The organism is Streptomyces sp. NPDC043870 (genome assembly GCF_056435785.1).
This window is the reverse complement of sequence record NZ_JBWKDT010000003.1, coordinates 120,406-176,723: the sequence shown is the minus strand read 5'-3', so window position 1 is coordinate 176,723 and position 56,318 is coordinate 120,406. Positions and strand designations below refer to the sequence as shown.

General features: G+C 71.2%; 52 protein-coding genes and 1 pseudogene (2 of these 53 only partly in view). 23 read left to right on the top strand and 30 right to left on the bottom strand.

Features of this window, described 5'->3' with window-relative positions:
• The 3 genes in view from AC0699_RS05345 to AC0699_RS05335 are tightly spaced (at most 25 nt apart) and all read left to right on the top strand, a layout consistent with a single transcriptional unit that may run on beyond the window.
• On the top strand, positions 1–457 hold the end of the coding sequence (locus AC0699_RS05345; protein WP_478655894.1) for an ABC transporter ATP-binding protein. 617 nt of this gene lie to the left of the window's left edge; only the last 457 of its 1,074 coding nucleotides appear in the window; the start codon falls outside the window, past its left edge; it ends in the stop codon at positions 455–457.
• Positions 454–1,098, top strand: coding sequence for an HAD family hydrolase (locus AC0699_RS05340; RefSeq protein WP_478655891.1), 645 nt, complete (start codon positions 454–456; stop codon positions 1,096–1,098). The genes AC0699_RS05345 and AC0699_RS05340 overlap by 4 nt, the downstream gene beginning before the upstream one ends.
• A 25-nt stretch (positions 1,099–1,123) precedes the next feature.
• A complete protein-coding gene (locus AC0699_RS05335; protein ID WP_478655889.1) occupies positions 1,124–1,879 on the top strand; it encodes a GntR family transcriptional regulator in 756 nt (251 codons plus the stop codon).
• A gap of 388 nt (positions 1,880–2,267) precedes the next feature.
• On the opposite strand, the gene AC0699_RS05330 is transcribed toward AC0699_RS05335, so the two are convergent.
• The 4 genes from AC0699_RS05330 to AC0699_RS05315 all read right to left on the bottom strand — a co-directional run bounded on the left by AC0699_RS05330 (position 2,268) and on the right by AC0699_RS05315 (position 6,309).
• The gene (locus tag AC0699_RS05330; RefSeq protein WP_478655887.1) at positions 2,268–2,837 is read right to left on the bottom strand and encodes a phosphonate degradation HD-domain oxygenase; all 570 of its coding nucleotides are present in this window, start codon (positions 2,835–2,837) and stop codon (positions 2,268–2,270) included.
• Complete coding sequence (tmpA, locus tag AC0699_RS05325; protein WP_478655885.1) at positions 2,834–3,937, bottom strand: 2-trimethylaminoethylphosphonate dioxygenase; 1,104 nt, start codon at positions 3,935–3,937, stop codon at positions 2,834–2,836. Before tmpA ends, AC0699_RS05330 begins: the two co-directional genes overlap by 4 nt.
• 178 nt (positions 3,938–4,115) lie before the next feature.
• Positions 4,116–4,505: a guanyl-specific ribonuclease gene (locus AC0699_RS05320; RefSeq protein ID WP_478655882.1), complete on the bottom strand. Its 390-nt coding sequence runs from the start codon at positions 4,503–4,505 to the stop codon at positions 4,116–4,118.
• Between the two features lie 370 nt (positions 4,506–4,875).
• Positions 4,876–6,309, bottom strand: coding sequence for an MFS transporter (locus AC0699_RS05315; protein WP_478655880.1), 1,434 nt, complete (start codon positions 6,307–6,309; stop codon positions 4,876–4,878).
• A 116-nt stretch (positions 6,310–6,425) separates the two neighbouring features.
• Here AC0699_RS05315 and AC0699_RS05310 point away from each other — a divergent pair, with 116 nt between their 5' ends.
• On the top strand, positions 6,426–6,941 hold the full coding sequence (locus AC0699_RS05310) for a MarR family winged helix-turn-helix transcriptional regulator (protein ID WP_478655878.1): 516 nt from the start codon (positions 6,426–6,428) through the stop codon (positions 6,939–6,941).
• 173 nt (positions 6,942–7,114) lie between these two features.
• On the opposite strand, the gene AC0699_RS05305 is transcribed toward AC0699_RS05310, so the two are convergent.
• Both AC0699_RS05305 and AC0699_RS05300 read right to left on the bottom strand, forming a co-directional pair.
• The gene (locus AC0699_RS05305) at positions 7,115–8,020 is read right to left on the bottom strand and encodes an SDR family oxidoreductase (RefSeq protein ID WP_478656381.1); all 906 of its coding nucleotides are present in this window, start codon (positions 8,018–8,020) and stop codon (positions 7,115–7,117) included.
• A 73-nt stretch (positions 8,021–8,093) separates the two neighbouring features.
• Entirely contained in the window at positions 8,094–8,870 is a 777-nt protein-coding gene (locus AC0699_RS05300) for an SDR family oxidoreductase (RefSeq protein ID WP_478655876.1), read from the bottom strand.
• A 66-nt stretch (positions 8,871–8,936) separates the two neighbouring features.
• Between AC0699_RS05300 and AC0699_RS05295 the strand changes: the two genes are divergently transcribed.
• Genes AC0699_RS05295 through AC0699_RS05275 form a run of 5 tightly spaced genes read left to right on the top strand, consistent with a single transcriptional unit; the run spans position 8,937 to position 13,306 of the window.
• Complete coding sequence (locus tag AC0699_RS05295) at positions 8,937–9,698, top strand: enoyl-CoA hydratase family protein (RefSeq protein ID WP_478655873.1); 762 nt, start codon at positions 8,937–8,939, stop codon at positions 9,696–9,698.
• Positions 9,699–9,700: 2 nt separating this feature from the next.
• Positions 9,701–10,552 carry a CoA transferase subunit A gene (locus AC0699_RS05290; protein ID WP_478656379.1) on the top strand — a complete coding sequence of 284 codons (852 nt, stop codon included), beginning with the start codon at positions 9,701–9,703 and terminating at the stop codon, positions 10,550–10,552.
• Complete coding sequence (locus AC0699_RS05285; protein WP_478655871.1) at positions 10,549–11,310, top strand: CoA-transferase subunit beta; 762 nt, start codon at positions 10,549–10,551, stop codon at positions 11,308–11,310. Before AC0699_RS05290 ends, AC0699_RS05285 begins: the two co-directional genes overlap by 4 nt.
• An 8-nt stretch (positions 11,311–11,318) precedes the next feature.
• The gene (locus tag AC0699_RS05280) at positions 11,319–12,368 is read left to right on the top strand and encodes an NAD(P)H-dependent flavin oxidoreductase (protein ID WP_478656377.1); all 1,050 of its coding nucleotides are present in this window, start codon (positions 11,319–11,321) and stop codon (positions 12,366–12,368) included.
• A gap of 32 nt (positions 12,369–12,400) precedes the next feature.
• Positions 12,401–13,306 (top strand): tyrosine-protein phosphatase, encoded by a 906-nt coding sequence (locus tag AC0699_RS05275; RefSeq protein WP_478655868.1) that lies wholly within the window; start codon positions 12,401–12,403, stop codon positions 13,304–13,306.
• 64 nt (positions 13,307–13,370) lie between these two features.
• Here AC0699_RS05275 and AC0699_RS05270 read toward each other — a convergent pair whose 3' ends face one another.
• The 5 genes from AC0699_RS05270 to AC0699_RS05250 form a co-directional block, all read right to left on the bottom strand.
• Positions 13,371–14,939, bottom strand: coding sequence for a DEAD/DEAH box helicase (locus tag AC0699_RS05270; RefSeq protein WP_478655866.1), 1,569 nt, complete (start codon positions 14,937–14,939; stop codon positions 13,371–13,373).
• Between the two features lie 88 nt (positions 14,940–15,027).
• On the bottom strand, positions 15,028–15,231 hold the full coding sequence (locus tag AC0699_RS05265) for a cold-shock protein (RefSeq protein WP_003969786.1): 204 nt from the start codon (positions 15,229–15,231) through the stop codon (positions 15,028–15,030).
• A 302-nt stretch (positions 15,232–15,533) separates the two neighbouring features.
• On the bottom strand, positions 15,534–16,691 hold the full coding sequence (locus AC0699_RS05260; protein ID WP_478655853.1) for an acetyl-CoA C-acetyltransferase: 1,158 nt from the start codon (positions 16,689–16,691) through the stop codon (positions 15,534–15,536).
• An 8-nt stretch (positions 16,692–16,699) separates the two neighbouring features.
• Positions 16,700–17,329, bottom strand: a complete 630-nt coding sequence (locus AC0699_RS05255; RefSeq protein WP_478655850.1) for a TetR/AcrR family transcriptional regulator — start codon at positions 17,327–17,329, stop codon at positions 16,700–16,702.
• Positions 17,330–17,344: 15 nt separating this feature from the next.
• A complete protein-coding gene (locus AC0699_RS05250; RefSeq protein WP_478655847.1) occupies positions 17,345–18,172 on the bottom strand; it encodes an SDR family oxidoreductase in 828 nt (275 codons plus the stop codon).
• A 62-nt stretch (positions 18,173–18,234) separates the two neighbouring features.
• Between AC0699_RS05250 and AC0699_RS05245 the strand changes: the two genes are divergently transcribed.
• The 4 genes from AC0699_RS05245 (at position 18,235) to AC0699_RS05230 (ending at position 22,361) form a co-directional block, all read left to right on the top strand.
• Positions 18,235–19,386 carry an acyl-CoA dehydrogenase family protein gene (locus AC0699_RS05245; protein ID WP_478655845.1) on the top strand — a complete coding sequence of 384 codons (1,152 nt, stop codon included), beginning with the start codon at positions 18,235–18,237 and terminating at the stop codon, positions 19,384–19,386.
• A 133-nt stretch (positions 19,387–19,519) separates the two neighbouring features.
• Positions 19,520–20,509 carry an acyl-CoA dehydrogenase family protein gene (locus AC0699_RS05240; RefSeq protein ID WP_478655842.1) on the top strand — a complete coding sequence of 330 codons (990 nt, stop codon included), beginning with the start codon at positions 19,520–19,522 and terminating at the stop codon, positions 20,507–20,509.
• 2 nt (positions 20,510–20,511) lie between these two features.
• Entirely contained in the window at positions 20,512–21,237 is a 726-nt protein-coding gene (locus tag AC0699_RS05235) for an SDR family NAD(P)-dependent oxidoreductase (RefSeq protein WP_478655841.1), read from the top strand.
• Positions 21,238–21,488: 251 nt separating this feature from the next.
• Positions 21,489–22,361 (top strand): hypothetical protein, encoded by an 873-nt coding sequence (locus AC0699_RS05230; RefSeq protein ID WP_478655838.1) that lies wholly within the window; start codon positions 21,489–21,491, stop codon positions 22,359–22,361.
• 114 nt (positions 22,362–22,475) lie between these two features.
• On the opposite strand, the gene AC0699_RS05225 is transcribed toward AC0699_RS05230, so the two are convergent.
• The 11 genes from AC0699_RS05225 to AC0699_RS05175 all read right to left on the bottom strand — a co-directional run bounded on the left by AC0699_RS05225 (position 22,476) and on the right by AC0699_RS05175 (position 33,762).
• A complete protein-coding gene (locus AC0699_RS05225) occupies positions 22,476–22,883 on the bottom strand; it encodes a VOC family protein (RefSeq protein ID WP_478655836.1) in 408 nt (135 codons plus the stop codon).
• Positions 22,884–22,945: 62 nt separating this feature from the next.
• A complete protein-coding gene (locus AC0699_RS05220; RefSeq protein ID WP_478655833.1) occupies positions 22,946–23,668 on the bottom strand; it encodes a VWA domain-containing protein in 723 nt (240 codons plus the stop codon).
• 44 nt (positions 23,669–23,712) lie between these two features.
• Positions 23,713–23,922 carry a DUF397 domain-containing protein gene (locus AC0699_RS05215; RefSeq protein ID WP_478655831.1) on the bottom strand — a complete coding sequence of 70 codons (210 nt, stop codon included), beginning with the start codon at positions 23,920–23,922 and terminating at the stop codon, positions 23,713–23,715.
• A gap of 611 nt (positions 23,923–24,533) precedes the next feature.
• Positions 24,534–26,126 carry a GMC family oxidoreductase gene (locus AC0699_RS05210; protein ID WP_478655829.1) on the bottom strand — a complete coding sequence of 531 codons (1,593 nt, stop codon included), beginning with the start codon at positions 26,124–26,126 and terminating at the stop codon, positions 24,534–24,536.
• The gene (locus AC0699_RS05205; protein WP_478655827.1) at positions 26,123–26,254 is read right to left on the bottom strand and encodes a hypothetical protein; all 132 of its coding nucleotides are present in this window, start codon (positions 26,252–26,254) and stop codon (positions 26,123–26,125) included. The genes AC0699_RS05210 and AC0699_RS05205 overlap by 4 nt, the downstream gene beginning before the upstream one ends.
• 126 nt (positions 26,255–26,380) lie before the next feature.
• Complete coding sequence (locus AC0699_RS05200; RefSeq protein ID WP_478655825.1) at positions 26,381–27,970, bottom strand: long-chain-fatty-acid--CoA ligase; 1,590 nt, start codon at positions 27,968–27,970, stop codon at positions 26,381–26,383.
• 27 nt (positions 27,971–27,997) lie between these two features.
• Entirely contained in the window at positions 27,998–29,716 is a 1,719-nt protein-coding gene (locus tag AC0699_RS05195) for an aldehyde dehydrogenase family protein (protein WP_478655822.1), read from the bottom strand.
• 103 nt (positions 29,717–29,819) lie between these two features.
• On the bottom strand, positions 29,820–31,190 hold the full coding sequence (locus AC0699_RS05190) for an MFS transporter (RefSeq protein WP_478655820.1): 1,371 nt from the start codon (positions 31,188–31,190) through the stop codon (positions 29,820–29,822).
• Positions 31,191–31,292: 102 nt separating this feature from the next.
• Positions 31,293–32,216, bottom strand: a complete 924-nt coding sequence (locus AC0699_RS05185; RefSeq protein WP_478655818.1) for a TauD/TfdA dioxygenase family protein — start codon at positions 32,214–32,216, stop codon at positions 31,293–31,295.
• 119 nt (positions 32,217–32,335) lie between these two features.
• Positions 32,336–32,938 (bottom strand): TetR/AcrR family transcriptional regulator, encoded by a 603-nt coding sequence (locus AC0699_RS05180; RefSeq protein ID WP_478655816.1) that lies wholly within the window; start codon positions 32,936–32,938, stop codon positions 32,336–32,338.
• 332 nt (positions 32,939–33,270) lie between these two features.
• Positions 33,271–33,762 carry an allene oxide cyclase barrel-like domain-containing protein gene (locus tag AC0699_RS05175; RefSeq protein WP_478655814.1) on the bottom strand — a complete coding sequence of 164 codons (492 nt, stop codon included), beginning with the start codon at positions 33,760–33,762 and terminating at the stop codon, positions 33,271–33,273.
• 341 nt (positions 33,763–34,103) lie between these two features.
• Between AC0699_RS05175 and AC0699_RS05170 the strand changes: the two are divergent.
• Positions 34,104–34,298, top strand: a pseudogene (locus tag AC0699_RS05170) (M20 family peptidase); the annotation flags it as partial.
• 106 nt (positions 34,299–34,404) lie between these two features.
• Here the strand turns inward: AC0699_RS05170 and AC0699_RS05165 are convergent.
• A complete protein-coding gene (locus AC0699_RS05165) occupies positions 34,405–35,667 on the bottom strand; it encodes an alpha/beta hydrolase (protein ID WP_478655811.1) in 1,263 nt (420 codons plus the stop codon).
• Positions 35,668–35,752: 85 nt separating this feature from the next.
• Here AC0699_RS05165 and AC0699_RS05160 point away from each other — a divergent pair, with 85 nt between their 5' ends.
• Positions 35,753–36,715: an ArsR family transcriptional regulator gene (locus AC0699_RS05160; protein ID WP_478655808.1), complete on the top strand. Its 963-nt coding sequence runs from the start codon at positions 35,753–35,755 to the stop codon at positions 36,713–36,715.
• Positions 36,716–36,759: 44 nt separating this feature from the next.
• Here AC0699_RS05160 and AC0699_RS05155 read toward each other — a convergent pair whose 3' ends face one another.
• Positions 36,760–39,522, bottom strand: coding sequence for an ABC transporter substrate-binding protein (locus tag AC0699_RS05155; RefSeq protein ID WP_478655806.1), 2,763 nt, complete (start codon positions 39,520–39,522; stop codon positions 36,760–36,762).
• 75 nt (positions 39,523–39,597) lie between these two features.
• Positions 39,598–40,155, bottom strand: a complete 558-nt coding sequence (locus AC0699_RS05150; RefSeq protein ID WP_478655804.1) for an Lrp/AsnC family transcriptional regulator — start codon at positions 40,153–40,155, stop codon at positions 39,598–39,600.
• Between the two features lie 159 nt (positions 40,156–40,314).
• Between AC0699_RS05150 and AC0699_RS05145 the strand changes: the two genes are divergently transcribed.
• The 5 genes from AC0699_RS05145 (at position 40,315) to AC0699_RS05125 (ending at position 46,851) form a co-directional block, all read left to right on the top strand.
• Positions 40,315–41,301: a DMT family transporter gene (locus AC0699_RS05145; protein WP_478656375.1), complete on the top strand. Its 987-nt coding sequence runs from the start codon at positions 40,315–40,317 to the stop codon at positions 41,299–41,301.
• Entirely contained in the window at positions 41,294–42,508 is a 1,215-nt protein-coding gene (locus AC0699_RS05140; protein ID WP_478655801.1) for an amino acid aminotransferase, read from the top strand. Before AC0699_RS05145 ends, AC0699_RS05140 begins: the two co-directional genes overlap by 8 nt.
• Positions 42,509–42,626: 118 nt before the next feature.
• The gene (locus AC0699_RS05135) at positions 42,627–43,376 is read left to right on the top strand and encodes an SDR family NAD(P)-dependent oxidoreductase (protein WP_478655798.1); all 750 of its coding nucleotides are present in this window, start codon (positions 42,627–42,629) and stop codon (positions 43,374–43,376) included.
• A gap of 763 nt (positions 43,377–44,139) precedes the next feature.
• A complete protein-coding gene (locus AC0699_RS05130; RefSeq protein ID WP_478655796.1) occupies positions 44,140–46,053 on the top strand; it encodes an ABC transporter ATP-binding protein/permease in 1,914 nt (637 codons plus the stop codon).
• A 135-nt stretch (positions 46,054–46,188) separates the two neighbouring features.
• Entirely contained in the window at positions 46,189–46,851 is a 663-nt protein-coding gene (locus AC0699_RS05125; protein ID WP_478655794.1) for a lysophospholipid acyltransferase family protein, read from the top strand.
• 162 nt (positions 46,852–47,013) lie between these two features.
• Here the strand turns inward: AC0699_RS05125 and AC0699_RS05120 are convergent, their stop codons facing one another.
• Both AC0699_RS05120 and AC0699_RS05115 read right to left on the bottom strand, forming a co-directional pair.
• A complete protein-coding gene (locus AC0699_RS05120; protein ID WP_478655792.1) occupies positions 47,014–47,985 on the bottom strand; it encodes a class I SAM-dependent methyltransferase in 972 nt (323 codons plus the stop codon).
• A gap of 108 nt (positions 47,986–48,093) precedes the next feature.
• Positions 48,094–48,480, bottom strand: a complete 387-nt coding sequence (locus AC0699_RS05115; RefSeq protein ID WP_478655790.1) for a hypothetical protein — start codon at positions 48,478–48,480, stop codon at positions 48,094–48,096.
• Between the two features lie 260 nt (positions 48,481–48,740).
• Between AC0699_RS05115 and AC0699_RS05110 the strand changes: the two genes are divergently transcribed.
• Complete coding sequence (locus tag AC0699_RS05110) at positions 48,741–49,832, top strand: hypothetical protein (RefSeq protein ID WP_478655787.1); 1,092 nt, start codon at positions 48,741–48,743, stop codon at positions 49,830–49,832.
• A gap of 67 nt (positions 49,833–49,899) precedes the next feature.
• Positions 49,900–51,306: an amidase gene (locus tag AC0699_RS05105; protein WP_478655784.1), complete on the top strand. Its 1,407-nt coding sequence runs from the start codon at positions 49,900–49,902 to the stop codon at positions 51,304–51,306.
• A gap of 157 nt (positions 51,307–51,463) precedes the next feature.
• On the opposite strand, the gene AC0699_RS05100 is transcribed toward AC0699_RS05105, so the two are convergent.
• The 3 genes from AC0699_RS05100 to AC0699_RS05090 all read right to left on the bottom strand — a co-directional run bounded on the left by AC0699_RS05100 (position 51,464) and on the right by AC0699_RS05090 (position 55,358).
• Positions 51,464–52,345, bottom strand: coding sequence for a S1 family peptidase (locus AC0699_RS05100; protein WP_478655782.1), 882 nt, complete (start codon positions 52,343–52,345; stop codon positions 51,464–51,466).
• Positions 52,346–52,658: 313 nt separating this feature from the next.
• Complete coding sequence (locus AC0699_RS05095) at positions 52,659–53,618, bottom strand: DUF4331 family protein (protein WP_478655779.1); 960 nt, start codon at positions 53,616–53,618, stop codon at positions 52,659–52,661.
• 399 nt (positions 53,619–54,017) lie between these two features.
• On the bottom strand, positions 54,018–55,358 hold the full coding sequence (locus AC0699_RS05090) for a helix-turn-helix domain-containing protein (RefSeq protein ID WP_478655776.1): 1,341 nt from the start codon (positions 55,356–55,358) through the stop codon (positions 54,018–54,020).
• Positions 55,359–55,496: 138 nt separating this feature from the next.
• On the opposite strand from AC0699_RS05090, the gene AC0699_RS05085 reads away from it, so the two are divergent.
• Positions 55,497–56,318: the 5' portion of a M64 family metallopeptidase gene (locus tag AC0699_RS05085; RefSeq protein ID WP_478655774.1), read on the top strand. It continues 561 nt past the right edge of the window; 822 of the gene's 1,383 nt are visible here — the first part of the coding sequence; its start codon is at positions 55,497–55,499; its stop codon lies beyond the right edge, outside the window.

Genomic DNA, 56,318 nt, shown 5'->3' with positions numbered 1-56,318 from the left:
GGCACTGTCGATGGCCGACCGGGTCGCCGTCATGAACGGCGGCCGGCTCGAACAGTGCGCCACCCCGACCGAGTTGTACGCGCGCCCCGCGACGGACTTCGTCGCGGAGTTCATCGGCACCATGAACCGGGTGCCCGCGCAGGCGGTCGAGAACGGTCTGGTCGAGGTGCTCGGTGCCCGGCTGCCCGTCGAGGGCGACGCGCCCGCGCCGGGCGCGGTGCATGCGCTGATCCGCCCCGAGGCCCTGGACGTCGTGGTGGACGCGGACGGCCCGGCCCGGGTCACCGGCACCGCCTTCCACGGCCCCACCACCCGGGTGCGGGTCACGCTCCCCGACGGCACGGTCGTCAAGGCGGACGTACCGACGCACGCCGCGGCGGAACTCACGCCGGGCGCGGCCGTGTCCGTACGCCCGCAGGAGCGACCCGTCCTGGTCACCCGTGGTGGCGCCGAGTGAGCGCACTGCGAGGGGTGCTGTTCGACATGGACGGCACCCTGGTCGACACCGAGGGCGTCTGGCTCGACGTCGTGGAGTCAGCGGCCGCGCGCCGTGGCCGCACCCTGGGCGCCGAGCGGCGTACGGCCGTGACGGGCCGCTCGGTCGGGGACACCGCGGCGATGCTGCACACGTATCTGGGCGCGCCGGAGGAGGAACTCGCCGCCGAGCTGGGCGCGGACTTCGCCGCCCGGCTCTCGGCGGCGGTCGAACCGCGCCCGGGCGCGCTGCGGCTGCTCGCCGCGCTGCGCGCGCAGGACGTGCCGACGGCGCTGGTCTCGGCATCGCCGCGGGCGGTCGTGGAGCAGGTCGCGGGGACGCTGGACGGACATCGTTTCGACGCGTTGTTCGGCGCCGAGGACACCGTACGGACGAAGCCGGAGCCCGACCCGTATCTGGCGGCGGCCGCGGCACTCGGCGCCGACCCGGCGCAGTGCGTCGCCGTGGAGGACAGCCCCACGGGTGTCGCGTCGGCCCGTGCGGCGGGCTGCCGCGTCCTGGCGGTGCCCTCGACCGAACCGCTCGCGGCTGCCGACGGGGTGACCCTCGCTCAGTCGCTCGCGGACGTCGATCCCGAGCTGCTGAGCTCGCTGGTGCCATGACAAGGCGACATGACAGGGTGAGCGCGTGAGCGAAGGACGGCAGAGGACGCCGCTGTATCTGAAGGTCGCCGCCGATCTGCGTACCGCCATAACGGCCGGCGAGTACGGCTCCGGGGCGAAGCTGCCCGCGGAGGACGAACTGGCCCGCCGTTACGGCGTGTCCAGAGGCACGGTTCGCCAGGCGCTCGCCGCGCTGCGCACCGACGGGCTGATCACCTCGCGGCGGGGTACGCGACGGGTGGTGCTGGGCGGGCCGAGGCTGCACAGCTTCGGTGAGCTGCGGTCGTTCACCCGTTGGGCACGGTCGCTGGGCGAGGAGCCCGGGGGCCGGGTCGTGGCGATCGACCGGGCCGTCGCGAGCGAGGAGGAGGCGGAGAAGCTGCGACTGGCGGACGGCTCGATCGTGTACCGGGTGCGGCGGCTTCGTACACTCTCGGACGCGCCGGTGATGGTGGAGCGGACGACGTATCCGGAGCGGATCGGGCAGCTGGTGGCAGCGATGCCCCTGGACACCGTCTCGCACTCGGCCGCACTCGAACTGCACGGCGTGCTGTTCGCGGACGCCCGGCACACGATCGATCTGGTGCAGGCGGACGAGGACGACGCGGAGCTGCTGGGCTGCCGGGCCGGGGAGGCGCTGCTGCGGGAGCGGCGTCACTCGACGGATCCGACGGGGTCACCGGTCGAATGGTCCCAGGACCGCTATCTGCCGGGGACGGTCGCGTTCACGATGCAGAGCTCGACGGCGACGAGCGCGCTGGGCCGCCGGCTGAGCCGCTGAGCCCGGGGCCCATGCCCCGGCTCGCCGGGGCATGGGCCGGCCGGACGGTGCCCTGCGAGGTGGGGGCGCCTGCGGCGGGCCACTGCGGCGGAGCCGCACAGTGGAGGCTGCCCCGCCCCGCCCCTTCCCGTAACCGGGGGCAAGCCCCCAGAACCCCGTACGCCCTCCGGGCGGGTCCTCAGTCTCCCCCAGAGCTTCGCCCGGGGGCCCCAGCGGGCTCGAAGTGAGCCCCGCTGGGGCCCCCACGCCCGCAGGGCGTAGGGGGAGGTCGAGGTGCCGGGTCCGGGGCGGAGCCCCCCACGCGGCGGAGCCGCACATCGAGCACAGCCCGGGAAAGGGCGGGGCGGCGAGAAGGCTCGCCGCAGGCGCCGCCCGGGTGCTCAGCCGGTCACCGCGCCTGCGGCCGCAGCAGACTCTCCAGCAGCGGCCGGAAGTGCTCGAAGTCGGGCGTGGGCGCGGCCGGGTCCTTCGCCTGCTCGTCCCAGCGGCGTACGGCGACGGCGTCGCGCCCGCCGGGGTGCGCCTCGAAGGCCCGTACCTGCTCCCCGGTCATCGGACCGCCCTGGACACGCAGGGTGTGCACGGACGCCTCGGAGAGCAGGTCGAAGTAGCCGGGCTCGACGGCGCACAGGTAGCGCTTGGCGGCGACGTGAAGTCGTACGGGTTCGGTGACCTCGGGCCCGAACCACCGGTCGAGCCAGTCGGCTCCGGTGTGGCTGTGCCGGTTGTCGGTGCCGTTCTCCATCAGGTCGCGGCCGGTGACCGCGCCCTGGAAGTGGCCGACGTCGTGCAGCAGCGCGGCGGCGACCAGGTGCGGCGGAGCCCCTGCCGCCTCGGCGAGGGCGCCGGCCTGGAGCATGTGCTGGGCCTGGGTGACGGCTTCGCCGAAGTACTCGGCGCTGCCTTCGCCCTCGAAGAGCGCGGCGAGGGTGTCGAGGGGACTCACCTCGGTGTTCATGCGGCACCTTCCTTGAGGTCGCGGCGGAGTACGGCCAGGGTGGACGCGAGGCCGTCGATGTCGGCGTAGGCGCCCTGGAGGTGGCGGTCGCCGGATTCGGCGAAGGCCGTACGGGCGTGCAGCAGCCGGGTGTTGTCGAAGATCAGGCAGTCGCCGGGGGTGAGCCGGAAGTCGAGCTGGAGCTCGGGACGGAGCAGCAGCTCGCCGAAGGTGCGGTACGCACCGTAGAAGGCCTCGAGCACCTCGGCCGGCTGGTGCAGGGTGCCGATGGAGCGGTTGTTGAAGCGGATCTCCCGGATCCGGCCGAGCGGGTCGGTGCCGATCAGCGGCCGGTGCGCGCGCAGTTCGGTGCGGTCGTCGGCGAAGGCGAACGGCACGGGGACGCGCGTGAGGATCTCGTACGCGTCGGGATCCTCGGCCAGCAGCAGCGTCGCGGCACGGAAGCCGTCGACGAGGCCGGAGTCGCCGCCCTGGGCCGCGTTGGTGAGGCAGTGCAGCAGTTGGAGGGTCGGGACCGGGTCACGGTAGGGGTTGTCGGTGTGCGGGGTGATACGGGCACCGGTGAAGGCGAGGTTGTTGGGGTCGGCCTCGACGCGTACCTCGAAGAGCGGGCCGTAGTTCGTCTCGCGTACGAATCCGAAGCTCCCCGCGACGTCGAGGACCTGCCGGTCTCGGACGGGTACGCCGCGCAGCAGGACGAAGCCGAGCCGCAGCACGCTCTGGAGGGCGGCGGACTTGGCGGCGGGGTCGCTGGTGTAGGCGGCCCAGTCGGCCGTGGGGAGCCGTCCCTCCAGGTCTGCGGCGACCCACAGCTCCTTGTCGTCCTCGGTGCGGCCGTCGCCCGGGACGGCGGAGGCGCCGGGGAGGTGCGCGCCGAGCCAGCTCTCGGCGTAGACGGAGCGGTGTCCGTCGGGGGCCCAGACGACCTCGTACGCGGGCGCGCCGTCCGCGGTGAGCGCGTGGTGGACGGAGCCCACGGCGAGCCCGGCGGGCAGTTCGGTGATCTGGAACAGCTTCTGGCCGTTACGGGGGTCCCGGCAGCCGGTGCAGGGACAGTTGTCGCGCAGCCAGAACGGCGGTGCGGACGCGAGGGTGGACATGAGCAGAGCTCCATGTTGTACAGACAACTTCTGAACAGCAGGGAGCCTCGCAGGAAGGGGTGGCCTCGCGGTTACGGCGAAATGGACGGCAGAAAGAGCCGTGCCGCCGGCCCAGAGGGGGAAGGGCCGGCGGCACGGGGCGGAGGGGGCCGGAGCACAGGATGGGACAGCGGGCGGATCAGCAGCCGTAGTCGACGAGGTCGAACGACCGGTAGTGGTCGGCGGTGTAGTAGTCCTCCTGCGACGACTGCCCCGTGACGATCCGGCGGGCACCGCGCGTGGTCGAGCCGGGCGTCTTCACCGTGTACTCGTGGTAGTAGCCGGTCGAGTGGGCCGGGAGGACGCCCTCGCGGTTCCGGAAGACCGTCCCGTCCTGCGAGTACGGGAACGGGCCACCGTTCTCGATGAGCTCGAGGGTGTCGTGGGCCTGGGAGGGCAGGTCGGAGTAGCAGATCTCACCGACCGCGGTGGCGGCGGCCGCCGGGGCCGCGACGGGTCCGCCGACGACGAGGGCGGAGATGAGGGCGGCAGCGCCGCCGAGCATGGTGAACCGTGGGGGGATTCGCATAGCGTCATGATGACGCGCGTAGAACTTGTCGTGTCAACGTCAATCGCCAGGTGTTTTCACGTAATTCACCTCCACCACCGGGCCGTCACACGCCGTATGCGTGAACTCCCAGTGGCGCTCACCGAGTTGACAACGCCGCCGCGCCACCGACACCGCCAACCGACGCCGCGTCAGTCGCGGCGGGATCTCCACGCGGCCGGTGGACGACGCGGCCCGCGACGCGGCCCGCCGGAGCAGACGCTCGGGCGGGCCGCGGGGCTTCCGGGCAGGGTCAGGGCGCCGCCCAGCAGCTTCGCCTGGTCCGTCACCTCCTTGTCGCCCTCGACGACGACGGCGGGGTCGTCGGAGAATGCGATGTACGGGAGGGGGATCAGGTGTCCTGACCGGCCGCGGTGCGCGGGAGGGCCGGGCAGAGGACGGCGCAGAGGACGAACGCGGCGACCACCCACGGCATCGCCGTCGACAGCGCGTCCGTCAGGCCGCTCGTCGTGTGCTCGAAGAAGACGGTGCCGATCACGGCCGCGCCGAGTGCGCCGCCGAACTGCTGGGCCGTGGAGAAGATTCCGGAGGCACCGCCCGCGATGTCGCCCGGGACGGCGGACAGGACGACGTTCACCAGCGGGACGATCAGGAAGCCGAGGCCGGCGCCCGCGACGACCAGACCGGGGACCAGCGGCCAGGCGCCGGTGTGAGTGGCGGCGGACTGCGTCACCGCGTACCAGACCCAGGCGAAGCCGCCGGCCATCATCAGTGCGCCCGCGACCAGCACCAGCCGTCCGGCCCTGACGGCGAGGGCGTCGGCTGCCGGGGCGGTGAGGAAGCCGCCGACCGAGAAGGCGACCGTGACGAGGCCCGCCTGCATCGGGGTGTAGCCCTCGCTGCCCTGCAGCCAGATCGCGAAGACCAGGAAGAAGCCCTGCATACCGATCGCGAACAGCATCTGCACGGCTACACCGACGGAGAACGCGGGGAGCCGGAACGCGCGGGCCGGCAGCAGCGGTACCGTCGCGCCGCGCCGGCGCGCCTCGAACAGCCCCAGTCCTACGACGGTCAGCACACCGGCGGCGAGGCAGATCCAGCCCCACAGCGGCCAGCCGTTGGAGTGCCCCTGCACCAGCGGCAGGACGATGGCGACCAGACCTCCCGCCAGCACCAGGCTGCCCAGGACATCCGGCCGGCCCGCCGAGCGCTCCTTCGTCACCGGTACGAGTACGGCCCCGGCGATGAACGTGGCGACGGCCACCGGGACGTTCACCAGGAACACGGAGCGCCAGCCCCAGCCGAACAGGTCGGCATCGGTGAGCAGTCCGCCGAGCAGCAGCCCGATCGCGGAGGCGAAGCCGGCGACGGCTCCGTACATCCCGAAGGCGGCGCCGCGCTCCTTGCCGTGGAAGAGCGTGCGGAACGAGCCGAGTACCTGCGGCATCAGCATCGCGGCCATCACGCCCTGGAACGCCCGGGCCGCGATCAGCTGCCCCGGGCTGTGCGCGACCCCACACGCCAGACTCGCGATGCCGAAGCCCGCCGTGCCGGCGAGGAAGAGTGCCTTGCGTCCGTAGCGGTCACCGAGATGCCCGGAGACGATGAGCGTCGCGGCGAAGCCCAGCAGATAGGCGGAGACCGTCCACTGCAGGGCGCTCTCGGAAGCACCCAGGTCGCGGCCTATCGACGGGATCGCCACATTGACGATCGTCACGTCCAGGAGGTCCATCAGCGCGGCGATCATCATGACGGCGGCGGCTGCCCAGCGGCGCGGATGGAGCGCCGCCGGGGGTGCGGCGACGGTACTGGCTGTCGTGGTCATTCCGGCTCCCTGTTTCCTGATTTATTTCGTTCGACCTAACGAAAGACTTGCATCACGGCACGGGTGATCGCAAGTCCTTCGTTCGACCGAACGAAATATTTCGCTAGGCTGTGCCCATGACCAGGGACAGGGACAGGGACAGGGACAGGGACCGGGACCGGGACAGGGACGGGGGCAGTGCACGCCGGGCCGAGGTGATCGCGGCCCTGACCGAGGCGGGCCGTGACTCCAGCGCGGCGTCTGTCGCGTTCCACACGGCGATCGCGGCGAAGCAGGGCCTCGGCCCCACGGAGACCAAGACCCTCGACCTCCTCCAGCGCCACGGCGCCCTCACCGCGAAGGACCTCGCGGAGCGCTCGGGCCTCGCCCCGGCATCGGTGACCGGCCTGGTGGACCGCCTCGAGGCCAAGGGCTACGTCCGCAGGGTCAAGCACCCGACGGACAAACGCCGGGTGCTGATCGAGTCCCGCCCGGAGAAACTGGCGGAGCTGGCTCCGCTCTTCGACGACTGGGCCCGGGAAGTCGCGGAACTCTACGAGGAGTTCACGACCGACGAGCTGGAGGTCGTGACCCGCTTCCTGACGGGGGCGACCGAGAGGCAGCGCGCGGCGACGAAACGGCTGGTGGACTGACCCGGGGGCTCCGCCCCAAGCCCGCTGGGAGAGGTGTCCGGGGGCCGGGTGCCCCCGAACCCCTACCCGACACCCCACCCCCCCGGGCGCCCCTACCGGCGGCAGCCGCACGGCAACCCGGGCGCAGGTGGGGCACGGGGGGAGACACGGGGGACACGGTCCCCCCGTTGCAACTACCGCGCTCCGTACACCGGCTGCGGCGCCTCCGACTCCGCCAGCAGCTTCAGGACCGTCTCGCCCGCCTCACCCGGCGTCCAGCGCGCACCCTTGTCCGCGGTCGGGCCCGGGCGCCAGCCCTCCATGACCGTGATGCGGCCCGCTTCCGCCTCGAAGACGCGGCCGGTGACGCCCGCCGACGCGATCGAGCCGAGCCAGACGACCAGCGGGGACACATTCCCGGGGGCCATCGCGTCGAAGGCCCCGGACTCCCCCGGCGCCGCCATCGCGTCGGCAAACGTCCGCTCGGTCATCCTGGTGCGCGCGGCCGGCGCGATCGCGTTGACCTGCACGCCGTAGCGGGCCGTTTCCGCGGCGGCGACCAGCGTGAGTCCCACGATGCCCGCCTTCGCCGCGCTGTAGTTGCCCTGGCCGACCGAGCCGAGAAGCCCCGCCCCCGAGGACGTGTTGACGACCCGGGCCGCCACCTCACGGCCCGCCTTCGACTCCGCCCGCCAGTACGCCGCCGCGTGCTTCAGCGGCAGGAAGTGCCCCTTCAGGTGCACCCGCATCACCGCGTCCCAGTCGTCCTCGTCCAGATTGACCAGCATCCGGTCGCGCAGGAACCCCGCGTTGTTGACGAGGGTGTCGAGCCGCCCGAAGCTCTCCACCGCGGTGGCCACGAGGGACGCCGCCCCCTCCGCCGTGGCGATGTCACCGCCGTGCGCGACCGCATCGCCGCCCAGCGCCCTGATCTCCTCGACGACGTGCGCCGCCGGGCTGTCCGGTCCCGGAGCACCGTCCAGTCCCACCCCCAGGTCGTTCACCACCACCCGGGCCCCCTCCGCCGCGAACGCCAGGGCGTGCGCCCGCCCGAGCCCCCGTCCCGCACCCGTCACGATCACGACCCGGCCTTCACAGATCCCGGCAGTCGGCCCAGAAGACGGCCCAGAAGACGGTCGAGAAGACGGTCCAGAAGTCGGTCCAGAAGTCGGCTCAGCAGTCATCTCGGCTCTCCTTGTTGGCAGTTGCGGCAGACAGAAACGCGGGCCGCTCCCCTCCCCCGTGCACCAGCAGGGACGCCCCGCTCACATACGCCGCCCGTTCCGACGCGAGGAACACCGCCGCGTCGCCGATCTCGTCCGGCTCGGCCAGCCGGCCCAGCGGCACCGTGCGGCCGACCGCCGCCACGCCCGCCTCGTCGCCGTAGTGGAGATGGGACAGCTCCGTACGGACCATCCCGAGCACCAGCGTGTTCACCCGCACCTCGGGCGCCCATTCCACGGCCATCGACCGCGCCAGGCTCTCCAGCCCCGCCTTGGCCGCCCCGTACGCCGCGGTGCCCGGCGACGGCCGTGTCGCGCTCACGCTGCCGATCATCACGACCGACCCGCGCACCGCGCGCAGATGCTCGTACGCCGCGAGCGACGCGGTCATCGGCGCCACCAGATTCAGACCGACGACCCGGGCGTGACGCTCGGCATCGCGCTCCCCGAGCAGCCGGTACGGCGTCCCGCCCGCGTTGTTGACCAGTACGTCCAGCCGCCCGTACCGCAGTACGACCCCGGTGAAGAGCTCCGCCACGGCCGCCGCGTCCCGCAGGTCCACGGACACGAAACGCGCCGTACGGCCCCCCGTACCGACCGGCGCGTCCGGCGGCCTGCGCGCGCAGACGACGACCTCCGCCCCGGCCGACAGGAACGCCCGGGCGATGCCTGCGCCGACGCCCCGGGTGCCACCCGTAACGACGGCGACCCTCCCCTCCAACTCCATCGGCTGCTACCTTCCTGACCCAGCATCACCTAACAAATGTTTGGTGGAAAGGTAGCTGATCCGCTCATGGGTGTCTCCACCTCAGGCCCCGAGAAGGGCATATCCGTCGTCACGGTCGACTTCCCACCCGTCAACGCCCTCCCCGTACAGGGCTGGTACGACCTCGCCGACGCCGTCCGCACCGCCGGCCGGGACCCGGAGATCCGCTGCGTCCTGCTGGCCGCCGCGGGCCGCGGCTTCAACGCGGGCGTCGACATCAAGGAGCTGCAGCGCGACACCGGGCACGCAGGGAACCCGGCACTCATCGGCGCCAACCGCGGCTGCTACGAGGCGTTCGCCGCGGTCTACGAGTGCGAGGTCCCCGTCGTCGCCGCCGTGCACGGCTTCTGTCTGGGCGGCGGGATCGGCCTCGTCGGCAACGCGGACGCGATCGTCGCGTCCGACGACGCCACCTTCGGGCTGCCGGAGCTGGACCGGGGCGCACTCGGCGCCGCCACCCATCTCGCCCGGCTGGTCCCCCAGCATCTGATGCGCGCCCTGTACTACACCTCGCGCACGGCGACGGCGGCCGAACTGCACGCCCACGGCTCGGTCTGGAAGGTCGTCCCGCGCGGGGAACTCCACGCCGCGGCCCTGGAGCTGGCGCGCGAGATCGCGCGGAAGGACCCGTATCTGCTCCGGCTGGCCAAGGCCGCCATCAACGGCATCGACCCCGTCGACGTACGCCGCAGCTACCGCTTCGAGCAGGGCTTCACGTTCGAGGCCGGTCTCAGCGGGACCGCCGACCGCGTCCGCGACACCTTCGGCAAGGACGAGAAGGAGGCATGAGCGTGGCCGACAAGACCATGACCGTCGACGAGGCCGTCGGGCGGCTGCACAGCGGCATGACCCTCGGCATCGGCGGCTGGGGCTCACGCCGCAAGCCGATGGCCCTGGTGAGAGCACTGCTCCGGACCGGGATCACCGACCTCACGGTCGTCTCGTACGGCGGTCCCGACGTCGGCCTGCTCGCCGCCGCCGGCCGCATCCGCAAGCTCGTCGCGCCCTTCGCGACCCTCGACTCCATCCCGCTGGAGCCGCAGTTCCGTGCCGCCCGCGAGCGTGGCGCCTTCGAGATGACGGAGCTCGACGAGGCCATGTTCATGTGGGGCCTGCACGCCGCCGCGAACCGGCTGCCGTTCCTGCCCGTCCGTGCGGGCCTCGGCTCGGACGTCATGCGCGTCAACCCGGAGCTGCGGACGGTGACTTCGCCCTACGACGACGGCGAGGAGTTCGTCGCCGTACCCGCCCTCCGCCTGGACGCCGCCCTGGTCCACATGAACCGCGCCGACCGGCTCGGCAACGGCCAGTACCTGGGCCCCGACCCGTACTTCGACGACCTCTTCTGCGAGGCCGCCGGCGCCGCGTACGTCTCCTGCGAGCAGCTCGTGGAAACCGCCGAGCTCACCAAGGACGCCGCCCCGCAGACCCTTCTCATCAGCCGCCACAGCGTCACCGGCGTCGTCGAGGCCCCGAACGGCGCGCACTTCACCTCATGCGCCCCCGACTACGGCCGCGACGAGGCCTTCCAGAAGCTGTACGCGACCACGCCCTGGCCCGACTTCGCCCAGCGTTTCCTGTCCGGCGGGAGCGAGCACGACTACCAGCGCGCCGTCCAGGCCTGGCACGAGGAGCAGCGATGACCACGGCCGTCACTCGTGGGCCTCTTCTCCCACCCACCCGGGCCGAGTACTGCGTGATCGCCTGCGCCGAGGCCTGGCGCGACAACGGCGAGGTCCTGGCAAGCCCGATGGGCCGGATCCCGTCCATCGGCGCCCGTCTCGCCAGGCGCACCTTCTCCCCCGAGCTGCTCCTGACGGACGGCGAGGCGATGCTCGTCGGACCGGACGGCACCGTGGAGGGCTGGCTGCCGTACCGCCGCCATCTCACGATGGTCACGGGCGGCAAGCGGCACGTCATGATGGGCGCGAGCCAGATCGACCGGTACGGCAACCAGAACATCTCCTGCATCGGCGACTGGTCCCGTCCGACGCGCCAGCTGCTCGGGGTGCGGGGTGCCCCGGTCAACACCCTCAACAATCCGGTGAGTTACTGGGTGCCACGGCATTCCGCCCGGGTCTTCGTCGAGAAGGTCGACATGGTGAGCGGCGTCGGTCACGACCACGCGGCCGCGGCAGGTCCCTCCGCGACCCGCTACCACCGCATCCCGCGCGTCGTCAGCGACCTCGGCGTCTTCGACTTCGCGACACCGGACCGCTCGATGCGGCTCGCGTCCCTGCACCCGGGTGTGACGGTCGAGCAGATCCGGGAAGCCACCGGCTTCGACCTGACGATCGGCGAAGACGTCCCGTACACCCGTGAACCGACCCCCGCCGAGCTGCGCCTCATCCGCGAGGTCATCGATCCGGCCGGTGCCCGCGACCGCGAGGTCAGAGCGTGATGGCCCCGCTGGCGACCCCGCTCACCAAACTCACCGGCGTCCGGCACCCCATCGTCCAGACCGGTATGGGCTGGGTGGCCGGCCCCCGGCTCGTCTCCGCGTCCGCGAACGCCGGGGCGCTCGGCATCCTCGCCTCCGCGACGATGACCACCGAGCAGCTGAAGGGGGCCGTACGCGAGGTCAAGTCCCGTACGGACGCGCCCTTCGGTGTCAACCTGCGGGCCGACGCCGGAGACGCACGGGAGCGGGTGCGGATCATCATCGACGAGGGCGTACGGGTCGCCTCCTTCGCCCTCGCCCCCTCGCGCGAGCTGATCGCCGAGCTGAAGGACGCGGGCGTGGTCGTCATCCCGTCCATCGGCGCCCGCCGGCACGCCGAGAAGGTGGCGGCGTGGGGCGCGGACGCGGTGGTCGTGCAGGGCGGTGAGGGCGGCGGGCACACCGGGGACGTCGCCACGACCGTGCTGCTGCCGCAGGTCGTGGACGCGGTCGACATCCCGGTGGTCGCGGCGGGGGGCTTCCACGACGGGCGGGGACTGGTGGCGGCGCTCGCGTACGGGGCGGCGGGCATCGCCATGGGCACCCGTTTCCTCCTCACCTCCGACTCGACCGTGCCGGACGCCGTCAAGGCCCGCTATCTCGCGGCCTCGGTGAAGGACATCACCGTCACGACGGCCGTCGACGGGCTGCCGCACCGGATGCTCCGTACGGACCTGGTCGACGCGCTGGAACGGTCGGGCCGCACCCGGGCGCTGCTGCACGCGCTGCGCAGAGCGGCCGGCTTCAAGAAGCTCTCGGGGCTGTCCTGGGCCGCGATGGTCCGCGACGGACTCGCGATGAAACACGGCAAGGGCCTGTCCTGGAGCCAGGTCCTGCTCGCCGCGAACACACCCATGCTCCTGAAGGCCTCGATGGTCGAGGGCCGCACCGACCTCGGCGTCATGGCGTCCGGGCAGGTGGCGGGGGTGATCGAGGACCTCCCCAGCTGCTCGGAGCTCATCACCCGCGTGATGTCCGAGGCCGAGCACGTGCTCCGCACCCTGCCGACCGCAGGGTGACCAACCCTCATATCCCGCAAGGGAGTTCCGTCATGCCACTCACACGACGCGCACTGCTGAGCACCGCCTGCGCCACCTGCGCCACCGCCCTGCTGGCGTCCGCCGCCCCCGCGGCGTCCGCGCGCCCCCGCCAGGCGCATCTCCCGCTCCAGGCTCATCTCCCGCTCCAGGGCGCGGTCAACGTCCGTGATCTGGGCGGCCACCCGACCTACACCGGAGAGCGGGTGCGGTACGGCCTGGTCCACCGCGCCGACGCCCTGAGCAGGCTCACCGACGCCGACGTCACCACGCTGGCCGGACTGGGGCTGCGCAGGGTCGTCGACTACCGCATCCCGCTGGAGCTCCAGTACGACGGGGCCGACCGTCTCCCGGCCGGCCTCGCGGTCACGTCCCGCCCGGTCACCGACAACGGGCTGTTCGCCCAGCTGCTGGCCGTCATCGGCTCGGGCGATCCGGTCAAGCAGGAGGAGATGCTCGGCAACGGCAAGGCCGCCGCGTTCATGCACGGCGTCTACCGCACGTTCGTCACGAGCGCCGAGAACCGTGACCGGTTCGGCGCGACGCTGCGCGACGCGGCGTCCGCCGCCACCACGCCGCTGCTCTACCACTGCACGGCCGGCAAGGACCGCACCGGCTGGACGAGTTATCTGCTGCTCGTCGCGCTGGGCGTGCCCGAGCCGCTCGCCGTACAGGACTATCTGGCGTCCAACACCTACCGCGCCGCGTACGACGCGAAGGTCCGCGAGGGCCTGAAGCAGTCCGGCCGGATGCAGAACCCGGACCTGCTGATCCCGCTGCAGGAGGTGCGCACGGAGTATCTGAACTCCGCTCTCGCGGCCGTCGACACGGAGTACGGCGGCCTCTTCGGCTATCTGACGAAGGGGCTGGGCCTGGATCTTCGTACGCTGTCGGCGCTGCGCGGGCGGCTGCTGCACTGAACGGCGGGCCGGCCCGGCGGCTCGGCGACCGGGCCGGCCGGGCTGTCGCCCGGCCACTGAGCGGCTACTGCGCGGCCCGGCGGCTCCCGGTCCGGCCCTGGGCACCGCCGGCAGCACGGCCGCCCCCGGTCCGGCCGCGCCCTGCGGGCTGCGAGCGACGGGCCGGGGCCGCTCCTGCGCGCTTGCGCTTCGGGCGGGACTGCGCGGAGGCCTGCTTCGGCTGCGGCTGCGGCACCTCGATGGTGACGGCCACGCCGGACGGTTCGCGGGCGCCGGTCAGCCGGGCCAGTTCCTCGTCGCTGGACTTGATGCTGGCCGTGCGCGGGCTGATCCCCGCGTCCGACATCAGCCGGGTCAGCTCGCGCTTCTGGTCCGGCAGCACCAGCGTCACCACGCTGCCCGACTCGCCCGCCCGCGCGGTGCGTCCGCCGCGGTGCAGATAGTCCTTGTGATCCGTGGGCGGATCGACGTTCACGACCAGGTCCAGGTCGTCCACGTGGATGCCGCGGGCCGCCACGTTGGTCGCCACGAGTGCGGTGACCTGCCCGTTCTTGAACTGGTCGAGGGTGCGGTTGCGCTGCGGCTGGGTCCGCCCGCCGTGCAGCCCGGCGGCCCGTACGCCACTGGCCAGCAGCCGCTTGACGAGCCGGTCCACGGACCGCTTGGTGTCCAGGAAGAGGATGACCCGGCCGTCACGGGCGGCGATGCGCGTGGTGACGGCCTTCTTGTCGGTCTCGTCGGCGAGGTACAGGACGTGGTGGTCCATCGTGGTCACCGCGCCGGCGGACGGGTCGACCGAATGCACCACGGGGTCGCTCAGGAACTGCCGTACCAGCCGGTCGATGTTGCGGTCCAGGGTGGCCGAGAACAGCAACCGCTGCCCGTCCGGCTCCACCTGCTTCAGCAGCGCGGTGACCTGGGGCATGAAGCCCATGTCGGCCATCTGGTCGGCCTCGTCGAGCACGGTGACGGCCACCTGGTCGAGCCGGCAGTCGCCGCGCTCGATGAGGTCCTTGAGCCGTCCGGGCGTCGCCACGAGCACCTCGGCGCCGCGCCGCAGCGCACCGGCCTGCTTGGTGATCGACATCCCTCCGACGACCGTCGCGAGCCTGAGGTTGACGGCCGTCGCGTACGGGGTGAGGGCGTCCGTGACCTGCTGCGCGAGCTCCCGCGTGGGCACGAGGACCAGGGCGAGCGGCGCGTGCGCCTCGGCCCGCCGCCCGGCGGTGCGGGCGAGCAGGGCGAGACCGAAGGCGAGGGTCTTGCCGGATCCGGTGCGCCCGCGGCCGAGGAGGTCACGTCCGGCAAGGGAGTTCGGCAGGGTGGCGGCCTGGATCGGGAAGGGCTCGGTCACGCCCTGGGCGGCGAGGGTCTTGAGCAGCGCGGCCGGCATGTCCAGCTCGTCGAACGCCCCGACGGCGGGCAGGGCGGGCGTGCTGGATTGCGGCAGCGCGAATTCCTGCGGCGGCGCGGCGCGGCGCACACCGGCGGAGCGCTTCGCAGAGCCTTTTGCAGTGCCTTTCGCGGAACCGTTCGCGGAGCCGGCTATGGACTTCTTCGCGGACGCCTTCGGGGACTGCGTGGCGGCGCGCTTGGCCGGCCGTTTGCGTGCGGGACGTTCGGGGACAGTCATTCGATGCCTTCCTGGGCCTGAGGACAGCACGAGCCGGGGCCCGCACCGCGAAGGTGCGGGCCCCGGCTGCGAGGTACGCGTCCGGGTGTCAGGCCGGGACGATGTTCTCCGCCTGCGGGCCCTTCTGGCCCTGCGTGACGTCGAAGGAGACCTTCTGGCCCTCCTGGAGCTCACGGAAGCCCGAGGTGGCGATGTTGGAGTAGTGCGCGAAGACGTCGGCGCCGCCGCCGTCCTGCTCGATGAAGCCGAAGCCCTTTTCAGAGTTGAACCACTTCACGGTTCCCGTGGCCATGTCATTCTCCCGATAGGTAAGAGGTCCCATCCGGAGATGCCGGAAAACAATTATGCGCCCGGCGGAACATTCCCGTCAGGCGCACATAAAGTTCATGGGTACCAAAACTGCAACGCTGAGACCTTAGCACGGCTCGGGCCCGGACCCGCAAAGCCATTGGCATGGATGCCGTCGCGAGCACACCCGAACTCTGCGGTCGCGCTGCGGGAGCCCACCGAGGTCCGCCGGCGCGGCCGCTGACCGGCGGTCGTCCGGACCGCGGGAGCGCCGGACTTCTGTACCTCCGGACCCCGGACCCCGGATCAGAGCCGCTCGATGATCGTCACGTTCGCCTGGCCGCCGCCCTCGCACATCGTCTGCAGCCCGAACCGCCCACCCGTGCGCTCCAGTTCGTGCAGCAGCGTCGTCATCAGTTTCACGCCGGTCGCACCCAGCGGATGGCCCAGGGCGATCGCGCCGCCGTTCACGTTCACACGGGCCGGATCTGCGCCGGTCTCCTTGAGCCAGGCGAGGACGACCGGGGCGAAGGCCTCGTTGATCTCGACCAGGTCGATGTCGTCGATGGAGAGGCCGGTCTTCTTCAGCGCGTGGGCGGTCGCCGGGATGGGCGCGGAGAGCATACGGATCGGGTCCTCGCCGCGGACCGAGAGGTGATGGACGCGGGCGCGCGGGGTCAGGCCGTGCTCGCGCACCGCACGTTCGCTCGCGAGCAGCATGGCCGCGGCGCCGTCCGAGACCTGCGAGGAGCAGGCGGCGGTGATCGTGCCGCCTTCCATGACCGGCTGGAGGGCGGCCATCTTCTCCAGGGAGGTGTCGCGGCGCGGGCCCTCGTCCACGGTGACATCGCCGTAGGCCACCGTCTCCCGCTCGAAGCGGCCCTCGTCGATCGCCCGGATCGCCCGCCGGTGGGAGCGGAGGGCGAACTCCTCCATGTCGAGCCGGGAGATGCCCCACTTCCGTGCGATGAGCTCCGCGCCGTGGAACTGGTTGACGGGCGCGTCGCCGTACCGTGCCCGCCAGCCCTGCGAGCCGTGGAAGGGGCCGTCGGCCAGCCCGAGCGGCTCGGCGGCCCGGCGGGACGCGAAGGCGATCGGGATCTGCGTCATGTTCTGCACGCCGCCGGCGACGACGAGGTCCTGGGTGCCGGACATGACGCCCTGGGCCGCGAAGTGCACCGCCTGCTGGGAGGAGCCGCACTGGCGGTCGATGGTGACGCCGGGCACCTCCTCGGGGAGTCCGGCCGCCAGCCAGCACGTGCGGGCGATGTCACCGGCCTGCGGACCGACCGTGTCCAGGCAGCCGAAGACGACGTCCTCCACGGCGACCGGGTCGATACCGGCCCGTGTGACCAGGGCCTTCAGGACGTGTGCGCCGAGGTCGGCGGGGTGCACGGCCGCGAGGCCGCCCTTTCGCCGGCCGACCGGGGTGCGTACCGCTTCGACTATGTAGGCCTCGGCCATGACAACTCCTACGGTTGTGGTGACGTCTCTCGTACGGAGATGCCGTCCAGCACCATCGACAGGTACTGGCGGGCGATCTCGTCCGGACTGTGCTGTCCGCCCGGCCGGTACCAGGACGCCGCGACCCACACCGTGTCGCGGACGAACCGGTAGGTGAGCCGGATGTCCAGGTCCTCGCGGAAGACGCGGGTGGCGACCCCGCGCTCCAGCGTCCCGAGCCACGCCTTCTCGAACTTCTGCTGCGAGTCGGCGAGATAGTGGAAGCGGGGCTGCCCGGACAGGTGCCGGGACTCCTTCTGGTAGATCGCGACGGCGGCGCGGTGCCGGTCGATCTCGCGGAACGACTCGGTGACGAGCGCCTCGATCGTCTCCCGCGGCCCGAGCCCGGCCGCGAGGACGGCGTCGTAGCCCTCCCACAGTTCGTCGAGGAAGGTGGAGAGGATCTCGTCGAGCATCGATTCCTTGGAATCGAAGTGGTAGTAGAGGCTGCCCGCGAGCATCCCCGCCGCGTCCGCGATCTTGCGGACCGTGGTGGCGTTGTAGCCCTGGGCCGCGAACACCTCGGCCGCGGTGTCGAGCAGCTCGCGGCGCCGCTCGGGCGAGGCGGTCACCTGGGTCTTCTTCTTGGTCGTAGGCACGTGCCCATTCTGGTCCTACGCGTGCTGGGAGCTGACGGACACGGTCTCGCCGGTCATGTACGAGGAGTAGCCGCTGGCCAGGAAGACGATGACGTTGGCGACCTCCCAGGGCTCGGCGTACCGGCCGAAGGCCTCCTTCCCGGTGAGCTCGGTGAGCAGCTCGGCCGAGGTGACCTTCACCAGATGCGGGTGCATGGCGAGGCTCGGTGAGACCGCGTTGACCCGGACCCCGTACTCGGCCGCCTCGAGGGCCGCGCACCGGGTGAGCGCCATGACGCCGGCCTTGGCGGCGGCGTAGTGGGCCTGTCCGGCCTGGGCGCGCCAGCCGACGACGGAGGCGTTGTTGACGATGGCCCCGCCGCCACGGCCGGAGCTGCGGCCGGCGTCGCGGCCGGAGTCGCGGCCGGCGTCACGGAAGGCGCGCAGGGCCGCGCGCGTGCAGCGGAAGGTGCCGCCCAGGGTGACGTCGAGGACGCGGGTCCACTGCTCGTCGGTCATGTCGACGAGCGCGGCCGTCCCGCCGAGGCCCGCGTTGTTGACGACGATGTCGAGCCCGCCGTGGATCCGGACCGCGTGTCCGAAGAGGTCCTGCACCTGGGCTTCGTCGGTGACGTCGCACGGCAGTGAGGCGACCGCCTCGGCCCCGAACTCCCCGGCGAGCGTCTCCTCGGTCTCCTTGAGCCGGCGTGCGTGCGCGTCGCTGATGAGGACTCGCGCGCCCTCCTCCAGGAACCTGCGGGCGGTGGCACCGCCGATCCCGGCCCCGGCGGCCGCGGTGATGACGGCGGTACGGCCGTCCAGCAGGGCGTGCCCCAGCACGTACTGAGCCTTGTTGTCCGTCACACCGGCACGGTAACCTACCAAACACTTGTTAGGGAAGGTGTTCCGAGGAGGGACGGCACTCCATGGACCTGACGCACACGGCGGACGAGGACGCGCTCCGCGCACAGGCCCGGGAGTGGCTGCACGCGCACGTCCCCGACCGGCCCCTGCCGTCGCTGGAGACGGAGGAGGGCTTCGCCGCGCACCGCGAGTGGGAGGCGGAGCTGTACGCCGACCGCTGGTCGGTGGTGTCGTGGCCACAGCGGTACGGGGGCCGGGGCGTCGACATCTTCCAGTGGCTGGTCTTCGAGGAGGAGTACTACGCGGCGGGCGCGCCCGGGCGGGTCTCCCAGAACGGCATCAACCTCCTCGCCCCGACCCTCTTCGACCACGGCACGGAGGAGCAGCGGGCCCGGGTGCTGCCGTCGATGGCGAGCGGCGAGGTGATCTGGGCCCAGGCGTGGTCGGAGCCGGAGTCGGGCTCGGACCTCGCGTCGCTGACGTCCCGGGCGGTGCGGACGGACGGCGGCTGGCTGCTGTCGGGCCAGAAGACATGGTCGTCACGGGCGGCCTTCGCGGACCGGGCGTTCGGCATCTTCCGGACCGACCTCGACGCCGGCAAACCCCACCGGGGCCTGACGTATCTGATGTTCGACCTGCGGGCGCCGGGTGTGACGGTCCGCCCGGTCCGCCGGCTCGACGGCAAGCCGGCCTTCGCCGAGCTGTTCCTGGACGAGGTGTTCGTACCGGACGAGGACGTGATCGGCGAGCCGGGGCAGGGCTGGCGTATCGCCATGTCGACAACCGGCAACGAACGCGGCCTCACGCTCCGCTCTCCCGGCCGCTTCCTCGCCGCCGCCGACCGGCTGGTGGAGCTGTGGCGCTCGGCCGCCGACCCGGCCGACACCGCGCTGCGCGACCGGGTCGCGGACGCGGTGATCGGCGCACGGGCGTACCAGCTGTTCACCTGTGCCAATGCCGCACGGTTCGCGGCGGGCGCGGTCATCGGCGCCGAGTCGAGCCTGAACAAGGTCTTCTGGTCCGAGTACGACATAGCCCTGCACGAGACCGCGCTCGATCTGCTGGGCGGGGAGGGCGAGCTCGCGGACGGGCCGGGCGGGTGGGCGGAGGGGTACGTGTTCTCGCTGGCGGGCCCCATCTACGCCGGGACGAACGAGATCCAGCGCGACATCATCGCCGAGCGGCTGCTCGGTCTGCCGAAGGGGCGCCGCTGATGCGGGGGTTGTCCGGGAAGACGCCCCCGGGCCCTTGGCCGGCGCGCCCTGGCGCGCCTGTGCCTGTGCCTGTGCCCGTGCCCGCGGCTGTGCTCGTGCCCGTGTCCCGGACCGATCCGCGAGGAGGCACCCCATGAAGTTCCTGCTGACCGACGAGCAACAGGCCTTCGCCCGTTCGCTGGACGCCATGCTGACGGCCGCGGACACCCCTGCGGCGGCTCGCGCCTGGGCCGCCGGGAACGCCTCGCCCGGGCGTGCGCTGTGGGCCCGGCTCGCCGAGGCAGGCGTCTTCGCACTGGCCGTGCCGGAGGCGTACGAGGGCGTCGGCCCGCTCCCCGTCGAACTCGCCGTCGCCTTCGTGGAGCTGGGACGCCATGCGGTGCCGGGACCGGTGGTGGAAACGGTCGCCGCGGCGGCGCTGGTCACCGGGCTGGGTGACCCCGGGCCGGCCAAGCGGCTGCTGCCGGGCATCGCGGCGGGCGAGGTGACGGCGACGCTGAAGCTGCCGGGCTCGGGACCCTACGCCCTGGACGCCGATACGGCGACGTGCGTCCTCGTGGCCGAACAGGGCAAGGACGGAGAGCCGTTCCGGCTGTTCATCGCACCCGGGCACGGGCCGGTGCGGGCCTCGGCCGATCCGGCGCGGCGACTGGCCGTACCGGACGACGGCGGCGAGGTCCTGGCCACCGGGCCGGACGTGGCGGCCGCGGCCGCGCGCGCGGCGGACTGGGCGCGGCTCGCCACGGCCGCGCAGGCGCTCGGCACCGGGCTCGCCCTGCTGGAGCGGACCGTCGCGTACGCCGGGCAGCGCACCCAGTTCGGTGCGCCGATCGGGTCGTTCCAGGCGGTCAAGCACCGGCTGGCGGACACCCTGATCGCCCTCGAGTTCGCCCGGCCGCTGCTGTTCGGGGCGGCGCTGTCCATGGCGCCCGCCCATGTCGCCGCGGCGAAGGTGGCGGCGGGCGAGGCCGCGTACACCGCCGCCCGCACCGCCCTCCAGCTGCACGGCGCGGTCGGCTACACCGAGGAGCTGGACCTCTCCCTCTGGCTGCGCAGAGCCCGGCCGCTGCGGGACGCGTGGGGCACGCCCTCGCAGTGCCGGGCGGCGGTGCTGGAGCGCTGACCATGATCTCACTGGACGGCAGAGTCGTGCTGATCACGGGCGCGGGACGGGGCCAGGGCGCCGCGGAGGCACGGCTCTTCGCGGAGGCGGGCGCGCGGATCGTGGTGACGGACGTACGGGAAGACGAAGGCCGGGAAATCGCCGAGTCCCTGGGCGACGCGGGCCTGTTCGGACGCCATGACGTGTCGGTCGCGGACAGCTGGGCGCTCACGGTCGAGGCGGCACTCGGGGCCTTCGGACGGATCGACGCGCTTGTCAACAACGCGGCGATATGGCGGACCGCGAGCGTCGAGGACGAGACGTACGAGAACTTCGAGACGCTGCTCCGGGTCAATCTGCTCGGCCCCTTCCTCGGCATCCAGGCCGTGCTGCCCGTACTGAAAGGGGCAGGCGGGGGCTCGATCGTCAATGTCTCGTCGACGGCCGGGCTGGTCGGCATCCCCGGCCATGCGGCGTACGGATCCACGAAGTTCGGACTGCGCGGGCTGACCCGGTCCGCGGCGCTGGACCTGGCGGCGTACGGGATCCGGGTCAACTCCGTACACCCCGGGGCGATCGACACCCCGATGACGGCCGCGGTCTCCGGCGGGGACTGGTCGAAGGTCCCGCTGGGCCGGATGGGCAGGCCGGAGGAGGTCGGCGAGCTGATCCTCTTCCTGGTGTCGGATGCGTCGTCGTATGTCACCGGCACGGAATTCACGGTGGACGGGGGCCTGACGACCGGATGACCGGCCGCTGCCCCGGCCCTGCTCGTCCTCGCGGACCGCGGTCGAGCAGACCGCGGCCGAGCGGACCGCGGCCGAGCGGACCGCGGCCGAGCGGACCGCGGCCGAGCGGACTGCGGTCCACTGCGCCACGAGGGCCTCGTTCGTGCGCGCCCGCGCGTGACTCCGGTCCGCCCTTGACACCGCCGGACCACCCTCAAGACCCTTGACCTTCACCGAGCCGGTTGCCGAGGGGGCGAAGCATGCTGCAACGGATGCTCGAGCGAGGCCGGCCCTCAAGTGCCCAGTACACGTGGGGACTTGGCGGGCTGATCCTGTTGGTCGTGATCTCCGTGATCGCGTACGAGAATCTGCAGAGCATCTTCAACGAGGAGAAGGACTTCGTCATCGGCACACTGTTCTCGCTGGCGGGCTTCTGCTTCGCCAAGGCGCTGACTCGCTCCCGTGGCGACCGGGCGCTGGAGATTCTGCGGGACACAGGAGCCTTCGAGCAGATCGCACTCGTCGACCGCAACATCCGGGCTGCGGCGGACCGGCTGGCCGGGTACCACGATCTGCAGTGCAGGGACCCGGAGTTCTATCGGAACATCGGGGTACTGCGCGTCGCCCTCGACGACATCGACAAGTCCCTCACCAACATCGCGGACCTCCGCACGGCCTTGGACATGGACGCCGGCCAGGTCTATCCGGTCCCACCGGAACTCAAGCTCGCCCTGCTCTCGGTGCGGCGGAACGTGCACGAAGCCCTGGCCCGGCGGGATCAGGCGTACGAGTGGCTGCGCGCGAGGGTCCCGCACGACGACCAGGAGGCCTGGGACCTTTTCGCCGTCATGACGACCGACACCCAGAAGGCCTCGCTCACACTGGAGTCACTGCTCAGCAAGTACGTCGGTTTCCCTCCGGCCGAGTACGCCCGCAACGTGCTCGACTATCTCCGGGCCGCGCAGCGCCGGGCCGCCGCATTCCGGGAGGCGGCTCCCCAGACACCGAGGATCTTCGAGGTCCTCCAGGAGGACCTCGATCACGCGATCCGCGACCTGGAGCAGGTGGAACGGAAGCTGAACGACGACCCCACCCCGGAACCCGTGATCGTGCCCGCGCCGACACCCGAGCCCGTACGGCCGTAGGACCGCAGGAGCCGGGTCAGGTCCGTCCGCTGCGACCGCCGGTCCGTTCCGGCCCTTTCCCAGGGCTCCGGACGTCCCTGGAAGCCCGACGGCCTCCGTGGGGGCCAGTGGGGGTTACTCCGTCGGTTCGGCGCCCGGCACGTTCGCCGTCGCGGCCCGCTCGGACGCGCTGCGCTCCACGCAGAACTCGTTGCCCTCAGGGTCGGCGAGCGTCACCCACCCGGTGCCGTCCGGGTTGCGCCGGTCGCCCACGAGCGTGGCGCCGAGCTTCAGCAGCCGGTCGACCTCCTCGTCGCGGGTACGGTCCTGCGGCTGCAGGTCGAGGTGGACCCGGTTCTTCAGGGTCTTCTTCTCGGGCACGGTCACAAAGAGGATGCCGACTCCGGGCGCCTGGACCAGCGCCTCGGGGTCACCCGGCTGGTCCTCGTCGCTCACCGGGCACTCCAGGACCCCGGCCCAGAAGGTGGCCAGCGCGTACGCGTCGGAGCTGTCGATCGTCACATGCCGCACCAAGGTAGCCATACGCGCCACGCTCGCACGGAGGACCGGACCGCCGCACCGGAATTCCGGCCCCGTCCCGACGGTCAGGACCGTACGATGCCGATCCTTCGTGCGTTCTCCAGCCACACCGGGAACTCGGACACCAGCCGGTCGTACAGCTCCGCGTCCGGCACCCGGCGCGGGTCCTGGCCCGCGTGGAAGAAGCCTGCGTTGTCGATGGACCGTTTCGCGGGGACCGCAAGTTCGTCCAGCTTGCGCAGGAAGTCGAACTGCTTGCTGCCTGGGTCGCCGAAGCCGATGAACTGCCAGAACATCGACAGTTCGGCCGCCTTGCACAGATAGCGTTCGGCGGCGAGCTTGTTGATGGGCCCGCCGTCGGTCTGGAAGACGACGAGCGCCGGTGCCGTGGCGCCGCTGTCCAGGTAGTGGTCGATGACGGCGTCCATCGCCAGGTGGTAGCTCGTCTTGCCCATGTGCCCGAGACCGGCGACGATCCGGTCGATGCAGCCCTCGTGTCCGGCGAGCGCGATCTCGGTCTCCGCGTCGATGTCCGTGGAGAAGAACACGACCGGGACACGTCCGTCGTCATCGAGGTTCGCGGACAGCCCGAGCACGCGGTCGGCGAGAGCCTGGACGCTGCCGTCCTGGTAATACGGCCTCATCGAACCGGAGTAGTCCACCACCAGGTAGACGGCCGCGCGCTGACCGCTCAGACCGTGCTTCTCCAGCGAGACGCCCGCGCTCTTGTAGAGGCTGACGAGGGCCGGGGCGGTCTCCTCCATCTTGCGCAGGCTGATGGCCGCCATGGTGCAACTCCGTTCGCCGTGCTGATGGACGCGGGGTGGGGCCGTCAGCCCGCGACGGAACCCTCCTTGACCGCGGTCACGAAGGCCGCCCGGCCCGCAGCACGGAAGACGAGCGCGGGACCGTCCGGGTTCTTGCTGTTGCGGACGGGAACGGTCCCGGGAAGATCCGCGACTTCGACACAGCTTCCGCCCGTGCCATCGCTGTAGGACGACTTGCGCCAGACTGCGTGGCTCAACTCCTGCACGGTGTTCATGCGTTCCGTAGTCCTCCGCACCGACTCCAGCAGTTCGAGGGACGCCTTCGGCGACAGTGCGGCGGCCCTGGCGAGATCGTATGACCTCTGACAGTGCTCCACCAGGGCGGGATCGTCGATCAGCTGGCCGCTGCCCGCACCCTCCTCCGACGGCGACCTTCGTCGTGCGGGCCAGGCGGCACAGCCGCTGTGTACGGATCGGTGCTCCGGGGCTCGGTCATGGACAAGGCCCCCTTCACGCAGTGCCCTTGCTTGCCCTACCGAGCGTGGCCAACGGTGGATGCCATGAGGCCGGACCCAGAGGAATCACCCGCACACGCCGCGGGGGGGGGGGGGGGGTGGGGGGGGGGGGGGGGGGGGGGGGGGGGGGGGGGGTGGGGGGGGGGGGGGGGGGGGGGGGGGGGGGGGGGGGGGGGGAGGGGGGGGTAAGAGAGGGGCGGGGGGGCGGGGTGAGGGGTGGGGGGGGCGGGGCGTTTCTTGGGGGGGTGTGGGGGGGGGGGGGGGGGGGGGGGCCCCCCCCCCCCCCCGCCCGCATACGGGAGTCGGTCGGCCGCCGGACTTCGGCGTCGTGGATGAGCATCGCGATCCGGACCCGGGCCGGCCGTGGGCCCTCAGCTCGCGGCGAGCAGGTCTGCGGCCCGTTCTCCGATGACGATGGCCGGGGCGTTCGTGTGTCCGCGGATGATCGTCGGCATGATCGACGCGTCGGCGACACGGAGACCGTGGACCCCTCGTACACGGAGCTGCGGGTCCACGACGGAGGAGTCGTCGCGGCCCATCCGTGCCGTTCCGACGGGGTGGTAGAGGGTATGGGCGTGATCGGCCAGCGCGAGCGCGTCACGCTGGTCGCGGGGCAGCTCCTCGGCTCCCGCGGGCATGAGGAAACGGCCCGTGGTCAGTCCGCGGGCGGTGAGCCGGTCGATGACTTGTTCGCAGACGTCGAGCCCGGCCAGCAGGGCGGCGCGGTCGGCCCCGTCGGGGTCCGTGAGGTAGCGCGGGTCGATCAGTGGCTTGTCCAGCGGGTCCGGTGAGGCGAGGGTGATCGATCCGGTGCTCCGGGGGCAGAGAAGGATCGCCCCCACCGTCAGCCCGTGACCGGACGCCTTGACGAGACCTTCGCCGAGGAACGGCGCCGGGGCGAAGATGATCTCGACGTCGGGCAGTTCGAGTCCGGGCCGGCTGCGGACGAAGCCGTACGCCTCGCCGACGTTGGAGGTGAGCATGCCCCGGCGGCGGGCGAGGTAGTTCAGCAGTTCAGCGGGCCGCTCGGCGGAGAACAGCGTCCGGTCCGGGGCGTCGACGGCGAGGCCGCTGATGAGATGGTCGGTGAGGTTGGCGCCGACCTCCGGCGCATCCACGAGGACGTCGATCCCGAGGGTGCGCAGGTGGGTGGCGTCGCCGATGCCGGAGAGCATGAGCAGCTGGGGGGTGTTGACCGCGCCGCCGCTGAGTACGACCTCGCGGCGTGCCAGCACCTTGCGCGTGACACCCCCGGCGTTGTACTCGACGCCGACGGCGCGGCGTCCCTCGAAGAGCACGCGGGTGGCCTGCGCGTGCGTGATGACGTGCAGGTTCGAGCGGCTGCGGGCAGGCTTGAGGTAGCCGTCCGCGGTGCTGAACCGCGCACCGCGTCGCTGGCTTACCATGGTCTGCGAAAACCCCGTGGGCGTGGTGGTGTTGGCGGGCTCGAGGGGATGGCCGAGTTCCTTGACGGCGTCGAGGAAGGCCGCCGTGTGAGGGTTCGGGTCGCGCTGCGGCTCGATGCTCATGGGGCCGGAACGTCCGTGGTCCGGGTCGGTGGCCCCGGTGATCCTCTCCACACGGCGGAAGTAGGGCAGAAGGCCTTTCCACGACCAGTCGGGGCCGCAGAGGTCGCCCCACTCGTCATAGTCGGCGGCGTACCCGCGTACCCACATCATGGCGTTGATCGAGGAGGAGCCGCCGAGCATCCGGCCCCTGGGCCAGTAGATGCTGCGTCCGGAGAGTTCGGCCTGCGGGGTGGTCGAGTAGTCCCAGTCGAGTTCGGACTTGAAGAGCTGGGAGAAGGCGGCGGGGATGTGGATGGCCGCCTTCTTGTCCGGGCCGCCCGCCTCCAGGAGGGCGACCGAGACCGTCCCCTTCTCGGTCAGCCGGCCGGCGAGCGCGGCTCCGGACGAGCCGGCTCCGACAACGACGTAGTCGACGCTGTGGGGCGGCGTGCTCATCGGATCACCTCGCTCGCGCGCAGGTGATCGAGGGCGGTCCTGCCTGCCGCTCGCTCGGGGAATCCGTCGACGATGGCCACCTGGCTCATCTTCATGTGCGGCGCGACCCGTTGTGCGGTGTCTGCCATGACTGCCTCCTCGGTGAGGTCCGATCCGGGCTCGCGGAGCCGGCCGTAGGGGTCTTCTGTGCCGGTGGTGCCGTGGATGAGGGCGATGCGCTGGGCGTCCTCGTCGGTCAGCGTGCCCAGAGGGCCTCATGCACGCTCAGGGTCACGAGCCGAATCGGCGATCCCCGGCGCGTCCCGGAGCTCGCGCTTGAGGATCTTGCCAGTGGCGTTGGTGGGCAGGACGTCGAGAAACTCCACCAGGCGGGGGTACTTGTAGCCGGCCATCTCCTCCTTGCACCACGCGATGAGCTCCTGCTCGGAGAGCTCCGCACCCGGGGCGAGGACGATGCAGGCCTTGACCTCCTCGCCGTGACTGTCATGGGGGACACCGATGACCGCCGTCATGCTCACGGCGGGGTGGGTGAGCAGCACCTCCTCGATCTCCCGCGGGTAGACGTTGAAGCCACCGCGGATGATCATGTCCTTGGCGCGGTCGACGATGTAGTACCAGCCGTCGGCGTCCCGGCGGGCCAGGTCGCCGGTGCGGAACCAGCCGCCCCGCATCACTTCGGCGGTGGCCTCGGGGCGGTTGTGGTAGCCCTTCATGATGTTGTGCCCGCGGATGACGATCTCCCCGACCGCGTCGGGGTCCTGGACGGGGGACCAGTCCTCGGCGATCAGGTCCACCTCGACGCCCCAGACCGGACGGCCGATGGAGCCCGGGCGTACCTTCTCGCCGCGCGGCGAGAACGTGGCCACCGGGCTGGTCTCCGAAAGCCCGTACCCCTCCAGGATGGTGACTCCGAACCGATCCTCGAACCGGCGGTGGATCTCCACCGGAAGCGCCGAGCCCCCCGAGACGGCCATCCGCAGATTCTTGGCGATCTGCGTCAGGTCCACACCGGGCGTGTCGGCGTTGAGCAGGGCCCAGTACATGGTGGGCACACCGGCGAAGAAGGTGACGGTGTGGCGCTGCATCAGGCCGAGGGCCGACCGGGCGTCGAACCGCGGCAACAGCACCAGGGTCGCCCCCGCCGCGAGACCGGCATTCATCTGGACGACCTGGCCGAAGGAGTGGAACAGCGGCAGGGTGACCAGATGGACGTCGTGCTCGACCTCGCCGAAGATCTTGTGGCAGGTCAGCACGTTCATCGTCACGTTGGAGTGGGAGAGTTCGGCACCCTTGGGCAGGCCGGTGGTGCCGGAGGTGTAGAGGATGACCGCGGTGTCCCCGGACTCGGTGACAGCCGTTTGGAAGTCGGCACCGTGGCCGGCCAGCGCGGCCGTGAGGGTCTGGGCCCCGTCGATCGGGGAGTCCTCGGTGGGGGCCGCGGTCATCAGGAAGAAGTGCTCGCAGCCCGGCGTCTCGCCGAAGCCGGACCAGCCCTCCTGCCCGAGCGGGAGCTCGGCGGTGCCCTCGAAGCAGAAGTACGCCTTCGCTCCGGAGTCGGCCAGGTGGTACGCGATCTCCCGGCCCTTGAGCAGCACGTTGAGCGGGACGACCACCGCGCCGGCCTTGAGGATGCCGTAGTACACGACCGGGAACCAGGGGAGGTTCGGGCAGGACAGCGCGACCTTGTCGCCGGGCTCGATGCCCCGCGAGCGCAGCAGGTTGGCCACGCGGCAGGCGGCGGCGTCCAGTTCCGCGTAGGTCAGTTCCTGGTCGCCCAGGACGACAGCGGTGCGGCCGGGCACGGCACGGGCGCTGTTCTCGAGCATGACGGCGAGATTGAGCATGGGAACTCCGTAGGTGTGGTGGCGGGATCAGCCGCGTAGGGCGGAGGCGAAGATGGCGGGCAGTCTCCGCAGGCTCGGCGCGGCCGTGAAGCGGGTGACACGTTCCACGGTGGTCAGCGCGGTGCGGTTGGTGACGAAGTACGGCGGACGCGGGGACAGTGACGGGTCACCCGTGACCAGCCCGCGCGGGGCGGGTGTGAAGGGCGCACGCAGCACGGTCTTCTCGATGTCCTCGAGCATGAACGCGTTGTGCACGAAGCCGATGCCGCTGCCGATGTCCTTCCGGGTGTGGCCGGGGAAGGCGCCCCAAGGGGTGAAGCCGAGCAGGAAGCCTACCGCGGACCAGCAGTTGACGCCCAGGGTGCCGTAGCGCAGACCGGCGATCGCCGATTCCACCACCGCGCGGTCGGTCCTCTCCGTCCTGGGGTCGACGATGAGCGTGGCGCCGAGGGTGCCGGGGAGGGTGTCGTTGGCGAAGTCGACGGCGTGGAGCAGGAATTCGGCCGTGGTCGCGCCGGGAAGCCGTACGACGCCCAGGGCGCTGCCGAAGACCTCATCGGTGATCAGCACGTCGTCGTGGTCGGTGATGTCGGGGACGAGGAGCCGGCAGCCGTCGCCGTGTGTCTCCGCCTCCGGGTGTGCCGCGAGAACGGTGGCGAGGCGCTGCTGCGCGCCCGGGTAATAGTCGGTGCGCTCCGGCAGGCCGCGCAGCACCCTCCGGATCTCGTCCAGCAGCCGCTCCGTGCCGTCCCAGTCGCGCGGCACGACCAGCACCTGGCTGGCGATGCAGTTGTGGCCGGAGTTGTTCATCTTGCTGGTGACGATGTGCTCGGCCTGGAAACGGAAGTCCGAGTCGCTCCACGGTCCGGGGGCCACGATGCAGGGGCTGACACCGCCCAGTTCACTGCTGAAGGGCTTGTCGACCAGGGGCCGGTCGTCGATCCGTCGCTGCTCGGCGTCCTCGTCGGTGCCCCAGACGATGGCGTCGTGGGTGCGGTCACTGCCGGTGACATGGATGGCGTCGACGCCCTCGTGGCGGGCGAGATGACCGCCTTCGGCCGCGCCGCCGTCGACGAAACGGACCCAGCCGCGGTCGATGTACTCGGCGAAGACGTGCTCGAAGTGCGGGCGCAGATAGGCGTTGACCGGGTTCATCTTGGCGACGACGACCTGGCCCTCGGCGTAGAGCTTGTGCAGGATGTCGAGCGCGGTGATGGCCGCGACGTTCCCGGCACCGAGCACCAGGGCCACGGCCGGGCCTCCCGGCCGGCCCCGGTACTCGCCCGCGGCGCGGTCGCGGACCTGGTCGGCGGTGGTGCCGGGGCGCATCCACACCTGCGCCGTGAAGCCGTTGAGCAGCAGTCTGTCCCAGCCGGTGGCGGGAAAGACGTCGACCTGGGTACGCCCGCGCCGCTCGTGCACGGCCCCGGCGGCGAGCGGGTGCCTGCCCGTCGCGATGCGCCGCAGTACGTGCAGAAGGGCTGAGGCGTTCTGCGCCAGGGCCCAGGGCCCGCCGGTCCAGTCCTCGGCGGCCCACGGGGAGTCGGGGACGTACCCCTTGGCGCGGGCGCCGGCCGCGGCCAGGCCGGCGGCGCCGGAGACGACCCGCGGCAGCAGCCGCTCCAGCAGGGCGATGCGTTCGGCGAGCGGGGTGGCGGACCAGGACAGAGCGCCGTTGCGCAGGTCGGCGACGGCCCGGTCGAGGGAAGAGGTGTCGAGGGCACTTGAGTTGGCGCTGGAATTCACGGCATTCCTTGCGGAAGGTAGCGGGAAGGCGGGTGGGGCGGGCCTCCGTGCGCGGTGCGAGTCGCGGCGGACTCCGCCCGGGGGACACCACGGTGTCGCGTCGTCAGGCCGAGAGCAGGCGCGCGTCGCGGTCCGGGTCGATCAGTGTGACGGCGGCGACGCCGCCCAGCAGGAGCAGGACACCGGTGATCACGACCGCGTACTGGTAGCCCCCCGCTCCATGGGTGTCCACGAGACGCCCGATCAGCGTCGGGGCGATCAGACCGGCGGTGGTCACCACGGCGTTCATGATGCCCAGGGCGCCGCCGCGGCGATCGGCCGGGGCCACCTCCGCGACGGTGGTCACGGCGACGGTGCTCATCGCTCCGGAGAGCGCGACTCCGGCGACCAGGAGCACGACGGTCACGGCACCGTCCGGGGCCGACGGCAGGGCCAGGCATGCCGCGGCACCGATGATCAGAAGGATGCCGCCGACCCTGCCGCGGGCCCACCGGCTCGCGGTCCCGCGGCGCAGCAGCCATCCGGTCAGACCCGCCTGTCCGAGCACCACGGCGCCGCTCAGACCCCAGACCAGCATCAGCAGCTGGGCGGACCGGGCCGAGGAGTAGCCCAGCCCGTCATGGAGGTAGGAGGGGAGCCAGACCAGGGCGAAGGCGATCAGCCAGTAGGTGCCGAAGTAGGCGATCGTGGCACCGATCCAGGTACGGGTCGCGAGGATCCGGCGGTACGGCGTCCTGGGGGTTGCAGGGCCGGCACCGGCACCGGCCCCGATGGCGGAGTCAGTACCGGTAGCGGCCCTGCCCTCGCCCTCCGGGACGGCGGAGGACGAGGAGTGCGTGTCCGTGCCGGCCCCGTACCGGCCCTCCCCGCCGAAGGGGATCCACAGCAGCGCCCACACCACGCCGACGACCGCCACCACGGCGACGGCCGACCGCCAGCCGTGATGATGGATCACCCAGGTCAGTACGGGAGCGGCGACCAGGACTCCCAGGGTGACCCCCAGCACGATCAGTGCCCCCGGCAGGTTGCGCCGGTGGTTGGGGAACCAGGACAGGGTGGTCTGCTGGGCGACGGGGAAGGCGGGCCCCTCGGCGGCGCCGAGGAGAACACGCGAGGCGATGAGCACCGCGAGCCCTCCGCCCAGGGCCAGCGGGGCCTGGGCGACGGACCACAGCACGGCCATCGTCAGCAGCAGCCACTTGGGCCGTATGCGGTCGGCGAGCAGCCCTACCGCGGCGCCGCAGATCGAGAACAGCAGGAAGAACGCGCTGCTGGCGAGTCCGAAGGCGGAGGCGGACAGGCCGAGGTCCTCGCGGATCGGGTCGGCCGCCAGACCGAGCACGGACTTGTCGGCGAAGTTGATCATCATGAAGACGACGAGCAGAGCGGTGACCACCCATGTGCGGAGCCGTGGGTCGCTCGCGGTCTTCGCAGGATCGGCGGGCACAGCTGGTACGACGTCGGTGTCGGTCACAAGGGCTCCGCGGGAGGCGAATGGCGAAGGGGAGAGGGAGAAAGGGAGGGGCGCGGGCCCGGGCTCGTGCCCGGGCCGTGGGCGGGCCGGTCCGGGTGCGGCTCAGGAGAGCGGCACGCCCGCGATCGCGATGCGCTCCATGACGCGGGGCTGCGGGTAGTAGTCGTTGATCGCGTAGTGCTGGGTGGCGATGTTGTCCCAGATCGCGACGGAGCCCGGCTGCCAGCGGAAGCGCACCTGGTACTCGGGGATACGGGCCTGGAGGACGAGCTCGTGGAGGAGGTCCCGGCTCTCGGAGTCGGACAGCCCGACGATCCGGACGGTGAAGGGCTCGTTGACGTAGAGCAGCTTGCGGCCGGTGCGCGGGTGGCGGACGACCACCGGGTGCTCGACGGGCGGCAGGTTCTGCCGGTGCGTGGCGACCTGGTCGTCCGTCATCGTCGACCCCCAGCTCGGCACCCAGTCGTGCACGGCGGTGAGCCCGTCGATGCGCTCGCGCATCTCAGGGGACAGGTTGTCGTACGCGGCCGCCATGTCCGCCCACATCGTGTCGCCGCCCGCGGGCGGGATCTCGACGGCGCGCAGGACCGAGCCGAGGGCGGGCGCGGCCATGAAGGAGTGGTCGCTGTGCCAGATGTTCTTGTTGCCGATGGCCTTGGCGTCCTTGGCGAGCCGGGAGACACCGGCGGTCTCGGTCTTCGGGAAGAAGGGGTTCGGCTCCGGCTCGCCCCATACGCCGGAGAGCGCGAGCTGGGACTGCGCATCGAAGGCGTCCTGGTCGCGGAAGAAGATCACCTTCCACTCCAGCAGGGCCTGCCTGAGCTCCTCGGCGAGGTCCTCGCCGATCGGCAGCGAGAGGTCGACGCCGTCGATCTCGGCACCGATGTGCGGGGTGAGTGGGCGGATGGCCAGCCGGCGGTACTCGGCCGAGGGCAGACCCGGCGCGGTGCGCTCCAGCGTGCGCTTCCCGAAGTGCATCAGGGGCTTGTCGAGGGCGGAAACAGATGTGGTGACGACGCTGTCCATGGCTCTCCAGAACGTCGGGTCCGGATTTCGTTCCTGGAAGTATCGTTATTGGGGTAGGGCGTGGCAAGGGTCTGCGGGCATCGATGTCCCAGCCGGTTCGCAGGGGTGAGGGGAACGGCTCAGGAAGCCGAGCCGACAGCGCGGGCGACGAGGTCCACCAGGGTGTCCACGAGCCGGGCGTCGGGCAGCTCCTGCTCGCCGAGCAGCCGGAAGAGCAGGGGTGCGGCCACCAGAGTGGCCGCGGCCCGGACGTCGGTGTCGGGGTGCACGTCACCACGGGCGATACCGCGCTCGAGGATGTTCCTGGTCTCGCTGGTGATCCGCTCGGTGTACTGCGCGTACTGGCCCCGCATGGCGCCTGCCTCCGCCGCCGCGCCGATCATGCCTGCGAGCAAACGGTCCGATCCCGGCAGGCGGTACGCCTCCAGGCGTGCCATGAGCACGACACGGAGCTCGTCGCGGAAGTCGCCCAGATCGGGTACCGACAGGGTGCCGATACGGGTCTCGGCAGCGGCAATGACCAGATCCTGCTTGGTGGGCCAGCGCCGGTAGATGGCGGGCTTGCTCACCCCGGCCCGGGCGGCGACGGCATCCATCGTGACCGCCTGCATGCCCTGCTCGGTGACCAGCTCGACGACCGCGTTCAGGACCGCCCCGGTGACCCGCTCCTCGCGCGGTCGCCCCGGTCCCCGTTCCGTCCCATGTGCCTGTGTACCCGCCATGCCCCGAGCCTACGAGCTCAGCCGGACCGCATCGGCCCGGGGTGCGGTGTGCATCCGCGGTGGACGACCGGGCACCATCGGCACCGGCTCCGGCGTGCGATCACTGCCCGGCCCGAAGTCGGGCCCGTACGTTCGTGGTGGGTTCGAACTCCACACCACCCACCGCAGGCGGCCGGCCCCTGACCGAGCAAGTCGGTCAGGGGCCGGTCTCATCGGCGTTGCCGCGAGCGATCACCGTGCCTCACTGTGCCCCGCTGTTCCCGACCGAACGGTCACGGGACGGGCACGGCCGCTGAGAAGGCCGGGCCGTTCGGGGGGCCTCTCCTGCCCTGTCAGCGGCTGAGGTGGACGGAGACCTGCGTCTCCGTCTCACTGATGTTGACGGCGTGGATGTAGCCGCGGGCCGTGCGGTAGGCCCCCGTGCCTCCGGTGATCGCGAACGTGATGTCGCCGGGGCCGCCGGCGGTAACGGTGAACCGGCCCTGGAAGGCGATGTGCCCCTGGGCCAGGGAAAAGGAGCCCACGCACAACAGGTCGGACTCGTCACCAGGAGCTGTTCGGGTCAGTGTGCAGACCTCGCCGTAGCTGCCGACCGTGGTGCTTTCACGGACGAGGTCCCCGCTGACGACCAGTTCGTCCCCTTGGCCGGCCCCGGGCGCCCCGTCCGCATCGATGGAAGTGATCTGGGTCTGCCTCGCGACCAGCTCGAAGGACTTCTCAGGCACGGGACCGGTATCGCTGGTGGCCGATGCCGGGTGTGCGCAGACGAGGAGAGCAGCCAGTCCGGTGGCCGCGCTCAGGCCGACATGCTTGAAGTGACGCACTCTGTACTCCCTGTGGGACCAAGGGGGACGGCTCACTGACCAGGTGTCATGTGAGGCAACCGATTCCCAGGTCAGCCTCATGTGGATCACATGGTTCCGCGACCCGTGCCTACCCATCCAGGTGAAACGGCCGGAGGCGGCGGGCAGGCCGGGAGTGGGGAACCAGGTGAGCGCAGGTACCAAGTGCCCTTCCGACGTGACGATGTACAAGACCGTCGATCTGAGTGTCGATGCGATGATCGAGGACCTCATGCGACCGGCCCCGGGGTCGTCGACATGCTGGGCGGTCTGGTACAGGCCGTCCATGGCCTGGCGACGCTCGATGACCGGTCAGGCGTCGACTGCTTTCTGACCTCGAAGGCACGGCGGTCGGCGGCGGAAGCGACGGCAACTTCACGGCCGCACTGGGGGTGCTGACACTCGATGGCCTCGGAGCAGTCGGGGGTGGTGCCCACGCCGACCACGAGTACCTGGTGATCGTCGCCATGGCCGAGCGGGCCGACCTTGCTGCCGGACTGGTGAACGCGATCAGGAACGGACAGAAGAACGAGAGCATGCGCGACCGTGAGCAATCGGGCGAGGTCGCGATCTGCGATCACCGGGATGCGCGTTCGGTGATCGGGCCGGGTTCCGGCGGGCCGGTCAGCGCAAGTGCCGGGCGAAGAACGACCGTACGTGGTGGCGCACCGTGGGCACCGATACGGCCGGGTCGAGCGTGCCGACCAACGCACGCCGGGCGTCGGCCGTCATCAGCCCGGCCGCCCGCAACTGGGGCACTATGGCGGCGTAGTCGGTGAACACCCAATGTGCGGCGCGGTCGATCTGCCGTCGGCGGGTCCACCCGTGCGAGTGAGCGAGCAGGGCCGACCAGGAATACTCCAGCTCCTTCTTCGCCTCTTCCTTGCCGATGAACCCGTCGGTTCCCAGCAGGAGCAGCGGCCGGTCCACCCCGTAGCGGGCGACCGGGTACAGCTCCCCCTCCTGACCGGGTCGGTGGGGCGGATGGCCCAGATAGCCCTCCAGGTTGACCGCCGCAGCGATCCGGCGGTCCTCGTACATCGCCTCGGCCACGGCGGTGCCCCCGGCGGAATGGCCGTAGCCGCCCACCCGCCGCAGATCCAGGGCACGCCCGAGATGCTCCGGCAGTGGGCGCCCCGCCGCATCCGGATTGCGGCCGGCCGCCAGCGCCGTCAGTTGGTCGAGGACGAAGCTCAGATCCGCGATCCTGGTGTCGATCATGGTGCGGGCCAGCTGCGGGTCCTTGCGGGGATCGTCCCGGAACACCGTAATGCGATAGGGACGGTTCCGGTACGCCGTGGTGTCGGGGAACTCGACCTCGCCGGCGTCGCCGGGGTGATCGACGGTCACCACGACATGGCCATGGCTCGCCAGCTCCTCGGCGAGCCCGGTGCCCAGGGTGCGCGGGTCGCCGCCGCCCGGGCTGTAGAGGAGCACCGGTCGCCGTACGGCCTGCGCGGGCGCGCCCATGTGCGCATGGGATGCGGTGGCCGCCCAGTTCACACCGGACGGGGGCAAGCCGTGGATGGGGACGTCGATGTCGTTGAACATCGCCGCGGCGGTCTCGGTCATCTGCGGTGCGACCGGGTGGCTGCGGACGGTACGGGCCGGATAGAACACCGTGACCACGACCTCCCGTACGGGGATCGCGGGATCCCACGGGTCGCACCGGGAGCGGTCGACCAGACAGAGGGTGGCGACGCCGACGCGGTGCGGGCCGGTCGGCGCGGGCAGCCGTACGGTGACACCGTCCGCGGGCCGTGCCTGGGCCCGTGCGACACCCTCGCCGCCCATGAGCAGCAACCCGGCCGCCAGCGCGGCCGACTTGACGAGGGTCCGGCGGTCCGTTGCGGCCGCACCAGAGGTGAAGGAACAAGAAGAGGTCATGCGGGCATGCTGTCGTTCGGCGGGGAACGCGGGCGATGGTTGAGGCCCAGACCGAAACGATGGCGGACTGCCGCCGGGGAAAGTAGTGCTACGGATCCATTTCACGGCCACCGACTTCGTCCGGGTCCGGTTCGCGCCCCGGCCGGCCCCGCTGCAGGAGCTGAACGTGGCCCTCATGAGGATGTGCCGCCCCGACGGTGAACTGCTCTTCGGCCGCTGGCGACAGCGGCTGCTCCGGTCCCTGCCGGCCGCAGCCGAGCCGCTGGCGGACCTGGTTCCCGGCGCGGAGGCCCCCAAGTTCATCGACGTGTTCAGCGACGACCTGACGGAAGGGCTGGACACCGTACGGGCTTGCCAACCGGCCCTGGTCCGCTCCGAGATCGAGCGGCTCTACGCCCGGCACCCCAGCCCGTCCCCGCAGTGGATCCGCGGTCTGCACCGGGGCGATGACGATGCCTGGCAACTCCTGCGCCGCGCACAACAGGCGGCCTTCGAGACCGCGCTGCGCCCCGTATGGCCCTTGGTACAGGACCTGCACCAGGCAGAATTCACCCGCTATGCGCTGACCGTGGCCGAGCACGGCACGGCCGCCGCACTCACCGCCCTCGTCCCCGGGAGCCGACTGCACGAGGACATCTGGGAGTTGGAGGCGCCCTGGGAATCGGACCTCTGGCCGGGCGGCCGCGGCCTGGTGCTCCAGCCCACCTTCCACTGGACCGGCCACCCTCTCATCGCCGATCTGCCCAACGGTCCCGTGTTCCTGACCTACCCAGCCGGTCCGGGGCTGCCACTCGCACCGGACACGGCGGGCGGGGCAGACGACGCGCTGGCCCGAGTACTCGGCGGGACCCGCCTCGACACCCTTCTGCTGCTCGCCGAGGAGCACACCACCAGCGGCCTCGCCCGCCGACTGGGCGTCAGCAATGCCACCGCCTCCGCCCATGCCGCCGCGCTGCGCGGCGCGGGACTGATCACCACGGTCCGCGCCGGCCGGGCGGTGCTGCACCAGCGCACCGCACTGGGGAGCCTGCTGGTCCGGCAGCGATGATTCCGGCACTGCCCAGGAGCCGGGCCCTGCGTGAGCCGACGCCGTTACGGACACGGGTGCTCCTCGCCCTTCGGCCCCCACCTCTTGCGTTCATCGCCGCGTGCCACCGTGCCGCACAGCAGCTCGGTCGCCGGCTCGTCGCTGCTGCCCCGCAGCACCGCAAGCAGCTTGTCCTCCGTCAGCCGTCCCCCGCCCGCCGCGCCGTGCGCGTCGATACGGCCGGTGGCGCCGTCGAAGCCCCCGCCGCCCAGGCCCTGGTAGAGCACGCCTTGCAGCAGCCCGCGGTCGAGGCGCTCGTCATGCCTGCCGGTGGTGCGCCAGGCCTGGTCGATGCCTTCGGCGAGATAGCGCAACGCGTCCCAGGCGAGCGCGACATGACCGTCCTCGCGTATCGCCTTCGTCCTGGCGCTGTGGTCGCCGCCGTACGTACGGTCGTATGCGGCGAGGAAGGCCGCGGCCTCCGGGCTCCGTGCCGCCAGCGTGGGGGCGTAGCCGTGCGAGACGTAGAAGAGGGTGAGGCCCTTGAAGTCGTCCCAGGGGCGCTGCTCGTCCGTCAGCGTGTTGGTGACGTCGTCGCCGCCGAGCACCGTGATCTTCGGGCAGTCGCCGGAGATGCGGGCGATCTCGGCCAGGAACAGCTGGAACTGGCTGGCCCGCGCCGACCACACCACCGCCGTTCGCGGCTCCTCACTCACGGCGCGGCAGACCTCGCGGGCCAGGTCCTCCACGGTCGGCACGGAACGCCCGCCGAGCGCACCCGGCACCGGTCCCGGTTCCGGCGCGTCGGTGGGGGTGTAGAGGAGTACGTCGGTGCGCCCCGGCCCGTACGAGGCACGGAAGGACGCGGCAAGGCTGTTGCTGTAGGCGTCGGTGGCGTCGGCAACAAGACTCACCCGGCGCGCCTTCTGCCCGCCGGCGGTCATCCCGGCGCCCGAAGCGAACGCTGCCATCAGCTCGGCGGCCCGCGCATCGGTGGCGGCCGTCTGGTAGTAGTGCTCGCCCTGGCGAAGGAGTTCATCGGCGGTGCCCGAGGTGCCGACCATCGGGATGCCGGCCTTGTCGAGGGTGCGTATCGCGTCGTACGTGTTGCGGCGGCTCTGCCCGAAACCGACGACGCCCGCGATGGACGGATCGCTCGCGGCGAGCTCTGCGATCCGGTCGGCGACGGCGGGAGCGTCCTTGAAGCGGTCACCCGCGTTGGCGGCGAGCACCCGCAGCGGGACGCGCTCGCCGGAACGCAGCGCCTGGGCGTTGATGTGCTGCTGTGCCAGCGCGATGCCGCGCAGCTCCGCCAACGTGCCACCGCGCACCGGGTCTTCGGCGTTCTTGCCACCGGTGAGCGGGCCGAAGTAGACGACGGTGCGACGACCGGGCCGCGGGTCGTCGTCGGGCCGGCCCGCGAGCTCCTTGTCGACCGCCTCGTTCTGCCGCTCGATCTGCTGGAGCACGGCCCGTACGGCCTGCTCACTGGGCTCCTTGCCGAAGCCGGCCGCGCCTTCGGACACGCCGACGCACTGCCCGTCGGTGCCGAGGAAGGTGGAGCCCTGGCAGGGGTCGTCCTTTTCGCGGTTCGCGATGTCCGGTACGAGGACGAGGCCGGCGACGAGTGCGAGTGCGAGCGTTCCGACGCCGAGCACTCCGGCGACCTCGGCGCCGGGACCCCAGCGCGGCGACGGCGTCACCAGCGTGGGCCAGCGGCCCAGCCAGTACACCGCTGCCTGGTCGTCCTCGGGACCCTCGGCCACCGGCACGACGATGCCGGTCGGCTGACCCGGCGTCATCCCGCGCCGCTCGATGTTGATCAGCTCGGCGCCGGCGTGGGCGAGGCCCGAAGCGTCGATGTCGGGGATGCGCGAGGCCAGCGAGCGTACGCCGCCCGCCACGGCGAACACCGACGTACAGCGCAAGTCCTCCATGGCGGAACGGAGTTCACGCAGAAAGCGCTGGACGCGCGAGTCGGCCGGCCCCGCCTCGTCGAAGAGAAGCACGAAGCGGGAGGTGCGGCGTCGCCGCCAGGGGTTGAGGAGACGGGTCCGGCACGCCTGGTCGAGGTCGGCGAGCAGGGCGTGCATGAGCACTCGGTCCAGGCGCTCCGGCTCACTGGCCGGCTCGCCGTGTACGAGGTCGAGCGCGGAGCGGAAGAAGTCGGTGGGCGGGCTGCCGTGCTGACGGCGCACCCACTCGGCGTACCAGCTGCGGCTGCGGGCCCGCCCGAGCATGCGGCGGTTGGCGCGCCAGCCGTAGAAGGCGCGCGGCAGCCGCTGGAAGAGTGGGCCTGCGATGAAGTTCCACAGCAGCTCGAGCAGCGTGCCGCCGCTGGCCTGATCGCGGCCGCCGAGCCACCACAGGGTCTGGGCGGTGCGGGACCAGTTGCGGTGCTCCGCGTAGCAGTGGTTGCGCAGCTCGGCGTGGCGGCGCTCCATGAGTCCCTCGATGGCGGGCGCGGTGACGACGGAGCGCAGCAACCGGTAGCTGTGCAGCCGTAGTTCACCGGTGCCGGGTGGCATGGTCTCGGCAAGCTGAAGGGTCAGGTGCTCGAAGAGCTCGAGCGGCGGCGGCTCCGTCCCGTCCGGGATCTGCGGGATGTACGCGTGCGGGGCGAGGACCTCGCTGCGGCCGCGCATCCTTGAGCGGAGCCCCGTGACGATCCGGCGCCCCGCATTGCCGCCGTCCGGCTCACTGAGCAGGACGACCGGCACTCTGCTGCGGCTGCGCCGTGGCTGTACCACCAGTTTGTCGAAGGCGTCGATGAAGCGCTCGACGCCCGGATAGGCTGGAATGCGGCTTTGTGGATCCCCTGCAGTCATGAGAAAGCCCCCCTTGTTCCCCCTGAGAAACAAGGGATATTCCCATGGACTGCCGTACGCAAGCGTGGAGTTGGATCACATGGCAGGCACAATCTTCCCGGGGGCGTCCCCGCCATCGGACCGGCGGCCGGACCCCCGGCCCGTGTGGGGGGTGGCAGCGCCGGGTCGCGACGGGCTGCCGGGGCGCGGATAGACCTTGGACTGCTTGACGCTTCCGAACGCGAAGCTGGATTCGATCGACGTGATGCCGGGAATGGCGTGGATCTGCGTGCGCACCAGCGTCTCGTACGCCTCCAGGCTTTCGATGACGACTCTGAGCAGGTAGTCGCTGCTGCCCGCCATCAGGTAGCAGTCCTGGATGTGCTCGATGAGGCCGACGTGCTGCTCGAACACATTGACGGCCTCGGCGGTGTGGCGTTCCAGGCGGACCCGTACGAACACGGTGATCGGGAGGCCGAAGGCGACTTGGTCCACCATGGCCGTGTAGCCGCTGATCAGGCCCGACTCCTCCAGGCGGCGTACCCGGCGCAGACAGGGCGACGGGGAGAGCCGGACACGGTCGGCCAGGTCCTGGTTGGACAGCCGCCCGTCCGCCTGCAACTCGTGGATGATCTGGAGATCCACAGCGTCCATCGTCACTCCTTGGCAGATTCTGTCTCCAGGCTAGGTTCATAGGGCAGAACTAGCAATCGGCTGCCCCGCTGATGGCTCTAGCCTTGCTCGCAAGAGTCAGGGTTGGTAGTCGGCGCCGCCCGAGCAGGTCATGGGCGGGAGGAATCTTCGGTGGTCACGATGAAAGCGGCGGCGGCAGCGCCGCCCGCCGGGGTGGAGAGCTCCTCCCGGAGCACCTCTTCGGCGTTCCGTGCCGCCGGACACAGACGGCTCTCTCCGCCGACGGCGGGAACCCTGGCACTGGTGCTGACCGTGACGATCTGGGCCGCGTTCGCCCTGAGCGCCCGCGCTCTCAGCGCCTCCACCCTGCTGCCCGCCGACGCGGCCCTGCTGCGGTTCGGCGTGCCCCTCGTCGTCCTGGCGCCCGCCCTTTGGCGGCGCCGCCGCCGGCTGGCCGCCGTGCGGCCGGGTCCCGCGGCCAAGATCGTCTGCGGTGCCGGGGTGCCGTTCTTTCTCGCCGCGATGTACGGCGGGTCGCTGACATCGGCCGCATTCGTCGGTGCGATCGTCCCCGGGATGGTCCCGCTGTTCGTCTCGGCCCTCATGGTCGCGGGCGGGCGGGGCGCTCCCCGCGGAACGCAGAGGGCCGGGCTGGTGCTGATCGTGGCCGGCGTCGTCGCGCTGGTCTGGCGCTACACCGCTGCACTGGACCAGGATGTTCTGCTTGGTTCGGGCACGCTGCTCGTCGCCAGCGGGCTGTGGGCCCTGTACACCGTGGGGCTGCGGGAAGTGGACCTCGACCCGGTCGGGTCCATCGGGCTGCTGTGCCTGCCGTCGTTCGCCGTCATCGCGATCCTGGCCCTGACCGATGTCCTGCCCACCGGTCTCGCCCGGGCGACCGGCGGCGACATCGCGCTGTTCCTCGTCGTGCAGGGCCTGGGTGTCGGCCTGTGTGCCGGTCTGCTGTACGCGTTCGCGATCCGCCGGCTGGGACCGGAGCGCAGCTCGGTCGTCGGCAGCCTCAGCCCGGTCGCCGTCGTCCTGCTCGCCATCCCCCTCCTGAACGAGTCGCCGACCCTGTCCGTCCTCGTCGGCGTCCCCCTCATCACCTGCGGCGTCGTCCTCGCCAACCGACGCCCCCGACACAAGGTTCCCGCTGATGCTTGAGCTCCTCCCTTCCCCGCCCGCCGACCCGTTGTGGGACCTTGCCGCCGAGTACGCCGCCGACACACGTCCCGAGCGCCTCGACCTCGTCCTCGGCGTCTACCGCGACCACACCGGGACCACCCCCGTCATGACAGCGGTCCGGGAGGCCGAGCTGCACCTGGCGGAACGTTCCGCCTCCAAGGAGTACCGCGGACTCTCGGGCAACACCGCCTTCAACCGCGCCATGCTGTCCATGGTCCTGGGCACCGAAGCCCTGACCGCACGCGCCACGGCCGTCCAGACCGTGGCGGGCACCGGAGCACTGCGACTGCTGGCCGACCTGGTGCGCCAGACCCACCCGGGCGCGACGGTGTGGATCAGTGACCCCGCCTACGTCAATCACCGGCCCATCCTGGAAGCCGCCGGCCTGAAGGTCCGGACATACGGACGACTCGACTCCGAAGGGCTCCCCGACATCACGGGCATGCTCTACGACCTGCGTGCCGCCGGAAGCAAGGACGTCGTCCTGCTCCAGGGCTGCTGCCACAATCCCACCGGAGTCGACCCCTCCTTCGAGACATGGGAGGCGCTGGCCGAGCTCGCCGCGACAAACGGCTGGGTTCCCTTCGTCGACCTGGCGTACCACGGGCTCGGTGACGGTCTCGAGGCCGACCTGAGGGCCACCCGGATGCTGGCCGACCGGCTCCCGGAGATGCTCATCGCCGTCAGCTGTTCCAAGAACTTCGGCCTCTACAACGACCGCACCGGCTGTGCAGTCGTCCTCGGATCGTCGCGGCAGGCGCTGCGGCACGTGGAAACGGCACTGCAGAACGCCGCACGGACGCTGTACTCGATGCCACCGGAGCACGGCGCCGCCGTCGTCACCACCATCCTCGAGGACGAGCAGCTGCGGGCCGCTTGGCGGGCCGAACTCGACGTCATGCGGGGCAGGATCACGGCCAACCGGTCGGATCTGGTCGCACACCTCGGTGCGCTGGGCTGCGGCGTCCAGGCGGAGGCGCTCGCGCGGCAGAAGGGCATGTTCTCGATGCTGCCGCTCACGCCGGACCACATGCGTCGGCTGCGCCGGCAGTTCGCCATCTACGGCACGGCCTCGGGGCGCATCAACATCGCCGGCATATCGGCGCACCGGATCCCGTTCCTGGCACAGGGCATCGCCGCGGTCCTCGGCACCGTCGACACGGCTCGCGCCGTCCCGTTCGTCTGACGGCGCGCAGCGCCCCGCGCCGGCGCGCACGCAGGTGAACGGTGCCGTCGCTGCTCGGTCGGCCAGAGGCCCGGCACCGGCCGACCGGTCACAGGGGACCGTGGCAGGATCTGCGGGCATGAGGATCGAACAGATCGACCAAGCGGATCGGCCCGTCGCCCTGGTCAGCGGGTCCACGTCGGGGATCGGGGAGGCCGTCGCGCGGAGGCTGGCGGCGGACGGGATGCGGGTCGTCGTGCACTCGCGGCGCAGTGTGGAGGCCGGGGAGGCCCTGGCGGCGGAGCTCGGCGGGGCGTACGTTCGGGCGGATCTGGCGGTGGAGGAGGAAGCCCGGGGGCTGGTCGAGGCGGCGCTCGGCCGGTACGGGCGGCTGGACGTGCTGGTGAACAACGCGGGCATCAGCTGGCCGATCCCGCACGACGATCTGGCCGCGGCGACACCGGCGGACTGGCGGCAGCTGCTGGAGGTCAACCTGATCGCGCCATGGGTGCTGTGCACGGCGGCCCTTCCGGCGCTGCGCCGATCCCCCGCGGGCGGCAGCATCGTGAACGTCACCAGCCACGCCGGGGTGCGCCCCAAGGGCTCATCGGTGCCCTATGCGGCGAGCAAGGCCGCGCTGAATCACGTGACCCGGCTGCTCGCGGCCGCGCTCGGGCCCGAGGTGCGGGTCAACGCGGTGGCGCCGGGGCTGGTGGACACGCCGATGACGAAGGACTGGGCGCAGGCGCACGAGCTCTGGCGGGACCGCGCACCCATGCGCCGCCCGGCCCTGCCGGCCGACGTGGCAGACCTGGTGGCGTCAGTGATCGCGAACACCTATCTCACCGGTGAGGTCATCGTGCTCGACGGCGGGCTGAATCTGACCTGAGAAGCCATCCGCTGACCACGGGCCTGTCCGGTCGAACAGGGGTCCTGACCGGGTGATCGCCGTGCGGTCGGCGGATGAAGGCAAGGCCTCTTGGTAGGTCAGGGATGCGAGCCCATCCGATGCGCCGGGAGGCCCTGTTGTCGCAGTCCTGCGCGCTCGCGCGCGCGGAGTCCGACTCGCCGTCTCCGTCGCCCACGCGTGCGGGCGTCGACTGATCTGACCTGCAGCAGGCACCCTGCCGTCGCTCGGGAAGAGCGCGGCGCGCTGCCGTCCGGGCGAGAAGGTCCGCGCGGCCGCGCACGCCGACGTCGTACGTGTCCAGTCCGACCGCGCCCGGGCCCGTACCACGCGCTGACCGCTCATCCCAGCGACGCCCCCGCCCCTACCGCCTTGGTGGCCTCTGCCATGGCCGCTCCTGTGCCACGCGGCCCCACCGCCGCCATCGCCGACACGCTCGCCGGTCACGTCACCCAGGCCCTGCTACCGCATGCGTGCCGAGCTGCCCGAGGCTCCCGGCGTCCGGAATTCGCGCCAGATCCACATACCGATCGACGTCGCAGTCCGGCGGAATGCTCCTTCTCGGACGGCATTTCGGCAGGCTGCGAACTGGCTATCAAGATCGCGCGAGATTGTCGAGTTACGAGATTCCGCGACATGAGGGTGCGTCGTGCGCTGTGGCGTACTGAGGCAGAACCTGCGCGTAAAGGACCAAGGTCACGAAACAGACAGTTTCCATCATGGAACGCTACCGCTGGAGAATCTTGTGAGTGCGTCGTTGGACTGGGACTCCGAATGGCTCACCAGTCTCATCTGGACGGGGAAGGCCTTCGCCATTACCGTGGCCGTCTTCGCCGTAGTCGTTGCCCTGCTGGCGCGCTACACGCGCTGGGGGCAGCAATTCAGGCGGATCGCTTTTCCCTATTTCAGGCCTCGACGCAGCTGGATGAGCTGGCGACCGCTGCTCACGCTCGCCCTGATGCTGTGGCTGGTGGCCCTCACGGTGCGTCTCACCGTGTTGTTCACCTTTGTGAACAACGACTTCATCACAGCGCTGCAGAAAATGGACTCCAAAGCATTCTGGTACGCCATCGCCATCGCCGGCGTGCTGATAACGATCGTCGTCCTCAGTACTCTGCTCACTTCTCTCATCGACGAGATGTTCATCATCCATTGGCGGACATGGCTCACCGATCACATGGTCGCCGACTGGCTGGAGGGACGCGCCTACCACCGGAGCCGGTTCGTGACAGCGCCGGTCGACAACCCCGACCAGCGCATCCAGGAAGACATCACCTCGTTCGTCACGGAGTCGCATTGGCTGGCGATGGGTGCCGTCAACGCCGCCCTGTCACTGGTGTCCTTCACCGCCCTCCTGTGGGGGCTGTCCGGGCCGCTGTCCGTCTTCGGTCACGAGATCCCGCATGCGATGGTGTTCCTGGTCTACCTCTACGTGCTCGTAGCCTCGGTGCTTGCCTTCCGGATCGGTCGCCCGCTGATCCGGCTGAACTTCCTCGGCGAGGGACTCGGCGCCTATTTCCGCTACGCCCTGGTGCGGCTGCGGGACAACTCCGAGAACATCGCGTTCTACCGCGGCGAGGATGCGGAGCGTGCGACGTTGGCGACGAGGTTTTCCGCCGTCATCAGGAACAAGTGGGCCATCGTCTTTCGAAGCCTGAAGCTTCAAGGGGTCAACGTTACGGCCACCCAGATCGCGGTGGTGTTTCCCTTCATCATTCAGGCGCCGCGCTTCTTCGCCGGGGCCATCACCCTCGGTGACATAACCCAGACCGGTCAAGCCTTCGACTCGGTGCAGGGCTCGCTGTCCTTCTTCCGAGACTCCTACGAGACCTTCGCCGCCTACCGGGCCAGGCTCGACCGCTTGACGGGGCTGCTGGAGGCGAACAAGGAGTCGCGCGCGTTGCCGTCCCTGACAGCCGCGGACCTTCCCGACGCGCTGGAGATCGAGGACCTGACGGTACGCCGTCCCGACGGACGGCCTCTGATCGACGGGCTGAGCCTGAGCCTGAACCCGGGCCAGGCATTGTTGATCAAGGGTGCCTCGGGCAGCGGCAAGACCACGTTGCTGCGCAGTTTGGCGAACCTGTGGCCGCACGCCCAGGGCACGGTATGGCGACCTACCGACGGCCGCACGCTGTTCCTGTCCCAGCGGCCGTACCTGCCCCTGGGCAGGCTGCGCACCGCGCTGGCCTATCCGGGGCCTGCGCACCGGATGGACGACGAGCGGGTGCGCCAGGCGTTGCACAGCGTGCACCTGGGCCACCTGGAGGATCGGCTCGATGACGAGATCGACTGGTCGCGCATCCTGTCTCCAGGCGAGCAGCAGCGCCTCGGGTTCGCCCGGATCCTCCTGAGCCGGCCGTGCCTGGCCTTTCTCGACGAGGCGACGTCCGCCCTCGACGAGGGCCTCGAGCACGCGCTCTACACCCTGACGCACGATGCGTTGCCCGAGTGCATGCTGGTCAGCGTCGGTCATCGCAGCACGTTGAACGCGTTGCACACCCACCACCTGGAGCTACTCGGCGCGGGACGCTGGAGCATGGCGGTGTCCCTCGATGGGGCGGCAGTTTCCCGGCGATCGGCCTCCACCGGCGGCGGTGAGGCACTGGCCGGCAGCGGTCACTCAGTGTGGACGACAGGACCTGAGCCAGAACCGTGACTTGGGGAACGAGCCTCCTGGTGGAGGTTGTGATCTGGGTATGGCGCCAGGGTGGAGTTGAGTACGCCTGCTCAGGCCCGCGGGGCGCGCGCCGCCGACGATGTAGCTCAACATCGTCGAGACCGGGAGACCAACATGCTCAGCTCTGTCGCGGGTGTTCTGGTGCCTGCGGTGGGACGCCTCTCGGTGACAGCCGACGACGGTACCGAACTGGCGCCGGGCAGCATTCTCGCCGCGAACCACACCTCGCTCGCCGACCCCGCCATCGTGCTCGCTGCTCTGCACCGCCTCGGTGTCGAGCCGGTCGTCATGGCTGCCGCCGGCCTGTGGCGTATCCCGCTCCTGGGGCACACACTGGCCCGCGGAGGACACGTCCCGGTGTTCCGCAGGACCCGGCGGGCTGCAGACGCCCTCGACCTCGCCGCAGCGGCCCTGGAGAGGGGACGGCTGGTCCTCATCTACGCCGAGGGCGGCCTCCCGCGCCGCAAGGACGCCGCGGAGGCGGCGCCCAGTACCTTCCGCAGTGGCCTGTCCCGGCTCGCCCTCCGCACCGGCGCGCCTGTCGTTCCCGTAGGACAGGCCGGGGCACGCCGGGTCATCTCGGGGAATGCCGCCAAGCAGATCGCGGGCCTGGCCACCGCGCCACTGCGCCGCCCGAATCTGCACGTCCACGTGGGAGCTCCGCTCGAGCTGACCGGTGACGGTGCCATGCGGACTGCTCAGGCCCGCACGGCAGTGACGGCTGCGTGGCGGACAGCGGCTGCCCACCTCGGCGAACCCGCCGCGCTCGCTGCGTAGTTCGCGTCGGCTTCGAGGACGTCCTGCACTGCTGGCGGCGGGCGCCCGATGGATCCTCGACGTACGGCAGAAGACGAACCGAGGCGTCAGGATCACCGCCTACGACCGTGTCGCAGGCCTGGCAAGCCACGGTGCACACGCACGAATCGCCTGGGAACCGAGTCATCGGGGTCGGGTCTGGGTGATCCGCCACAGGCGGCGTGGCAGCTCACCTTCCTCGAAGGCGTGGACTTCGTTCAGCGTCCAGTCGTCGGACAGTGCGTCGACCAGGTCACGGGAGAAGAAGTGCACGGCGAAGCCGCCATGCTCGTAGATGTCGTCGCCGTGCGAGGTGCCGGTGCCGTAGTGGCTGTCGCCGGTGTGCCGCACCGTGTAGACGAACACCCCGCCCGGCCGCAGCACTCGGCGGACCTCGTGCACCAGGGCGCGGATCTCTGGAGTGGAAAGGGCCATGCACAGCAGCATGTGCGCGAAGACCGCGTCCACCGAGGCGTCCGGGAGCGGCAGCGGCTCACGGACGTCGTGCACCGCGGTGCTGACGCGATCTGCGACGCCTTGGACGCGGGTGGCATCCCGCAACTGCTGAAGGCCGGTGGTGCTGAAGTCGGTGGCCTGGACGGTGAACCCCTCGCGGGCGAAGTAGAGGGCGTCACGGCCGTGCCCGGCCCCCAGCTCCAGCACATCCTTGGCCCCGGCTGCGTGGAAGACGTCTGCGGCATGGACCGCGGGGGTGGAAGGCTGCTCGCCGTACATGCCCGGGTGGGCGGTGTACGTGTTCTGCCAGTGCCGCCGTTGTGCGTCGGCCAGGTCCTGGTCGTGGAGCGCGCCGGACAGCGCCTGGCGCAGCTGGTCGAGGGTGGGGAGACCGGCAGGACCATCCGGTGTCGGGTACACCCGGCACGCCGGCCCCACCGGCCCCGCCGGGCGCCTGGCCCCGGCGAACGGGTCATGTCCGTCGATCAGGAAGGTCGGCGACCCCGTGAAGCCGCGCTCATCGGCCTCGCCCTGGCCAGTGACAACGCGCGTGCTGACCGTGGTGCCGTGCAGGCCGACGTCATCGATCGCCCGTCGCAGCAACGCGGCGGCAGGCGCCGTGTGCGGACAGTCGGCAACGACGAGGATCTCGATCTCCATGGCCCCAGCATCGCGCGCTGTCCATGGCCGGCGCCAATGCCTGCGAACCACCCGGGGCATGGACGCCTGGCCTCTTCCTCGGCGCAGCTCGCCCGGCTTTCGGTTCGGCTACATGAAACCCGCTCTGCGTGGCGGTGCGAAGAGGTGGTAGGCGCGGTGCTCGCCCGCTGCCGTTGCCGTTCCCGGCCCCAGGTCCGACTGCGCCAGTCTGGCGAGGTGGGCCTGGTGCTCCGTGCACCGTGCGCAGGCCGGGTCCCAGTCCGGCAGGAGGTCCGCGTGCGCGGATGCGAGGTGATGGGCGACGCGGATCTGTGAGCTTACGGCGCTGTCGAACGGGTCCCAGTCCACTCCGCGTCGGCCGGTGAGCCAGAGCTCGTCGGTGACGGCCTGGATGTCCTTCATCGTCTCGTAGAGGCGGACACAGTCGGTGCAGGCGAACATCCAGGCCGGGGGGATCGGCCACTGGTCGGCGGGGCTGATGTCGTCGGCGCTCATGCCCGTCACCGTAGTGGCGACGAGTCGTACGGACAGCCGGATTCGCCGAAATTGTCCGTCCGGGCAGGCATGCGGCCGGACCGCCTGGTGTGCCGAGGCGGCGCGGATCGAGAGCGTGCACGTCAAAGGGGCCCGGACGCGATGACGTTGACGGAATGTTCCGCCCGGACAGTTCCGTGGACAGCGCCCGCGCTGATGGCAGGCCGAGCCATAGCCAAAGATGTTGCTCGGTGTGACTGCTGCCAGGGATGATCGCGGCCGTGACAATCATCTTCGCCGTCATCACCGGCGCGATCTTCGCCTGGCTGGGCGGCATCTTCCTGGCGCCCGCGCGCCGCAAGAGCTGGGTCCGCAATCGATTCGTGCCCGAAGAGTACGGACTCGTGCCCCGGGAGCAGTTGGACCCCCAGCGCGCAGGGCCGCCCGCGCCCCCCTATCGGTACAAGGAAATGCAGGCCGTCGCGGACGCTGCCTGGGAGGGCGACTGGCGGCCGGCGGCCGCGTATGTGGCGGCCGCGGGCGAGGACTGGGACGAGCGGTGGTCCCGGATGGAGCTGCTGCAGCAGATCGCCGACGAAGCGGACGCCTGGCTGGACGACTGGCGCGCGGTCCAGCCGGAGAACTGCGACGCCGCCACCCTGCACGCCCAGCTGCTCCTCCACCGCGCCTGGGCGATCCGCGGCACCGAGTACGCGCACAAGGTCCCGGCTGAGCGGATGAACCGATTCCGGGAGCTGCTCCCCGCCTCGGTCACCGCTGCGAAGCAGGCCGCCGAACTCGATCCGCTGAACCCCGGTCCGTGGGTCGTCATGGTCACCGCCGCCCGTGGAGTGCAGTACTCCGGCGCCCAGTTCCGACCGCTGTGGGAAGGGCTCGTGGCGCGTGCCCCGTACCACTACGCCGGCCATTGGCAGGCCCTGCAGTACTGGTGCGCAAAGTGGTTCGGCTCCGACCAGCTGATGCTGGAGTTCGCCGAGCGTGCCGTACGGTACGCCCCGGCCGGAAGCCCGCTCGCCGGCATGCATCTGCACGCGCTGGACGAGCTCGAGAAGGCCTCCTCGGCCCTACCCTCCTCGAGCAAGGCCAAGGAACTGCTCGAAACCGTCGCCGACTCCCTGAACCAGGTGCCCGGCGACGACGAACGCCTGCCCCGGCTGCGCCACAAGCTGGCGTACCACCTCGGCAAGGCCGGACTCCACGAGGCGGCACTGGAGCAGTTCCGCCGCATCGGCCCCTGGTGCGGCGCGGCGCCCTGGAACAAGGAGACGGACCCGGCTGCCGCGTTCGAACTGGCCCGGGGCATCGCGGCGAAGAAGTCCAAGGGGAACCGTCCGACGACGTCCAGGGAGTGACGATGTGACGGGCGTCACCATGGCTTGCGCTACGTGGGCGGTGGCGGCCGGAGTACGTTCCCCGTCAATGACTGAGGATCTTGTGTACGCAGGAGTTGCCGGGCAGGCCGCAGCCGTCCGTGCCGGTGATGTGTCAGCCCGTGAGCTCACCGAGCTGCTGCTCGCCCGCATCCAGAACCACGACGACACCCTCAACGCGTTCACCGTGGTCATGGCCGAAGAGGCGCCGGCCGAAGCCGCTCGGCGGGACGCCACACCACTGGACGAGCGGGGTCCGCTGCACGGGGTGCCGGTCGCCATCAAGGAGGAGAACGACGTCTCCGGTCACGTGACGACGTTCGGCACCGCCGCCAACACCCGGCCCGCGGCAGCGGACAGTGAGGTGGTGCGCAGACTGCGTGCCGCGGGTGCGGTCGTGATCGGCAAGACGAACATGCCGGAGTTCGGCCTGTTTCCGTTCACCGAGTCGTCGGCGCACGGCGCCACGCGCAACCCGTGGTCGCTCGAGCACTCACCGGGTGGTTCCAGCGGTGGCTCCGCGGTGGCGGTCGCGGCCGGTCTCGTTCCGGCCGCCATCGGCGGAGACGGCGGCGGCTCGATCCGGATTCCGGCCGCCTGCTGCGGACTGTTCGGGCTGAAGCCCGCACGCGGCCGCGTCTCCACCTCCCCGCACCCGCACCTGTGGTGGGGGCTGGGCGTGATCGGTCCGCTGACGCGCTCGGTGCTGGACTGCGCCCTCGTCCACGACGCGATCCGGGGTTCCACGGCCGGGGACATGTTCCGCGCCGCCGAGCCGGCCACCTCGTTCGCGGCGGCCGCCGCGAACGGACCCGGGCGGCTGAGGATCGGCTGGTCCACCAAACCGGTCGCCCGCGGAGTGCGGCCGGCGGCCGAAGTGGTCCGGGCCGTCACGGATACGGCGGCGCTGCTCGCAGAACTGGGCCATCACGTCGAGGAGATCGATCCTCGCTACCCGGACCCGACGGCGGCGTTCGTGCCCCAATGGTTCGCCGGGTTGCGCACCGAGGCCTTCGCGATGGACGACTACAAGCAGCTCGAGCGGCGGACCCGTGAGACGGTGCGCCTCGGCGCGTGGGCCCGGCCGGGAGTCACGCGCTGGGGCATCGCGCAGGGCGAGAAGGTCGCCGCCAAGGCGAACCGGGTCTTCGACCGGATCGACGTGCTGCTCACCCCGACGATCGCGAGCCTGCCGCCCAGGACCGGCCGGTTGAGCGGCACCGGCACGGTCCGGGCCGTGCTGCGGGCGATGCCGATGATCGCGTACTGCGCGCTGTGGAACGTCACCGGCAACCCCGCGGCCTCGGTCCCGGCCGGCTTCACCGACTCCGGCCTGCCTCTCGCTGTACAGCTGGTCGGCCGCCGGGACGACGAGACGACACTGCTGTCACTGGCCGCTCAACTCGAGACCGCTCGCCCCTGGGCCGCGGACACCCCGTTGAGATCCTCCTCGTAGCTGCTGGTGGGCGTTCGTCGCCTGGTTGCTCCGGCAGCAAGGCCGCAGGCAGCGGGACGCCCCGCACCGGTGGTCACCACCCGGCGTGGGACGCCCCGTGCCGCAGGAGCTCTTCAGCGCCTCACCCGAGGGCTCATGCCCTCGTGCGCAACACGCGTCAGTAGACGCTGACCTTGTACTTGCTCAGCGCCTCGGGGACGGGCTGGTAGAACGTCGTGCCGCCGGAGGAGCAGTTCCCGCTGCCGCCGGAGGTGATGCCGAGCGCCTTGCTGCCGTCGTAGAGCGGGCCGCCGGAGTCGCCGGGTTCGGCGCAGACGTTGGTCTGGATCATGCCGCGGACCGTGCCGCCTCCGCTGTAGTGGACGGTGACGTTCAGCGCGGTGACGGTGCCGCTGTGTGTGCCGGTCGTGGAGCCGGTGCGCTTGACCGGCTCACCGACATAGGCGTTCGCCGCGCTGAATCCGCCCGGGTGGCTGAGTGAGGCGTTGTCGTAGCGGACGAGGGCGTAGTCGTTGCCCGGGAAGCTGGAGCCGATGGTCGGTCCGATGAGTGTGGTCAGGCCGGAGTTGGTGTACCAGGTGTCGGCGACGTCGCCGCAGTGGCCGGCTGTGAGGAAGTAGTACGTACTGCCGCTGACGACGTTGAAGCCGAGCGAACAGCGGTAGCCACCGCCGTAGATGGCGTCGCCCGCGCCGAGGAGCGGCGTGAAGACACCGGGGGCCCGCTCGACCTGGATGGCGCCCGCATCGGCGCCCGCCGCCTTCTTGATCTTCGCGATCCCGGCGCTGGAGACGGTGCTGTCGGCGGTCACGACGACCCGTCCGGACGCGCTGTCGACATGCCAGGCGGTGCCGCCGACGCCGGCCTTCTCCACTGCGTCGCTGACCCGGCCGAGTTGGGCTGCGCCGTACGTCTGGGGGGTGGCCGCGTTGGCGTTCGGCAGGGCGACGGCGGTGGCGGCTGCCAGTCCGAACGCGGCGGCGAGCATCTGGATGCGTCTCGCGATGCCGCTGGGGGAGGTGGTGCGCTCGTTCCTCACAGATCTCCTCCTGGGGATGGGAGGGGCCCGGGGGGTGAGGGGCCCGTGAGGCGCAGCCGGGGACAGGGTGGGTGACGTGTTCCCGACAAGCGCTCGCGCTGGGAGTATCGGGCAGCGGGGATCCGGGCACAAGAGCCAGGGAGGTCGGCCCGCGGAGCATCGCGTCCGGCGTACGGGCCACGTCCACGCACGGCGGTGGCGGACACCGCCTCGGCCGAGCTTGTGCGTGTGCCTCTGCCTCTGCCTCTGCCAGGACATCCTGTGCCGCAGGCAGTGGCAGTGGCAGAAGCAGAAGCAGAAGCAGAGGCCCGGACTACCCGAGGAGGTGCGGGTGGCCCAGATACGGGAACTCGGGCAGCAGGTCGGTGTGCGGGCCGATGTGGTCCTCGGTGATCTTGCCGCCCGTGACCATGGCGAGGCGGGCGTCGGTCACGTCGTCCGTGAGGGTGCGGCCGTTGGGGTACGCGATGGGCCGTTCGCGGTCGTAGTCGAGGATGTCGGGAAGCACGGTGCGCAGCGCCCGCTCGGCGCCCGCCTTGTCGTAGCCGCCGGTGTGGGCGAGGACCGCGGACCACGGTTCGAGGTATGTCGCCCAGTCGTCGGCGGGTTCGCCCGCGTTGTAGGAGTCCTTGACCTCGTCGGCGTTGAAGTACGCGGTGAGGGAGGGGTGGGCGCCGCGATCGACCGACAGCAGTTCGCCGTTCTTGCGCACGCTGACGCGAGCCCACACGCCGATGGGGTCGTCGCCCAGGTCCGAGTCCGGCACCTCCAGGACGATGCCGAAGACGTTCTTGTCGGCGCCGAAGTCGTTGCCCGTCCACGTGAAGTCGTTGACGATGCCGTCGAGGTCCGCGAAGAACGGGTCGCTGCGCAGGCCGGCGGAGAACCGGTGCTCGCCGGACACGACCGGCAACGGCTCGGGCCCGAAGGCGACAGGGACCTCGGTGAAGAGAACCTCCCCGGCGGCCTCGTGATCGCGCGCCGCATCGCCGACAGCGCGGAGGACGGTCGCGGTCTGCTCACCGTCGAGTGGCTCGGAGAAGACGAAGCTGTACGCCACGTCTGCCATGTGATCGCTATCGGTGTCCACGTTGATCCGGTAGACCGCGTCCGGGTGGAAAGCGTCGCCCCGGCTGGGGGCGAACGGATTCACGTTCATGATCAGGACGGTGCGACGGCCGCCCGGGGCCGGGAAGACGAAGAGATCCGTCAGGTCGAGGCGCGCGTCCCCTTTCGGGGAACGGAGGTCGGGCCCGCTGAGATGGTGCGACATGTCTCTCCCGGGTGGTCGTGCGAAGGAATGCGGCAGCATCCCCAGTCGACCGCGTCCCGGCCCGGGGCGCGGCACGACAAGCCCACAGGCAGTAACCGGTTCACCCGTGGGAGGCGGGGAACCGGTTCAACAAGGCGTGCCAGGCGCGTCGCCGCTCCGCGTGCAGGCGGTCGATGCTATGGCGGCCGGCTGAACGTCCGGAGAGCCGTCACACGTTCGGCGGAAGCAGGTCCGGCACTCGTCCTGACGGGCGAGCGCGCCGCAGATCTCCTCGCGGGTGGCCGCGTCCCAGGCCGCGTACGGACCGGGGCTGTGGTGGCGCAGTCGGAGATCCTCTTCGGCAGAGCGGAGGCCCGCCGCAGTCTCCGCCCGACGGGTATCGCCGTCGCCGGGCAGCTCTCAGCGCCGCGGCATCGACGGAGCCGCCGGGGCCGGTCCCAGGGTCGTCGTGCCGGGGGCTGCCCGGTGACCCAGTCCCGTGCGGTACGCGTCCAGCGCGGCCTCGGTGCGCCCGCCGCGCCGCAGCAGGTCGCCCAGCAGACGGCACAGGTCGGCGAGGTCGCCGCTGGCCCCGCTGCGCTCCAGCAGGGCCAGCGCCAGGACGTAGTGCTCCTCGGCGGCTTCGGTCTGCCCCCGCTCCTCGGCGATGAGTCCGAGCAGCCGGTGTGCGCCGCCCGCATGCACCGCCCCGTGCCGGTCGCCCAGCTCCAGGAGTGCCGAGAGCAGGCCGGCCGCCTCGTCGAGCCGCCCGAGCCGTCGCAGTACGTCGGCCAGCTCCACCTCCACCTGGGCGGTGTAGAGCACGGCGCGCTTGGCCGTCAGCATGTCCCGGGCGGTGCGCAACTCCTGTTCCGCGAGGGCGAGTTCGCCGTTCTGTGCGTGGACGTAGCCGCGCATCCAGTGACAGTGCGCGAGATCGGTCCGCAGCCTCAGCTGCCGGTAGATCGCCTGGGCCTTGGCGAGCGAGGCATCGGCGTCGGCCGTGCGCCCTTCGGCGAGGAACGTACGGGCCACCTGGCGATGCATACCCGCCACCAGCGCCGGGTCGCTGACGTGGGGAGCCAGAGCCAGGGCGAGCTCGGCGGCGTGCGCGGCGCGGGCATGGGCGCCCATGTCGATGTACGGGCCGATGACGGCGGCGTACAGCAGTACCAGCGCCTCGGGGTCGGCCAGACCGCTCGCGCCGAGCTCGTCGATGGTGGACTCGAGGAGATAGCAGGCGTAGCGCAGCTCCCCGGCGAGGAGGTGGGCGATGGCGCGGCCCCGGATCGCGCGGGCCCGGCGGGGCAGCGGTTCACCGGCCAGGAGTTGCTGGGCTGCCTCGAAGTGCCGCCCCGCGTCGGCCAGTTCACCCGTCTCCAGTGCGCATTCGCCGAGACCGAGGAGCGCTTCGGCCTGCTCGGGAGCGAGGCCGAGGTGTTCCGCGTCGGTGAGGAGCCGGCGGTAGCGGACGGCAGCCTCGTCGGCGGAGCCGGTGGCGAGCTGCTGCTGGGCGTCGGTGAGGGCGAGCCGCAGCTCGGTGGCCAGATGGGCGGGGCGGCCGGTGGACAGCTCTTCGAAGGATGTGCCGAGCCGCTCCGCGAGGAAGCGCAGCGCGGTCTCGGAGGGCCGGACCTTGCCGGACTCCAGTGTCGAGATGTACGCGGGGGTGTAGGAAGGTTCGGCCAACTGCCGCTGTGTCAGCCCGCGTTCGTTGCGCAGGCGCTGCACCCGAAGGCCGATCTCGGCCGGTTCGTCCATGGGAACCCCCTGTTCCTTGAACTCCCCAGTATTCAGGGGCAGTAGGGATTGCGCACCATCCGCGCCTCCACCTAGGTTAAGCAATCCGTTCAGCATGCTTATGTATCCGCTTAACTTGCTTGGCAGGGGGAGAATTCCATGCGTTCAGCTCGGCGCGGAGTCATGGCGGTGGCAGGCACGGCCGCTGCCCTCACCGTCGTACTGGCCGGCGCACCCGGCAGCGCGTCCGCCGGTCCCGTGGCACCCGCCGGACCGGCGGCCGCGGCCGAGGCGGGGGCCGCGGCCGGGATCGAGGTCGAGATACCCGGGCCGGAGCACGGCGCAGCCGCCGGATCCGGCCACACGCACGTACCGCAGGAGGGCCGGGACCGGCCGTCCCCCCGGCTTTCGGCGGCAGAGGAGGCCGCTGACGGCGAGGTCACCAAACTGATCGACAACGGCTCCACCGACGACCGGCTGGACATCGTCGTCGTCGGGGACGGCTATACCACCGCCGAACTGGCCCAGTTCCACACCGACGCCAGGGAGAAGTGGGCCGAGCTCGCGGCCGTCGAGCCGTACACGACGTACCAGGGCCTCTTCAACGTCTGGGCCGTCGACGCCGTCTCGAACCAGTCCGGCGTCTCGGGCGACCCCGGTCCGGACATCGTCCGGGACACGGCCCTGGGCTCGTACTTCTGGTGCGACGACATCGAGCGGCTGCTGTGCATCGACCAGGACAAGGTCGACGCGTACGTGGCGAAGGCACCGGAGGCCGACCTGGTCCTCGTACTCGCCAACAGCGCCAAGTACGGCGGCGCGGGCTACAACGAGCCGAGCGCGACCCTCGGCTACGAAGGTATCTCGACCGCCTCGGCGGGCAACGAGAAGTCCGGCCAGGTCGCCATCCACGAGACCGGCCACTCGCTCGGCAAGCTCGCCGACGAGTACTACTACCCGGACTACCCGGGCTACGAGGAA

What these genes read in the sequence shown, in the direction of transcription:
- AC0699_RS05330 (WP_478655887.1), bottom strand. Translation starts at nt 2,837, where the DNA reads ATGAACACCGAGGTGAGTCCCCTCGACACCCTCGCCGCGCTCTTCGAG.
- tmpA (WP_478655885.1), bottom strand. Translation starts at nt 3,937, where the DNA reads ATGTCCACCCTCGCGTCCGCACCGCCGTTCTGGCTGCGCGACAACTGT.
- AC0699_RS05320 (WP_478655882.1), bottom strand. Translation starts at nt 4,505, where the DNA reads ATGCGAATCCCCCCACGGTTCACCATGCTCGGCGGCGCTGCCGCCCTC.
- AC0699_RS05315 (WP_478655880.1), bottom strand. Translation starts at nt 6,309, where the DNA reads ATGACCACGACAGCCAGTACCGTCGCCGCACCCCCGGCGGCGCTCCAT.
- AC0699_RS05310 (WP_478655878.1), top strand. Translation starts at nt 6,426, where the DNA reads ATGACCAGGGACAGGGACAGGGACAGGGACAGGGACCGGGACCGGGAC.
- AC0699_RS05300 (WP_478655876.1), bottom strand. Translation starts at nt 8,870, where the DNA reads ATGGAGTTGGAGGGGAGGGTCGCCGTCGTTACGGGTGGCACCCGGGGC.
- AC0699_RS05295 (WP_478655873.1), top strand. Translation starts at nt 8,937, where the DNA reads ATGGGTGTCTCCACCTCAGGCCCCGAGAAGGGCATATCCGTCGTCACG.
- AC0699_RS05285 (WP_478655871.1), top strand. Translation starts at nt 10,549, where the DNA reads ATGACCACGGCCGTCACTCGTGGGCCTCTTCTCCCACCCACCCGGGCC.
- AC0699_RS05275 (WP_478655868.1), top strand. Translation starts at nt 12,401, where the DNA reads ATGCCACTCACACGACGCGCACTGCTGAGCACCGCCTGCGCCACCTGC.
- AC0699_RS05270 (WP_478655866.1), bottom strand. Translation starts at nt 14,939, where the DNA reads ATGACTGTCCCCGAACGTCCCGCACGCAAACGGCCGGCCAAGCGCGCC.
- AC0699_RS05265 (WP_003969786.1), bottom strand. Translation starts at nt 15,231, where the DNA reads ATGGCCACGGGAACCGTGAAGTGGTTCAACTCTGAAAAGGGCTTCGGC.
- AC0699_RS05260 (WP_478655853.1), bottom strand. Translation starts at nt 16,691, where the DNA reads ATGGCCGAGGCCTACATAGTCGAAGCGGTACGCACCCCGGTCGGCCGG.
- AC0699_RS05245 (WP_478655845.1), top strand. Translation starts at nt 18,235, where the DNA reads ATGGACCTGACGCACACGGCGGACGAGGACGCGCTCCGCGCACAGGCC.
- AC0699_RS05240 (WP_478655842.1), top strand. Translation starts at nt 19,520, where the DNA reads ATGAAGTTCCTGCTGACCGACGAGCAACAGGCCTTCGCCCGTTCGCTG.
- AC0699_RS05235 (WP_478655841.1), top strand. Translation starts at nt 20,512, where the DNA reads ATGATCTCACTGGACGGCAGAGTCGTGCTGATCACGGGCGCGGGACGG.
- AC0699_RS05230 (WP_478655838.1), top strand. Translation starts at nt 21,489, where the DNA reads ATGCTCGAGCGAGGCCGGCCCTCAAGTGCCCAGTACACGTGGGGACTT.
- AC0699_RS05225 (WP_478655836.1), bottom strand. Translation starts at nt 22,883, where the DNA reads ATGGCTACCTTGGTGCGGCATGTGACGATCGACAGCTCCGACGCGTAC.
- AC0699_RS05220 (WP_478655833.1), bottom strand. Translation starts at nt 23,668, where the DNA reads ATGGCGGCCATCAGCCTGCGCAAGATGGAGGAGACCGCCCCGGCCCTC.
- AC0699_RS05215 (WP_478655831.1), bottom strand. Translation starts at nt 23,922, where the DNA reads ATGAACACCGTGCAGGAGTTGAGCCACGCAGTCTGGCGCAAGTCGTCC.
- AC0699_RS05210 (WP_478655829.1), bottom strand. Translation starts at nt 26,126, where the DNA reads ATGAGCACGCCGCCCCACAGCGTCGACTACGTCGTTGTCGGAGCCGGC.
- AC0699_RS05205 (WP_478655827.1), bottom strand. Translation starts at nt 26,254, where the DNA reads ATGGCAGACACCGCACAACGGGTCGCGCCGCACATGAAGATGAGCCAG.
- AC0699_RS05200 (WP_478655825.1), bottom strand. Translation starts at nt 27,970, where the DNA reads ATGCTCAATCTCGCCGTCATGCTCGAGAACAGCGCCCGTGCCGTGCCC.
- AC0699_RS05185 (WP_478655818.1), bottom strand. Translation starts at nt 32,216, where the DNA reads ATGGACAGCGTCGTCACCACATCTGTTTCCGCCCTCGACAAGCCCCTG.
- AC0699_RS05180 (WP_478655816.1), bottom strand. Translation starts at nt 32,938, where the DNA reads ATGGCGGGTACACAGGCACATGGGACGGAACGGGGACCGGGGCGACCG.
- AC0699_RS05165 (WP_478655811.1), bottom strand. Translation starts at nt 35,667, where the DNA reads ATGACCTCTTCTTGTTCCTTCACCTCTGGTGCGGCCGCAACGGACCGC.
- AC0699_RS05155 (WP_478655806.1), bottom strand. Translation starts at nt 39,522, where the DNA reads ATGACTGCAGGGGATCCACAAAGCCGCATTCCAGCCTATCCGGGCGTC.
- AC0699_RS05150 (WP_478655804.1), bottom strand. Translation starts at nt 40,155, where the DNA reads ATGGACGCTGTGGATCTCCAGATCATCCACGAGTTGCAGGCGGACGGG.
- AC0699_RS05145 (WP_478656375.1), top strand. Translation starts at nt 40,315, where the DNA reads ATGAAAGCGGCGGCGGCAGCGCCGCCCGCCGGGGTGGAGAGCTCCTCC.
- AC0699_RS05140 (WP_478655801.1), top strand. Translation starts at nt 41,294, where the DNA reads ATGCTTGAGCTCCTCCCTTCCCCGCCCGCCGACCCGTTGTGGGACCTT.
- AC0699_RS05135 (WP_478655798.1), top strand. Translation starts at nt 42,627, where the DNA reads ATGAGGATCGAACAGATCGACCAAGCGGATCGGCCCGTCGCCCTGGTC.
- AC0699_RS05125 (WP_478655794.1), top strand. Translation starts at nt 46,189, where the DNA reads ATGCTCAGCTCTGTCGCGGGTGTTCTGGTGCCTGCGGTGGGACGCCTC.
- AC0699_RS05120 (WP_478655792.1), bottom strand. Translation starts at nt 47,985, where the DNA reads ATGGAGATCGAGATCCTCGTCGTTGCCGACTGTCCGCACACGGCGCCT.
- AC0699_RS05115 (WP_478655790.1), bottom strand. Translation starts at nt 48,480, where the DNA reads ATGAGCGCCGACGACATCAGCCCCGCCGACCAGTGGCCGATCCCCCCG.
- AC0699_RS05105 (WP_478655784.1), top strand. Translation starts at nt 49,900, where the DNA reads ATGACTGAGGATCTTGTGTACGCAGGAGTTGCCGGGCAGGCCGCAGCC.
- AC0699_RS05095 (WP_478655779.1), bottom strand. Translation starts at nt 53,618, where the DNA reads ATGTCGCACCATCTCAGCGGGCCCGACCTCCGTTCCCCGAAAGGGGAC.
- AC0699_RS05090 (WP_478655776.1), bottom strand. Translation starts at nt 55,358, where the DNA reads ATGGACGAACCGGCCGAGATCGGCCTTCGGGTGCAGCGCCTGCGCAAC.